This is a genomic window from Ruegeria sp. P8, assembly GCF_056534665.1.
Map to the genome: position 1 here is coordinate 332,836 of NZ_JBQERC010000001.1, position 55,819 is coordinate 388,654.

Genomic DNA, 55,819 nt, shown 5'->3' on the forward strand with positions numbered 1-55,819 from the left:
AGCGCAAAAAGAGGAAGAAGACCATGCTTGCGCGCGTGTTCGACGAAGCATGGGACGTGATCGAAGACATCTTTGACTAAGTTTCAACTGGCGAACACTCGTTCACATCCGCGTCAACAGGGGTTCCGAAAAACGCGAAAAGTTGCATCTTGATGGTCTTGAATGTGCAGATTCCCATATGACGATGCTGAACCGACGTACTCTTCTTTGCTCGCTGAGCACTGTGTTGCTTGCCCCTGCCGTATTAGCGCAGGACAACCCCGTGTATTACGCCACTGACGGTGTGGCGTTGGCAGGGTATGATCCTGTGTCCTTTTTTGACAGCGACGCGCCCTTAAAAGGGGTGCCCGAAAATGCGGTCATGTGGAAGGGTGCCCGGTGGCATTTCAAATCGCAAGCAAATCGTGAGCTCTTCGAAGGCAATCCGCGCGCTTTTGCGCCGCAGTTCGGTGGCTATTGCTCGTACGGGATGGCGATGGGCGTGCTGAAAAGCACGGATCCCAAAGCGTGGCAGGTGGTCGACGGGCGCCTTTATCTGACGCATTCGCCCGAGGTCGAGGAAATCTGGCAGCAGGATCGGGCAGGTTACATTGCGATGGCAGAGGAAAACTGGCCCGCAATTCTCTACGGAAAGTAGGCAACCTTCAGAAAATTGTGAAAAGTCATCACAAAAATACGCCCGCCCTCTTTTTTTTAATCAAGTCATGCTTAAATGTCACAGTGACCGCGGAACGGAACTGCCGCGGGTCATTTCACTGTCCCTCGTTCCAACAACTGGCGCCCAAGCATTCTTGGGCGCTTTTTTCTTTTTGGAACCCTGTTAAGGATAGGGCATGCCAGACTATTCCGATCAGTACCTCAAGGCCATTTTGCAACGCACCAAGACGGTGGCCGTTGTCGGTGTTTCCATGAACCCGGTGCGACCCAGCTATTACGTGGCGCGCTATTTGTCGCTGAAAGGCTTCAAGGTGATTCCCGTCAATCCGGGCCACGCGGGCAAAGACCTGTTTGGTCAGACGGTTCGCGGCAACCTGTCAGAGATCTCCGAGCCTGTGGACATGGTGGATATTTTCCGGCGGTCCGAGGCTGTGCCACCCATTGTGGATGAGGCGCTGGACGCTTTCCCGTCGCTTGGTACGATCTGGATGCAGATTGGCGTGGAACACCCTGAAGCGGCGGCAAAGGCCCAGGCCCGTGGCGTGGATGTGGTGATGAACCGCTGCCCCAAGATCGAATATCAGCGCCTGTTTGGCGAATTGCGCATGGGCGGATTTTCGACCGGGATCATTTCGTCCAAGCTTTAGGGTTTGGCGGGGACGTAAGGTTTCAGCCGCGCCACCTGTTCCTTCCGCCGCTTTTCCAGCACCACGTCGCGCGGGACCCAGTCATACCGGGTATCCTCGACCAGCGGAGACCAGAACAACACGCCGCCATAACGCCACGGGTCCAGTACGACACCGTCATACAGCGTCGCGCCTTTACGGCTGATGATTGCGGTGCTGTGGTCGATCCGCGTCGGGTTGTCCGCGTTTGCTATGGCACGGTGCAGCTCCAGCGTCCGGAAGTTTTCCTGTTTCAGCCGCCGTTCGATATCCTCGGCCCAGTGCCAGCACAGCCCACGCGGGCGCAGGCCTTTGTTGACCTTCATGTTATGGATCAGGGGCGGGTCCGTGATCTGGTATTCCTCGACCAGCTGAGCGGTATAGGCGTAGGCAATTCCCGCCGCGCGCCGGGCCTCCTCTGGGTCGATATCCGGGCCAAGGCCCTGAATCTCCGAGGCGAGCCGTTGCACCTCATCCCCAGTCGAAGGCGGCGGCGCGGAACACCCCGCGACGATGGCAACGGTTGCCACAAGCATCAAAATTCGGACCATATCGCGCCTTCGCCCTCTCAGTCTGGCATCCGAGTATAACTGCCCGGGCGTCGGTGCGGAACCCGGACCTTACCCTTTGGGGCGGGCAGCTTTTTCGGCGATACCACTGGTGCCCTGACGGCGATCCAGCTCGGCCAGGACATCATCCAGCGCCACGTCCCGCGCGGCCAGCATGACCAAAAGGTGATACAACACGTCCGCCGCTTCCGAGGTCAGCTTAACCTGATCCCCTTTTACGGCTTCGATGATGGCCTCTATGGCCTCTTCACCGAATTTCTCGGCGCATTTCTCAGGGCCTTTCGCAAGCAGCTTGGCCGTCCAGCTGCTTTCGGGATCAGCCCCCTTGCGTGCCTCGATCGTGGCGGCCAGATCGTGCAAGATGCTCATGTCAGCCTCATGGGGATGCCAGCGGCGGCCATATGTTCCTTGGCCTCGCGGATGGTGTATTCGCCGAAATGGAAAATCGATGCCGCCAATACGGCGCTTGCACCGCCCTTGGTGACGCCCTCGACCAGATGGTCCAGAGTGCCAACACCGCCTGAGGCGATCACGGGCACATCCACCGCGTCGGAAATGGCGCGGGTCAGCGGCAGGTTGAACCCGGATTTGGTGCCGTCGCGGTCCATCGAGGTCAGCAGGATTTCACCGGCCCCCTTGGAGACCACGGTTCTTGCAAAGGCGACCGCATCAATGCCGGTGGGTTTGCGCCCACCATGGGTAAAGATCTCCCACTTGCCGGGGCTGACGGTCTTGGCGTCGATGGCGCAGACAATGCACTGACTGCCGAACTGATCTGCCGCTTCGGCAATCACATCCGGATTGGCAACCGCGGCCGAGTTGAAGCTGACCTTGTCCGCCCCCGCCAGCAGCAAGGCGCGCACATCGTCTTTTGTTCGCACCCCACCGCCCACGGTCAGCGGCACGAAACACTGTTCCGCCGTACGCTGCACCACATCGAACATGGTGCCGCGATTCTCGTGGGTCGCGTGAATGTCGAGAAAGCAGATCTCGTCCGCTCCGGCAGCATCATAGGCCTTGGCCGATTCCACCGGGTCGCCTGCATCGCGCAGTCCCACGAAATTCACGCCTTTGACCACTCGGCCATCGGCAACATCAAGGCAGGGAATGATCCGGGTTTTCAGCATAGGATATCCTTTATGGGCGCACCTCTAGCGGCAAAGCCCTGCCGATGCCAGACTTGTGATTGTGAGAGGTCTCAATTCTGTGAAAACTGGGGTGAATTTCACAGAAGGAATATCGATATGCGTAGACTGATACTGGCTTGTGTTTTTTCAATCGGAGGCGCGCTGACCGCAATGGCAGATGATCTGATCAAGGTTCAAACCGACAAATCCGTGGCCGAGGCGCTGGACGCGCTGGAAGCCGCCGTCGGAAATGCAGGTGCAACCGTGTTTGCCCGCATCGACCACGCGGCCGGGGCGGAAAAGATCGGTACGTCCATTCCTGCCAATCAGGTGCTGATCTTCGGCAACCCGGCGCTGGGTACGCCAGCCATGCAGATCGACCCGCGCGCCGGGCTGTTTCTGCCTCTCAAGGTGCAGGCGTACGAAGACTCCAATGGCCAGGTCTGGCTGATCTATGAAGACCCGAAAGAGACATTGGACGACCTGAACGATGTCGACAAATCACCGGTCATCGAAAAGATGCGCGGTGCACTGGCCAAGCTGACCGCCGCAGCCGCGCAATAACCGATCACGACAGGGCGCGGATGGCCTCGGCCAGGTCTATCGCGCCATCATAAAGCGCCCGGCCTGAAATCGCGCCGTTCAGCGCAACGCCGCAATCGCGAAGGGCGATCAGGTCGTCCAGCGAACTGACACCGCCCGAGGCGATCACAGGGATGGAAACGGCCTGTGCCAGGGCTGCGGTCGCTTCGATGTTCGGGCCCTGCATGGCACCGTCTCGGTTGATGTCAGTGTAGATGATTGCGGCCACGCCCGCGTCTTCGAAACTACGGGCCAGATCGGTAACCTGAACATTGGTCTCTTCGGCCCAGCCTTTGGTGGCCACCATGCCGTTGCGTGCGTCGATGCCGACAGCGACCTTGCCGGGAAAGGCTTTGGCTGCTTCGCGCACCAGACCGGGGTTTTCGACAGCGACAGTGCCCAAGATGACCCGCGCAAGCCCCTTCTCGATCCATGTTTCGATCGTGGCCATGTCGCGGATGCCGCCACCCAGTTGCGCGGGCACCTTGCACGCTTTCAGAATTGCCTCAACCGGTGCTGCGTTGACCGGCTCGCCTGCGAATGCGCCGTTCAGGTCGACCAGATGCAACCATTCGCACCCCGCCTCGACAAAGGCACGGGCCTGAGCGGCCGGGTCTTCGTTGAACACGGTGGCCTTGTCCATTTCACCACGCAGCAGGCGTACGGCATTGCCGTCTTTGAGGTCGATGGCGGGGTAGAGGATCATGTCGGGCGGCCCTATATCACTGTTACACGCGCGGGATATCGCACAAGCAGGGCAGGGGATGCAACGCGACGCTGGGTCATTCTTGCCCGCCGCACAATAGCGGGTCAGACTGCCCACAAAACAGGGAGAAAATCATGAAGACTTTTACTCTTTCAGCGGGCCTGATGCTGCTTGCTACAGCTGCTTTTGCCGACGATCCGGTTGACGGCCTGTGGAAAACCGCGCCGGGCGACACGGGTGGCTATCTGCATGTGACGATTTCCGAATGCGGCAGTGCGATCTGCGGCACCATCGACAGCGCGTTCGACGCCGATGGCAACCAGCAGCTGGAATATGAGAACCTTGGCAAAAAGATCATCTGGGACATGGTCCCCGAAGGGGGCGGCAGCTATGACAGCGGTAAGATCTGGGCCCCCGACCGCGACAAAACCTACAACTCGAAAATGTCTCTGGACGGCCAGAATGCGCTGACCGTCAAGGGCTGTGTGGCGGGCGGCCTGATCTGCCGCGGGCAAACCTGGACGCGGGTTCAGTAAGCCTCAGGGCTTCCAGGTCAGGAAGTTGCCCAGCATACGCAGGCCAACATCCTGGCTTTTCTCGGGGTGAAACTGCATCCCAACCATCGTGTCGCGGCCAATCACGGCCGTGACGTCCTGCCCGTATTCCACATAAGCCAATCGCTGCGCCGGGTCGGACACGCGAAAATGGTAGGAATGGACGAAATAGGTGTGATCGCCTGATTTCACCCCGGCAAAGATCGGGTGATCGCTTTCCAGAACCAGATCGTTCCAGCCCATATGCGGCACTTTCAAAGCGGCATCTGACGGTTCGATTCGAACAACATCGCCTGCCACCCAGCCCAGACCATCGGTCTCGGTGTATTCATGGCCTTTGGTTGCCATCAGTTGCATGCCAACGCAGATGCCCAGAAAAGGGCGGCCCTTCTGTTCGACCGCTTCGACCATCGCGTCATAAATACCCTTGTGGCCGCGCAGCTCGGCAGCACAGGCCGGGAAGGCACCATCACCGGGCAGAACCAGTCGGTCCGCACGCGCAACTACATCCGCGTCCGAGGTGACAACAACGTCACCTGCGCCGACCTCTTGCGCCATGCGCTGAAACGCCTTTTCCGCTGAATGCAGATTGCCGCTTTCGTAATCAATTATGGCTGTGAGCATTTACAACGCGCCCTTGGTCGACGGAATCGCATCCGCTTTGCGCGGATCGGTCTCAACCGCATCCCTCAACGCGCGTGCAACGGCCTTGAACGCGGCCTCGGCGATGTGGTGACTGTTGAAGCCGTGCAACTGGTCGATATGCAGGGTGATGCCGCCATGGGTGCTGAGCGCCTGAAAAAACTCGCGCACCAGTTCTGTGTCGAACGTACCGATCTTTTGCTTCGGCAGATCGACATTCCAGATCAGGAACGGGCGGCCCGACAGGTCCAGCGCACAGCGCACTTGCGCGTCATCCATCGGCAGATGGCATTCGCCATAGCGCCGGATACCCTTCTTGTCGCCCAGGGCCTGTGTCAAAGCCTGACCCAGCGCGATGCCGGTATCCTCGACCGTGTGGTGATCGTCGATGTGATAGTCGCCCTTGGCGCGGATTGTCATATCGATCAACGAGTGGCGCGCCAGCTGGTCCAGCATATGGTCAAAGAACCCGACGCCGGTCTGATTGTCATATGTACCGGTGCCATCCAGATTGACCGAGACCGAAATTTCGGTTTCGGCAGTCTTGCGGCTGATCGAAGCGGTGCGCATGGGCAAATTCCTTTTGCTACAGGCGCGCTTATAGACGGGGTGGGGTGGGTTGATCCAGACCATGCGTTGCAATCGCTGCAAACTGTTGCAAGGGATTGCACCCGGCCCGGCACCATGTCAGCTTGCAGACAACATGAACCAACAGGGCCAAGCCATGTCCACCTGCGTATTCATCCAGATCCGCTGCAAACCCGGCACCACCTACAAGGTCGCCGAGGAAATCGCCCTGCGCGAAATACACTCAGAGCTTTATTCTACCAGCGGTGAGTTTGATCTGATGCTCAAGCTCTACATCCCCGAAACCGAGGATGTGGGCCATTTCATCAACGAACACCTGCTGGTGATTCCCAATATCGAACGCTCGCTGACGACGATGACGTTCAAGGCGTTTTAACCCAGTTCAAAGGTGGTCACGCCATAGATGCGGGACAGGTCGATATCCGGCTGATCGCCGGAATACATCCGGGCGGTTTCGAACACTTTCGTAAGACCCAGCGCATCCGCCAAAGCAAAAGCAGCCGCGTTGGGCTGTGGCATGTCGATGAAAACCGCTTGGTCGCTGGCTGTTGCTGATACGGCAGTCAAAAGACTGGCAAGCAGGCCCCGTGCGACACCGGCGTCATCTGCGAAAAGCGGCCCGATCTTGTACCCTGTCTTACACGGTCTCAAGGTGGCATATCCCCTGATCTGCTCCTCCACTGTACACACCCGTGAGATATGATTCGGCGCACTCAGCCAACCTGTTAGAAACGCGTCGCGCTGCGCAGGGAAGAGTTGCCGGTCATAGGCGAACAGCTCCGGCGATGGCTGACTGAGCGGGCTGATTGATGCGTCATCGCTCTGCCCTAGAGTGTCGAGAATGCCTCTGACAGTGCCGGTGAAGCGGTAATTGTTATAGGCAAAGGTGAAACCAGACTTGCGGTAATTGTGTTGCTGATCAACGACCCCGTCGAGCCCGATATTGCGCCCGGTTCGTTGCGCCAAAGCCTGATGCCAGATTTTCAGCCCGTAACCCGACCCCCGAAATTCCGGACGTACAATATAAAATCCCAGAAACGAAAACGCATCACCATAGTCCACCACAGACACTGATGCGATCATCTCATCGTCCAGAAACCCGCCCAGAAACCCGTTGGGGTCGGTGCCGTAGAAACAGGCGGCGTCGTGGTGGCCGGGGTTCCAGCCCTCTTGGCCTGCCCAGTCGACAGCGGTCTGCATTTCATCCGCAGTCAGGGGGCGAATGACATAGTCGGACATAAGCATTTCCCGTGCGTGATTGAAACCATAGCCACAATGGCGCAATGCCAACGAAAGAACCATATGTTTGGGAAAACTTGGTATCTGGAGCGGGCGAGGCGATTCGAACGCCCGACCCTAACCTTGGCAAGGTTATGCTCTACCCCTGAGCTACGCCCGCATCAGATACATATATGGTCCGAAGACCTCTCAATGGAGCGGGCGAGGCGATTCGAACGCCCGACCCTAACCTTGGCAAGGTTATGCTCTACCCCTGAGCTACGCCCGCGCCGTTGAGTGAGGAGGGATGTATAAATTCCCACGCGGGGCTGCAAGCGGAAAAACACAAAAAGCGGGAAAAATCTTTTCGACGGAATCCGGCCCGTGACCCGTTCAACCCGTAACTCAAATCAACAAAACACAGGCAGGAGGTGCCGTCATGATATCCGTTGCAGACCTGAAGATCGTGATGCTTGCCGCGATGATTCTGATCGGCGCTACCATCCTGAAACCGGACCGGCATGAACATGACCGGTTCACACCGGTTCTGCTGGGCGCACCGCAGATCGAAACAACCGTTCTGGCAGGGTAACACCCGCCAGACGGCCTAAAGCGCCAGAATCAGGTTTGCCAAGGCCGCACCCAGAATGGCGAGGAATGTCAGGCTCATGCCGGCCTGCCGCAGGATGACGATCTGTGGCGTCCGTCCAAATCCGTACGCATGCAAAAGACGCCCCGCCAGCAACATCAGCCCCAGCAGATGGACCAAAACCCCGGCCGCGCCCTGCAACTCGACCATAGCAATCAGCAGCAGGGAAATCGGGGCGTATTCGGCGCAGTTCGCGTGTGTCCGTATCGCCTTGATCATCAGCTTGCCGCCGCCGTCTCCGACCGAGATTTTGTCGCTGCGTCGTTGCAGGATCACTTTGACGCTGAGTGTGACGTAGAGAATTGCGATCAGGGCCGCATAGATCGGGGTGATTGCAAGCATAATGGGTCTCCGCTCAATCATAGAAAAAGGCCGTGCGGTCTCCCACACGGCCCGATGAACATTAGGTTGTTTTCCGTCTTATTCCAGTTCGATCAGAAGGTCCTTTGCGTCAATCTGGCCGCCGGGCTGGATATGCACGGCTTTGACGGTCGCATCACGCTCGGCATGGATGCCGGTTTCCATCTTCATCGCCTCGATGGTCAGCAGCATGTCGCCTTCCTTGACCTGCTGGCCCGCGGTCACGGCAACAGTGGCCACAACACCCGGCATCGGCGCACCGACATGATCGGGGTTGCCGACCTCGGCCTTGGGGCGCGCCTGAGTGGTTGATGTGACCATCCGGTTCGGCACCCGGATCACACGCGGCTGGCCGTTGAGTTCGAAGAACACTTTGACCTCGCCTTTTTCATCCGTCTCGCCGATAGCCTGACACCGGATTTCCAGCGTCTTGCCGGGGTCGATTTCGGCCGTGATCTCTTCGCCGGGCTCCATACCGTAAAAGAAGGTGCGCGTGGGCAGGGTGCGGACCGGGCCGTAAATCCGGTGACGGCCCATGTAATCCAGAAACACCTTGGGATACATCAGGTACCCGTTCAGATCCTCGTCATCGACCTCTTTGCCCTCAAGCTGCTTGGATAGCTCGGCGCGGGTGGCCTCAAGATCGACGGCAGGCACGTCCTTGCCGGGGCGCTGGGTGTTGGGGGCCTCGTCCTTCAGCACCTTCTTGATGATGGTGTTCGGGAAGCCGCCCGGAGGCTGACCCAGATTGCCGCGCATCATGTCGACGACCGAGTCGGGGAAGGCCACATCTGTCGCCGGATCCTCGACCTGCTCGCGGGTCAGGCCCTGACTGACCATCATCAGGGCCATGTCGCCAACAACTTTCGACGACGGCGTTACCTTTACGATATCGCCGAACATCTGGTTCACATCGGCGTACATCTGCGCGACCTCGTGCCAGCGCTCTTCCAGACCCAGACTGCGCGCCTGCGCCTTGAGGTTGGTGAACTGACCGCCCGGCATCTCGTGCAGATACACCTCGGACGCCGGGGCCTGCAGGCTCGATTCGAAGGCCGCATATTGACCGCGCACGGCCTCGAAGTAATCGCTGATCTCGCGGATCGCCTTGATGTCCAGCCCGGTGTCGCGGTCGGTGTGGCGCAGGGCCTCGACCACGGTGCCCAGCGTCGCCTGGGAGGTGTTGCCGCTGAAGCTGTCCATTGCGCAATCCACCGCGTCCACACCCGCCTCAGAGGCGGCAAGGATGGTGGCGCTGGCGATGCCGGCCGTGTCATGGGTGTGGAAGTGGATCGGCAACCCAACCTCTTCCTTCAGAGCCCGGATCAGAATCTTGGCCGAGGCTGGTTTCAGCAGGCCCGCCATATCCTTCAGACCCAGAATATGCGCGCCTGCGTCGCGCAGTTCCTTGGCCATGCCGACATAGTATTTCAGGTTATATTTGGCGCGATCAGGATCCAGAATATCGCCGGTATAACAAACGGTGCCCTCGCAGATCTTGCCGTTGTCGATAACAGCATCCATCGCAACACGCATGTTCTCGACCCAGTTCAGCGAGTCGAAGACGCGGAAGACATCAATGTTTTTCGATGCCTGGCGCACGAATTCCTGCACCACGTTGTCGGGGTAATTGGTGTAACCAACCCCGTTCGCACCCCGCAGCAGCATCTGCGTCATCAGGTTCGGCATTGCCTCACGCAGGTCGCGCAGACGCTGCCATGGGCATTCCTGCAGGAAGCGGTAGGCCACGTCGAAGGTCGCACCACCCCAGCACTCGACCGAGAACAGCTGCGGCAGGTTCGCGGCATAGGTTGGCGCCACCTTGATCATGTCGATCGACCGCATCCGGGTCGCCAGCAGCGACTGGTGTCCGTCGCGCATAGTGGTGTCGGTGATCAGCAGCTGCCGCTGCGCTTTCATCCAGTCCGCCACGGCCTGCGGGCCTTTCTGCTCCAGCAGGTTGCGCGTGCCCATCCGCGGCTCGGCCTTCGGCGCGGGGGGCTTGGCGACTTTCAGGTCGGCACGAGGTTCTGGGCGGCCCTTGGTTTCGGGATGCCCATTGACAGTGATATCGGCGATATAGGTCAGAACTTTGGTGCCCCGGTCGCGGCGGCGCTTGAAGGCAAACAGATCCGGCGTTGTGTCGATGAACTTAGTGGTGTATTCATTCGACAGGAAGGTCGGGTGCTTCAGCAGGTTGATGACGAAATCGATATTGGTGCTGACGCCGCGAATACGGAACTCGCGCAGGGCGCGGTCCATCCGGCTGATCGCCTTCTCGGGTGTCGGCGCCCAGGCAGTGACCTTTGTCAGCAGCGAGTCGTAATACCGCGTAATGACACCGCCCGCATACGCGGTTCCGCCATCCAGACGAATGCCCATGCCCGTGGCCGAGCGATAAGCGGTGATCCGGCCATAGTCGGGGATGAAATTGTTCTGCGGGTCTTCTGTGGTGATCCGTGTCTGCAGCGCGTGACCGTTCAGATGCACCTCGGCCTGACTGGCGGCGCCGGTGGCCTCGGCCAGCGTTTTGCCCTCGGCGATCAGGATCTGCGCCTGAACGATGTCGATCCCGGTGACTTCTTCGGTGACCGTGTGTTCGACCTGTACGCGGGGGTTCACCTCGATGAAATAGAATTTGCCGGTCTCCATATCCATTAGGAACTCGACAGTGCCTGCGCATTCGTAATTCACATGGGCGCAGATCTTACGGCCCAGTTCGCAAATCTCGGCGCGCTGTTCTTCGCTCAGGTAAGGGGCAGGGGCGCGTTCGACGACCTTCTGGTTCCGGCGCTGGACCGAACAGTCGCGTTCATAAAGGTGATAGATCTCACCATGCTTGTCGCCCAGAATCTGCACCTCGACATGGCGGGCACGGGTGATCATCTTTTCCAGATAGCCTTCGCCATTGCCAAAGGCGGCCTCAGCCTCGCGGCGGCCTTCCAGAACCTTTTCTTCCAGTTCATCCTCCGATTGGATCGGGCGCATCCCGCGCCCGCCGCCACCCCAGGACGCCTTGAGCATCAGCGGGTATCCGATCTCGGCGGCCTCCTTGCGGATCGCGTCCATGTCATCACCCAGGACCTCGGTGGCTGGAATGACAGGCACACCGGCCGCGATGGCCACGCGCCGCGCGCTGGCCTTGTCGCCCAATGCGCGCATGGTCTCGGCCCGGGGGCCGATGAAGGTGATGCCGTTCTTGACACAGGCATCCACGAAATCGGGGTTTTCGGACAGCAGGCCATAGCCCGGATGGATCGCATCCGCGCCGCAATGCTTGGCCACGCGGATGATCTCGTCAATCGACAGATACGCCGCGACCGGACCCATGCCCTCGCCAATCTGATAGGCCTCATCCGCCTTGAACCGGTGCAGGCCCAGTTTGTCTTCTTCAGCGTAAACAGCGACGGTGCGTTTGCCCATCTCGTTTGCTGCGCGCATGACGCGGATGGCAATCTCGCCGCGATTGGCGATCAGGATCTTGTTGAAGTCTGTCATATCAGGTCCCGGTCTTTGGTGTTTGGGCGTCTTATTGGGCGGAGAATACGCACAGGTACATCCGTTCTTCTGGGTAGAACCGGCATGTTATCGCTCGCAAACGCCCTTTGGCCTCGGCACACTTATAGGGATGCCGCGTTGCAGCATCAATAATTTAGCGTTTCGTCTCAAACTGACATAGATCGGTCAGTCCCATCTGACCCATATTCGCGTGCAGATCCTGCCTCAGGATATCGATCACATGCGCAGGGCCTTTAGCGCCAAGTGCCGCAAGACCGTACAAAAAAGCACGCCCCAGCATGACAAAGTCCGCGCCCAGCGACAGCGCACGCAGGATATCCAACCCGCCTTCGACACCGCTGTCGAAAATCAGCGGCAGGCGGGTCGCGCTCCGGATTGCGGGAAGAACCTCGATGCTGGCCGGGGCCGCGTCGAACTGTCGGCCCCCGTGATTCGACACCCACAGGGCGTCCACACCCACCTGTTCCAGCCTGTCCGTGTCCTCGGGGCGCAGGATGCCTTTCACGACAAACGGCCCTTCCCAATGATCGCGCAGCCATTTGACGTAATCCAGATCCGGCGAGGTTCGCAGCAGGTATCCGACATGGGCCGTCGGCGGCAGATCACCAGGGTCATCAATATATTTGTCCAGCGTGCGCATATGCGGAACACCGCTGCGCAGCATACCCAAAGCCCAGGAGGGTCTTTGAGCGATCTGTACCAGCAGGCGCGGTGTCAGTTTCGGCGGCTGCCGCAGGCCCGAGCGCGTCTGCCGCTCCCTGCGCGAGGCGACAGGGACGTCAGCGGTCAGAACCAGAGTTCGAAATCCGGCCCCGCGCGCCCGGTTCAGCATGTCCATGCGAATTTCTGGGTCCCTTGGCGGGTACAGCTGGAACCACGCGTTCTCGCCCAGATAGGGGGCCAGGTCTTCGGGGCTCTGACTGGCCACCGTCGATAGCGAATAGGGAATGCCTGCCTTGGCGGCGGCCTGTGCCAGCAACCGCTCTGCATCAGGCCAGACAAGCCCGGACATCCCGATCGGCGCAATGCCGAAGGGCAAAGGACAGGTGCCACCCGGGATTTTCACCGACGTATCGAATTCAAGGTCCCCATGCAGGATCGAGGGGCTCAGACGGACATCATCCAGCGCCTTTCGATTGCGATGCCGCGTCGTTTCAATCCCGGTGCCACTGTCGATATATTCCCACACGAAGTGCGGCAGCCGACGGCGTGCGCGGCGTTTCAGATCGGGAATGCCGGGATAGGTGCTGTGCAGGTCCATAAGGATTGATCCGGCCTGCGGGGCGATTCGGCAAGGTTTTCAAGCGGCTTCCGGCGATGGGCGTTTACCCGTTGCGGGAACGCGCCTGGCCTGCTCCAGCGCCCCGGCGGCGACGTGAACCTGATTGCGCCCCTTGTCCTTGGCGACATATAGCGCATCATCCGCGGCACGCATCAGATCCTGCGGCATGGTGCCGTGGGCGGGGTAATGCGCGACCCCGACCGAGATTGTGATACGGGGCAGGGCCTTTTCGCCATAGCGGACAATGACCGCCTCGACCGACTGGCGTAACTGCTCGGCCCGGGTCATGGCATCTTCGGGGCTGTTGTCGGGCAGGATCAGCATGAATTCCTCACCGCCGATGCGGCAGGCGATCTCGTCCCGGTCGCAGCCCTGTTCCAGCGCCGCGCCGACCGCGCGCAACACCATGTCTCCGGCGTCATGACCATGCGTGTCGTTGAATTTCTTGAAGTGATCGACGTCCACGGCAATCAGGCTCAGCGCGGCGCCGGTCTGCTGGCTACGGCTGATGGCCTTGCGCAATGTCTCGGTCATGTGGCGGCGGTTGAACAGCCCGGTCAGCGGGTCGCGCACCGATTGGTCATGCAGCTGATCGCGCATACGGACATTGGCGATTGCCATGCTGATCTGTTCGGCGCACAGCTGCGCCAGCTTGCGGCTTTTATGGAAACAGGCCTCACGCCCCTCAGCCGCGCGCAGATGCAACAGACCAACGGTTTCCCCGTGGGCCAGAATGGGAAAACAGAAATAGGGCCGCCCGTCATGCGGTTCGGCATGTTCGCAGACAAAATCGATCTCAGAGGCACCGAACTCATAAGTCCGGCCGCGCCTCAAACCCCAGCATCCTTCCGGATGGATATGAGATTTATGCGTTCCACCGTTCCAGCTGGCACACCCGTCCAGCACATCGCGCGAGTTGGAATAGACGTACACACTCCCTTCGGCCTCGGGCAGGATATGGGTCATGAAGCGCGCCACCATGTCGAAAAGCTCATCCAGTGAGCGGCTTGATTGCAGCCACTCGTTCAACTCGCCCAGCAGGCGCACCTCGCGCGCCAGGCGAAGCTGCTCTCCCATCAGTTCGCGTTCTTTCACGGCGCGCTTGTGTAGATCACGCATCTGACGGCGGTTGGTGCGGTGGACAATCAGGATGACCGTGGTCAGCGCCAGCAATGCGACACTGCTCAGCAACGCCAGCGACAGGCGCACGCGCGTGATGAACAGGGTTCTGACATTGGTGATGTCCGAATAATATTCGATAGCGCCAAGGAAAACGCCGTCCCTGACGATTGGTGTATAAACCTCGGCCACATGTCGGGTGTTTGGGCCTGCATGTCCGGCTGGGTCATTGTCGATCGAGTCAACCTCTGCCGCAGGTTTTTCCGCGTGATTGTAATAAATGTTTCCGGCGGCGACGACCGACTGGAAGTACGGTTTTGTATTCACGGCCCCCACATCGCTGGCACGGGTCGACCAGAACACCTGACCGGACACATCAAACAGTTTGAACCGGTAGATGTCCGAGGTTTCGGGCAGCAGCATCAGGAATTCCGCGTCATGCTCGTGCAGCTCATGGTACCGAAACGTTGCATCCAGATCGTCCAGATGGCTTTCGACCTGACGGCTTAGCTGCATGGCGTCTTTTCGCAAATCCGATTCCAACATGCGGTCCACAACCGGGGCAGGGGCCGCATAGATGCCCCATCCTGCTGCCGCTGTCAGCGCGATCAGAATCAGGGTAACGCCCACAAGTTTCAGCCGTGACGACCCGCCCGTCAGTTCCTTCGCTTCCATCTGTTCCACTCCCGCAGCAATGGGGTCAGCATCCGGGTGAGGACTTGACAGAGGGTTAACAACCCCACAGGGCAGCGGCATCTTTGTTTAGAATTGAATGCAAAAAGACGTGAAAAAACTCCGCGAACAAGCCGTGAACAAACTCTTTCCCTCGGCGTTCATCCGGCGTAGCTTGGGGTCATGAGCAGTTTTGACGAAATGGACGCCTTCGAAGGCGCATCCCTGTCGGCGCGGGCTATGGCCGTGCGCCCTTCGCCCTATCTGGATGAGCTGAACCCGGCGCAACGTGACGCGGTCGAACGCCTGGACGGCCCGGTTTTGATGCTGGCCGGGGCGGGGACGGGCAAGACCAAGGCGCTGACGGCCCGGATTGCGCATCTGCTCAACACGGCGCGCGCGCGCCCGAACGAGATACTGTCGGTGACCTTCACCAACAAGGCCGCGCGCGAGATGAAGGAACGAGTAGGCCGCCTGCTTGGCGAGCCCGCCGAGGGGATGCCATGGCTGGGCACCTTCCATTCCATTTGCGTCAAACTGCTGCGCCGCCACGCGGAACTGGTCGATCTGAAATCGAACTTCACCATTCTGGACAGCGACGACCAGCTGCGCCTGCTCAAGCAATTGGTTCGCGCCGCCAATATCGATGACAAACGCTGGCCCGCGCGTATGCTGGCGGGGATCATCGATGATTGGAAAAACCGTGCGCTGACGCCCGACAAGGTGCCTGCGGCGGATGCCGGGGCCTATAACAACAAGGGCATCGAACTTTATGCCCAGTACCAGACCCGCCTGCGCGAGCTGAACGCGGTGGATTTTGGCGACCTGCTGCTGCACATGGTCACGATTTTCCAGACCCACCCGGATGTTCTGGAACAATACCAGCGCTGGTTCCGCTACATCCTTGTGGATGAGTATCAGGATACCAACGTTGCCCAGTACCTGTGGTTGCGCCTGCTGGCCGGGGGGCACAAGAACATCTGCTGCGTGGGCGATGACGACCAGTCTATCTATGGCTGGCGCGGGGCCGAGGTCGGCAACATCCTGCGGTTCGAAAAGGACTTTCCCGGAGCCTATGTGGTGCGGCTGGAGCAGAACTATCGCTCGACTCCGCATATTCTGGCGGCTGCATCGAACGTCATTCGGGGGAACGAAAGCCGTTTGGGTAAAGAACTTTGGACCGATGCCAAAGACGGCCACAAGGTCAACCTGATCGGCCATTGGGATGGCGAGGAAGAGGCCCGCTGGATCGGCGAGGAAATCGACGCGATGCAGGGCGGGACGCGCGGTATCCGACCGATGAACCTTGATGAGATGGCGATTCTCGTCCGCGCCTCGCACCAGATGCGCGCGTTCGAGGACCGGTTCCTGACCATCGGTCTGCCCTACAAGGTGATCGGCGGCCCGCGTTTCTACGAGCGGATGGAGATCCGCGATGCCATGGCCTATTTCCGGCTGGTGACCAGCCCCGAGGATGATCTGGCCTTCGAGCGGATCGTGAATACGCCAAAACGCGGATTGGGCGATAAGGCGCAGCAGACCATTCAGATTGTGGCGCGCGAGAACGGCGTGTCTCTGGTCGAGGGTGCGCGGATCGCAGTCGACAACGGGCTGATCAAGGGCAAGGGCGGCAAAGCCCTGCGCGAGTTGATCGACGGGTTGGTCCGGTGGAATGCGATGACACGCGGGCCTCGGATTGAGGTCGATGATGACACGGTTATCGATGATGGGGTTTCGCCGATCCGCTATGGCGCGCCCGAGCATACGCATATTGAGCTTGCACAGATCGTCCTCGACGAATCCGGCTACACGGCCCATTGGCAGAACGACAAGACCCCCGAAGCGCCGGGGCGTCTGGAAAACCTCAAGGAACTGGTCAACCAACTGGACAATTTCGAGAACCTGCAAGGGTTTCTGGAACATGTCAGCCTGGTCATGGACAATGAACAGGACGGTGACGGGGCCAAGGTCTCGATCATGACCCTGCACGCGGCCAAGGGGCTGGAGTTTCCCGTCGTCTTCCTGCCGGGCTGGGAAGACGGGCTGTTCCCCTCGCAACGGTCGATGGACGAAACCGGCCTCAAGGGGCTCGAGGAAGAACGCCGTCTGGCCTATGTTGGCATAACCCGTGCCGAAGAGGTTTGTACGATTTCCTTCGCCGCCAACAGGCGGGTATTTGGGCAATGGCAGAATTCCATGCCCTCGCGCTTCATTGACGAGTTGCCCGAGGACCATGTCGATGTGCTGACACCTCCGGGCCTTTATGGCGGCGGTCATCAGACGGCGGGCATAGAAACCCGCGCGGCCGAAGCCAATGTCTATAACTCGCCGGGCTGGAGACGGTTGCAGGCGCGGCAGGGCCAATATGGCATGTCGCAACCCCGCGAAAGCCGCAACACAGTGATCGACGCCACCGCACTGGCCAGTTTCACGCTGGGCGAGCGGGTGTTTCACCAGAAATTCGGTTATGGCGCGGTGATCGGGATCGAAGGTGACAAGGTCGAGGTCGATTTCGACAAGGCGGGCATCAAGAAAGTGGTCTCGCGTTTTCTGACCAACAAGGATGACGTCCCGTTCTGAGGCGTCATATCCCGTCGACCAGAACCAGATTGGTGGTTGCGGTGGCCTTTCGGATCTTCGCCAGTTCGGTGTAATCCGGGTCGTCCTTCCAGGCTTTCGCCGCTGCAAGATCCGGAAACTCCATCAACACAATCCCGCCTTCGGGCCAATCGCCTTCAATCCGTTCGACCGGTTTGGATGAGACCGTCAGCAGGCGACCGCCGTGGCGGTCGAAGATCGGCATGAAACCTGCCAGATAGCCCTGGTATCCGTCCGGGTCGTGAATGTTGATCTGCGCAATGAAATAGGCGGCCATGGCGTCCTCCGCATCAGATGTCAGGACGCCATCCTACACCAGTGTCCGAAAAACAAAAAACGGCGGTTCCCAGGGAGGAGGAGAGGGAACCGCCGTCTTGTCAACATCAGAGCAGGGAGGAGGAGAGCCCTGATGTATGCGAACCCGGGTTTGAACCCGGTATGAGGAAGACGCGGCGATGTCAGGGAGGAGGAAGACATCGCCGCGCGCTTTCAACATCAAGGCAGGGAGGAGGACGCCCCGATGTATTCGTGTCCGGCGGGTTGAGGCCGGTATTAGGTGCGGCAACGTCAGGGAGGAGGAAGACGTTGCCGCTGATTACAGACCCAAAGGGAGGAGGAAGGGCCTGATCTCAGTATGCGTGTCGCGCTTATCGCGCGGTTTGTTCGTTTGCCGCCTGCAGGGCAACGCGGCGGATCATCGAGCGGTGCAGGCCAAGATCGGCCAGCTCGTGGTTCGACAGGGCGGACAGTTCATTGACCGTCTGGCGATACATGCGATAGCGCACGAACCGGGTCTTTGCGTTTTCCAGAACTGCGCCAAAACCGAACGCCGGTGCGTTCTTTACTGCTGTATGCGTGCTTGCGACTGCCATGCTCATCATCCGTATCTTTTTGTCTTGCCGGTATCGTCCGGCCCTTGCTTGAGACTGAAGATAGGTAAATGCTGCAATTGCACAATGGGTCGCGACATCATTGCTGCTATGCAGCAAATGCATAGATTGGCTCAGTTTTTTCTTCTTGCCGCGATGCGCCTTGAAAATATGGGGTCGACCCTAGGTCAGCTTTTGCGGCGACATCTGGCTCTTCACGGCGGCCTGCCTTTGAATTGAGCGCGCTCGGCGGGAAAATGGGCAAAACATATCCGTTCTGATGTTGACAAGGCATGGGTAAATCGCTCGTGGGAAATCATGGGGCGATGTGGTCGCGTGGGGGAGATTGCCGGAAAGCGATCCGAAATTCTGAACGATTCGAAGGGCTGATTGTGCATTTGGGGCTAATATTTCCAGTCCAAAAGAAAAGCAGGCAAATTTCTTGGGAAATCGCGGGAAAAAATTCGGCCGCAGAATTTTCTATATATAGGGGCGTGTTTTTCATCGCACGCTAAAACTGGTGTCGTGGGGCTCGAATCCTTCAATGATATTCCGCTCTGGCCGTGTTCCTCATGACACGCTGCGCAAATTTCCTATTGATTTCCATGAATTCCCATGTCATCCCTAATACATCCGATGAGGACGAGGCAGCAGGGGCACCAAACGACCCCGACCAAAAATATTCAGGTTTCATACAGGCATCTCGCTTTCATCAACCAAGAGATCCGGCGCGCGGGCGAGCAGACATCCCCCCAGGTGGCGCGCGCAGCTGGACATCCCGCAAAGCGGGTCAATGCGGCGGGTTGATCAGTGGCAGCAGATCAACCCGCCGTTTTTCATCCGGGGGGAACGTGAATTCAAGGTGGGGCGCAAGCGAAAGGGACAGTCGTCTTGGCGCGCAGGTTTAGAGGTGAAAGCCACCATAAGGTGGATACGAAGGGCAGGGTGTCGATCCCGGCCTCGTTTCGCCGTGTGCTTGAATCGTCCGATCCCAACTGGCAGCCCGGTGACAACCCTGAACTGGTGATTGTCTATGGTGACCACCGCCGCAAATACCTTGAATGTTATACCATGCAGGCGATTGACGAGGTGGATGCCAAGATCGATGCCCTGCCGCGCGGCTCGATGCAGCGGCGGATGTTGCAGCGCATGTTCCATGGTCAGTCCTTCCCGACCAACGTGGACGAAACCGGGCGTCTTGTGCTGCCCGCCAAGCTGCGCAGCAAGATCGGTCTCGAAGGCGAGGCGTTCTTTATCGCCGCAGGCGACACCTTTCAGATCTGGAAGCCCGAGACCTACGAGGTCGAGGAACTGGCCAAGACCGAAGAATGGATGGATGATCTGCCGGACGATTTTGATCCGATGCAGTTCCTAGACGGCACCGGGGATGCGTAACGGCATGGCCGGCGCTGCGTCCTCATCTGAAAAACCACATATCCCCGTTCTGCTGCGCCCCTTGCTGGCTGCGGTTGCGCCGGTCACGGGCATCTGGCTGGACGGCACGTTTGGCGCGGGCGGCTATACGCGCGGGCTGTTGGAGGCCGGGGCAGACAAGGTAATCGGTGTAGACCGTGACCCGCTGGCCTTTGAAATGGCGGCAGATTGGGCGCAGGATTACGGCGACCGGCTGGTGATGCAGCCCGGCGTATTCTCGCGCATGGACGAATACGCGCAGGATCTGGATGGCGTTGTGCTGGATCTTGGCGTGTCCTCGATGCAGCTGGATCAGGCCGAGCGCGGGTTTTCCTTCATGAAGGACGGTCCGCTGGATATGCGGATGAGCCAGCAAGGCGAAAGCGCCGCCGATTTGGTAAACACGGCGACCGAGGCGCAACTGGCCGATATCCTGTTCCACTATGGCGAAGAACGCGCCAGCCGCCGGATTGCCAAGGCGATTGTCCGGGCGCGAACCGAGGCGCCGATCACAACCACCCTGCGTCTGGCCGAGATTGTCGAATCCTGTCTGCCGCGCCCGAAACCGGGGCAATCGCATCCCGCAACGCGCAGTTTTCAGGGTCTGCGGATCGCGGTGAATGCCGAATATGAAGAGCTGTTTCAGGGCCTTATGGCCGCCGAACGTACGCTGAAACCCGGTGGGCAGCTGGCCGTTGTCACCTTCCATTCCATCGAAGACCGGATGGTCAAACGGTTCTTTCAGTCGCGCGCGGGCAAAACAGGGCGTGCGAACCGCTATGCGCCCGAGATGGAACAGGACCAACCGCAATTCACGCTGAAGACCCGCAAGGCCGTAGGACCCGACGAACAGGAATTGCAGGAAAACCCGCGCGCGCGCTCGGCCAAGCTGCGTGTCGTGATCCGCACCGATGCTCCGGCGGGGGAAATTGAGGCCCGCGCCATTGGAATGCCTCAACTTGGGGGAAGGGCAAGATGAAGAGTGTTTTGTATGTGTTGACTGCTCTGTCCGTGTTCGGATTGGCGCTTTGGGCCTATCAGGAGAATTATCGGACCCAACAGGTGGTGAAGGAAACGCAATCCCTGCAACGCGAGATCGGCATGGCGCAGGTGCGGCTGGCGGTCCTGAACGCCGAATGGGCTTATTTGAACCGCCCCGACCGGCTGCGAGAGCTGGCGGACCTGAATTTTGAACGCCTTGGTCTGCTGCCTCTGCGGGCCGAACAGTTCGGGCGCGCCGATCAGATCGCCTTTGCCGAAGACCCGGACCTGCCCATCGTTGACCCGATTGAATTGCAGGCCATCACCGACATTCAGGCCTTGGGCGAGGTGCAGATCCCATGACACGCACGCCCCTTCGTCCACTGGCCCGTATCCTTGACGCCCGCGCCCGTGGCGAAAACCCAAAGGCGATCGAGCGTGAAAACATTCGCAAGCGCCACGAAGACATGAAAGACCGCGCCCGCGCCCGCGCCGAAGGGCGTCTGCTGGTGCTGGGGCTGTTCTTCTTCTGCGCATTCTCGGTGGTTGGCGTCCGCATGGGCATGTTGGCAACGTCCGAGGTGCAGGAACCACTGGCCAATGCGCCGGGGGCCGCGATTGCCATGCAACGCGCCAATATCGTCGACCGCGAAGGGCGCATTCTGGCCACCAACCTTGATACCTATTCCGTCTACGCGCAGCCGCCCCTGATGATCGACCCGACTGCGGCAGCGGATCAGCTGGTCGCGATCTTCCCCGATCTGGATAAAGAGCGTCTGGTCAAGGATTTCACTGGCAAGCGCAAGTTTCTGTGGATCAAGAAACGCATTTCGCCCGAACAGAAACAGGCCGTGCACGACATTGGTGATCCCGGCATCCTGTTTGGCCCGCGCGAGATGCGCCTCTATCCCAATGGCAAGTTGGCCGCGCATATCCTGGGTGGCTCCGGTTTTGGCCGCGAGGGCGTCAGCGCCGCCGAGGTGATCGGTGTGGCCGGGGTGGAAAAGCAGTTTGACGACTATCTGCGCGACCCGGCCAATGGCAACAAGCCGCTGCAACTGTCGCTGGACCTGACCATTCAGGCCGCGGTCGAACAGGTGCTCTATGGCGGTATGAAGATCATGAACGCCAAGGGCGCATCGGCAGTTCTGATGAATGCGCATACGGGCGAGGTTTTATCCGCCGCCTCGCTGCCCTCATTCGATCCCAATGATCGCCCACGCCCGCCGACCTCGGGGTTTGATCCCTCGGACAGCCCGCTGTTCAACCGCTATGTGCAGGGCGTGTACGAGCTGGGGTCGGTCTTCAAGATTTTCACCGCCGCGCAGGCGGTTGAACTTGGGCTGGTGAACTCGAACACCATCATCGATACATCCGGCCCGATGAAGATCGGGCGCTTTCCGATTGGTGAATTCAACGGCAAGAATTACGGCAAAATCAGCGTGGCGGATGTGATCGTCCACAGCTCGAACCGCGGCACCGGGCGTCTGGCGTTGCAGATCGGCGCGCAGCGGCAGCAGGATTTTCTGAATGCGCTTGGCATGTTCGACCCGACCCCGTTCGAGATTGTCGAGGCCACGGGCGGTGTGCCGCTGAAGCCAAAGAAATGGGGCGAGCTGAGCACTGTGACCATCTCCTACGGCCACGGCCTGTCAACCAGCCCGATGCACCTTGCAGCGGGATATGCGGCGATTGCCAATGGCGGGCATTATGTCAGCCCGACCATCCTGCGCCAGAACGGCCCGCAATACGGCCCCCGTGTGATGTCGCAGGGAACCGCGCGTCAGGCGCAGAAAATGCTGCGCAAGGTGGTGACGGATGGCACTGCCAGCTTTGGCGAGGTGAAAGGGTATGACGTGGCTGGCAAGACCGGCACGGCAGACAAGCCCAAGCCACGCGGCGGGTATTACGAAGACAAGGTCATCGCCACTTTCGCAACGCTCTTCCCGGCCTACGATCCGAAATATGTTCTGATCGTCACGCTGGATGAACCCTCTATCGTGGCTTACGGTGAAAAACGCCGCACCGCAGGCTGGACAGCAGTGCCTGTAGCTGCCGAACTTATTGGTCGCGTGGCACCTCTGCTGGGCTTGCGTCCCCGGCTTGAGCCTGAGGCGGGCGCTGCTATAACGCTGACCTCAAACTAGGCTGTCCGGCAAGAGGTGGGTCATGGGCACAAGGACAAAGAAACTCAGCCAACTGGCCCTGACCGCGCGAGGCGGGGTTAACCCCGAGATCACCGGTCTGGCCGTTGACAGCCGCGAGGTGAAAGACGGTTTCCTGTTTGCAGCCCTTCCCGGCACGCGGGTTCATGGCGGCACGTTCATTCAATACGCCCTGCGAATGGGGGCCGCCGCCATCCTTACCGATGCCGAAGGGGCGAAAATCGCAGCAGCTGATCTTGCAGCGTCGGATGCGGCGCTGGTGGTTGTCGAAGACCCGCGTCAGGCGCTGGCCGGGGCCGCCGCCCTGTGGTTCGGCGCGATGCCGCAGACCATTGTCGCGGTCACCGGAACAAACGGAAAAACCTCGGTTGCCACCTTTGTGCGCCAGATCTGGACCGAACTGGGCCACGCCGCCGTCAACCTTGGGACAACCGGGGTCGAAGGGGCATGGACCGCACCGCTGGCCCATACCACGCCCGAGCCGATCACCCTGCATCGCTGTCTGGCGGAAGCCGCCGAAAACGGTGTGACCCACGCCGCAATGGAGGCCTCGTCCCACGGCCTCGAACAGCGCCGCCTGGATGGCGTGCACCTGACCGCTGCCGGGTTTTCGAACTTCACGCAGGACCATCTGGATTACCACGAGACTTTTGAAGCGTATTTCGCAGCCAAGGCTGGGTTGTTCGACCGGGTTCTGCCGCAGGATGGCACCGCGGTCATCAATCTGAGCGATCCCAAGGGGTCTCGGGTCCGCCGGATCGCCCAGGCGCGCGGTCAATCGGTGCTGACCGTCGGGTTGGGCGACGCCGATCTGTGCCTGATCAACCAGCGGTTCGATGCCACCGGGCAGGATCTGCGATTTGCGTGGCAGGGCCGGACCTTCCAGACACGCCTGAACCTGATCGGAGGGTTCCAGGCCGAAAACATCCTGCTGGCTTGCGGGCTGGTGATTGCCGCGGGCGACAGCCCCGAACGGGTTTTTGAAACGCTGCCGCATCTGACCACCGTGCGCGGGCGTATGCAGCTGGCCGCAACCCGCGAAAACGGCGCGACGGTTTTTGTGGATTACGCGCACACCCCCGACGCCGTGGCCACCGCTCTCAAGGCGCTGCGTCCGCATGTGATGGGTCGTTTGATCGCCATTGTCGGCGCGGGCGGCGACCGCGATGCCACGAAACGCCCGCTGATGGGAAAGGCAGCTGCCAACCACGCAGATATGGTTTTCGTCACCGACGACAACCCACGCAGCGAAGACCCCGCCGCCATACGCGCCGCTGTCATGGCAGGTGCGCTCGAGGCAGCGGGCGACGTCAGCGTGACCGAGGTCGGCGACCGCGCCGAAGCCATTCTGCGCGGCATCGATGCCCTGCAACCCGGCGACGCACTGCTGATTGCGGGCAAGGGCCACGAAACCGGGCAGGTCGTTGGCGATCAGGTGCTGCCCTTCGATGATGTCGAACAGGCCAGCATTTCCGTCGCCGCGCTGGACGGGAGGGTCGCATGACGCTCTGGACAGCATCCGAGGCCGCTCAGGCAACGGGGGGGCGGGTCACGGCCGATTGGACCGCTGATGGTGTCTCCATCGACACGCGCACCCTTCAACCCGGTGATCTGTTTGTGGCGCTGCAAGCGGCGCGGGACGGGCATGAGTTCGTTGCCCAAGCGCTTGAGAAAGGCGCAGGCGCGGCTTTGGTCTCGCATATTCCCGACAATGTATCGCCAGATGCGCCACTGCTGATCGTTGATGATGTGCAGGTGGCGCTCGAGGCATTGGGGCAGGCGGCTCGCGCCAGAACGAATGCGCGTGTGGTGGGGGTGACCGGCAGTGTCGGCAAGACGTCGACCAAGGAAATGCTGGCCGTGATCCTTGAAACACAAGGCAAAACCCATGCCAGCGTGGCCAGTTACAACAACCACTGGGGCGTTCCGCTGACCCTTGCACGGATGCCGCGCGACACTGAATTCGCAGTGATCGAGATCGGAATGAACCATCCGGGCGAGATTGCCCCGCTGGCCCGGCAGGCCCGCCCGCATGTGGCGCTGGTTACAACCGTGGCGGCGGTGCATCTGGAAGCCTTCGAGTCCGTCGCTGGTATCGCCCATGAAAAAGCAGCGATCTTTGAAGGGCTCGAACCCGGTGGCGCGGCAATCGTCAATGCAGATATCGACCACGCAGATATCCTGCGCCAAACGGCGCTTGGGCAGGGGGCCGGAATCGTGGATTTCGGCCAAGGCGCAACGGATTACCGGCTGACCAACGTTCAGCAGGCGGCGAACACCGTGAAAGCCGAGGCAGCCGTTGGTGAACAGGTAATCCGATTTGAGGTGAACTCTGCCGGTACGCATTTCGCCATGAACGCGCTGGGGGCCTTGGCAGCCTGCGTTGAATTGGGTGTTGATCTCGATGACGCCGTCGCAGGTCTGCGCGCATGGTCCCCGGTCAAGGGGCGCGGCGTACGGGAAAGCATTCCTCTGCCCGGCGGCGGGCAGATCGAACTGCTGGATGACAGCTATAACGCCAACCCGACCTCGATGGAGGCCGCGCTGGATGTACTCGCCGCCTCACAAGGCAAACGCCGCATCGCCATTCTGGGCGACATGAAAGAGCTGGGCACACAGGAAGTGGCGATGCACGCCGCCATGGCCGATGCCGAAGCGATGGCACATGTCGATCAGGTGCATTGTATCGGCCCGTTGATGCGGGCACTGCACCACGCGCTGCCCCCTGCCAAACGCGGTCTCTGGTCCGAAACCAGCGCCGAGATGGCCGGACGGTTGCCGTCGCTGGTCAGGGACGGCGATACTGTTCTGGCCAAGGGCTCTCTCAGCATGGGATTGGCCTCGATTGTTGACGGTCTGCGCAAAATGGGGCAAGGGGGCGCGCTTGATGGGTGATCACGCCCATGCGCCTCGTGTGAGAAAGGTATTGTCATGCTGTACTGGTTGACCGCCCTGTCGGATGGTGGGGATTTCTGGAACCTCTTCCGGTATATCACCTTCCGCGCAGGCGGTGCCTTCATGACGGCACTGATCTTTGGGTTCATCTTCGGAAAACCCCTGATCAACGTGCTGCGCAGAAAGCAGGGCAAGGGCCAGCCGATCCGTAATGATGGCCCCGAGGGGCATTTTTCCAAGGCAGGCACGCCAACAATGGGCGGTTTGCTGATTGTCGGGGCTCTTGTGACCTCGACCCTTGTCTGGGCGCGTCTGGATAACCCTTATGTCTGGATGGTGCTTTTCGTGACCCTGTCTTATGCGGCCATCGGATTCGCGGATGACTATGCGAAGGTTTCAAAACAGAACACGCAGGGGGTTTCAGGCAGGATGCGCCTCGCATTGGGCGTGATTATTGCCGTGCTGGCATCGCTTTGGGCGACTTTGCACCACCCCGAAGCGTTGCAGAACCAGCTGGCTGTACCCGTATTCAAGGACACGCTGGTCAATCTGGGCATCTTCTATATCCCGTTTGCGATTGTCGTGATCGTAGGGGCCGCCAACGCGGTAAACCTGACCGACGGTCTGGACGGGCTGGCCATCATGCCAGCGATGATCGCCGCCTCGACGCTGGGCGTGATCGCCTATGCGGTGGGCCGCGTCGACTTTACCGAATATCTGGACGTGCATTACGTGCCGGGCACCGGTGAAATCTTTATCTTCACCTCAGCGCTCTTTGGTGCGGGTCTGGGGTTCCTTTGGTACAACGCCCCCCCGGCGGCGGTCTTCATGGGCGATACCGGGTCGCTGGCGCTGGGCGGCGCGTTGGGCGCCATTGCCGTTGCCACCAAGCACGAGCTGGTTCTGGCCGTCGTCGGCGGCCTGTTCGTGGTCGAGGCGCTGAGCGTGATCATTCAGGTCCTCTACTTCAAACGCACGGGCAAGCGGGTCTTCCTGATGGCCCCGATCCATCACCATTATGAGAAAAAAGGCTGGGCCGAGCCGACCATCGTCATCCGCTTCTGGATCATCTCGCTGATCCTGGCGATGATCGGTCTTGCAACGCTGAAGGTGCGGTGACCAACCGCCGAATTGTTTTGTCAGGATGTTCCAGCGGAGGTAAGTCAACCCTGCTGCAGGAAATGGCGAAACGTGGCTACGCAACGGTTCCTGAACCTGGTCGACGTGTGGTCAGGGCCGAGCAGGATAGCGGTGGGAACGCGTTACCGTGGAATGACCCCAAGGCGTTTTGCAGAAAGGTGATCGGCACGGCTTTTGACGACATGGCCCATGCTCCAGCTGGTCTGGTTCTGTTTGACAGGTCGGCGCTGGATGCTCTGATCTGGTTCGAGCGCACGGGCACAAATCTTGAAAATGCACTGCGTGATAAGATTCTGCGGCTTGACTATGATTGCCGGGTGTTCCTGTTTCCACCATGGCCTGAAATCTATGTTCAGGACAGCGAGCGACAGCATGATCTGTCTGACGCTCTTGCGGAATATGAAGCTTTGTGCGACCGCTTACCGAAACTTGGTTTCCAGACAGTCCTTGTCCCGAAACGGCCCGTGGTCGAGCGGGCAGACTGGCTTGAAGCGCAGCTAGGCAAAGGACACATGAAATGATCCCGGTCAAAGGCTTTTCAGGGCAGAAAGTTGCGGTTCTGGGATTGGGCCGGTCCGGTCTTGCAACCGCACGCGCCTTGCGCGCAGGCGGGGCGGAGCCGGTCTGCTGGGATGACAACCCCACAGCCCGCGCCAACGCCGAGGGCGAAGGGTTCTCCTGTGCCGACCTGCGCAAACAGGGGGCGTTTGACACGATTGCCACGCTCATCGTTTCACCGGGCATTCCGCATCTTTATCCCGAACCCAACCCCGTGGTTGCCGCAGCTTTGGATGCAGGCGTGCCGGTCGACAATGATATCGGCCTGTTCTTCCGCTCTTTTGCGGGGCCGGAATGGAGCAACTATGACACTCCGCCACGGGTCATCGCGGTCACCGGCTCGAACGGGAAATCCACCACCGCGGCGCTGATCCATCACATCCTGACCGAGGCCGGGCGCGAGGCGCAGTTGGCCGGAAATATAGGGCGCGGTGTTTTGGATATCGATCCGGGTGGCGATGGCTCGGTCGTGGTGCTGGAACTTTCCAGCTATCAGACGGAACTGGCCCGTGCGCTGACCCCGGATGTGGCGGTGTTCACCAACCTTTCGCCAGATCACCTGGATCGCCACGGTGGCATGGGCGGATACTTCGCGGCCAAACGAAGGTTGTTTGCCGAAGGCGGCCCGGACCGCGCGATCGTTGGCATCGATGAAACCGAAGGCGCCTTTCTGGCTGGCCAGCTGGCCGAAGGGCCGGCGGATGATCGGGTGATCCGTATCTCGGTAACGCGAAAGCTGACCGGGCCGGGATGGCAGGTCTTCGCGCGCAAGGGGTTTTTGTCGGAATACCGCAAGGGGCGGCAGGCCGGGTCTATCGACCTGCGCGCGATCAAAGGCCTTCCCGGTGCCCACAACCACCAGAACGCCTGTGCGGCTTATGCGGCCTGCCGGTCGCTGGGCCTAGCGCCGCGCGTGATCGAAGACGCGCTGCACTCGTTCCCGGGCCTGCCCCACCGCAGCCAGATCATCGCTGAGGCGGGCGGAGTAACCTATGTCAACGACTCCAAGGCGACCAATGTCGACAGCGCCCTGAAAGCGCTTATGGCGTTCAAAAAGATCCGCTGGATCTGTGGCGGGCTTGAGAAAGAAGGCGGTGTCGCAGCCCTGAACGCAGCAGCGGATCAGGTGATCAAAGCCTATGTCATCGGCCGTGAGGCGGCTGGCTTTGCGATGCAGCTGACGTCCGACGCACAGGTTTGTACCACGATGGAGGCGGCAGTGGCGCAAGCCATGGCGGATGCGCAGGCGGGCGAGACCGTTCTGCTGGCACCGGCAGCGGCAAGTTTCGATCAATATGACAATTTCGAACAGCGTGGCGACGATTTCACAGCGCAGGTGCAAAAACGGCTGGGCTAACACCGCACCTGCAACAGCCCGCCGGTACGTGTGGACATTTTTCAGTCAGATTGACACTTTGTTGGAATTGAGGTTGCGTCACCTTAAGTTCAATAAAGAGGAAGCGGAAAATGTCTGCACGCAAAATTCTCTCCATCCTTCCCGTTGTTGCGCTGGCCGGGGCCTGCGCCAATAGCGGGGCGAATTATGTTCCTATCATCGACGGGCCTGTGGGCCCGAACTACCAGTCCGATCTGGCCAATTGTCAGGCGCTGGCCCGGTCCCGTCCGACGCTGGATAGCAACACCGCGGGCGCTGCCGCCATTGGCGCGGCCGGTGCTGCGGCAACCACGGCAATTATCGACAACAGCGCCAGCGATCTGGGTCGTGCGGCGGCCGCTGGTGCTCTGGTCGGTGTGGGTGCCAGTGCGATCAGCAACACCCAGAATCAGGAAGTGATCGTGCGCAACTGCATGCGCGGTCGCGGCTACAACGTCGTAGGTTAATTCATGGCGGCAATGGCGACACCTGCGGCATGGCCTGATGACCATGCCCATTGAAAGTTGTAGCCGCCCAGCCACCCGGTGACATCCACCGCTTCGCCAATCGCATAGAGGCCAGGGACATCCTTGGCCTCCATCGTTTTCGACGACAGATCATCGGTATCTATTCCGCCCAGTGTGACCTCGGCGGTGCGATACCCTTCGGTTCCCGACGGTACCAGCCGCCAATCTGACAGGGCCGCGACCAGTTCAGACAGCTTCGCGTCCGACTGATCAGCCAGATTGCCGGACATCGGGATGACTTGGCTCAGGTATTCAACCAACCGGGACGGCAGATGCCGCGCCAGTTCCGTTGTCAGCGCCCTGCGCCCAGCGTTTTGCCGTTGCGCGCGCAGCAGATCGAACAGGGGCAGTTCGGGGATCAGGTTCACGCCGATCTCCTCACCTTCGCGCCAATAAGAGGACAGCTGCAAAACGGACGGTCCGCTAAGGCCGCGATGGGTGAACAACAGCGCTTCGTCAAAACTTGTGCGGTCATTGGACAGCCGCACGGGCAGGGAAACACCGGATAGGTCCTTGAACCGGCCATCCGAAAAGGTGAACGGCACCAGCGCCGCACGGGTGTCGGTCACCCGCAAGCCAAACTGTCGGGCAATGTCATAGGCCAGCCCGGTCGCGCCCATCTTGGGGATGGATTTGCCCCCCGTGGCCAGCACCAGATTGGCACAGGCCAGATGCAGGCGCTGCCCCTCACGCTCGACCTCCATCGCGAATCCGGCATCCTCCTTGCGCAGATCACGCAGCGCGGTCTGCACCCAAAGCTCGGCGCCGGCGCGGCTCATCTCGTCCAACAACATCTGGATGATCTGCTTTGAGGAGCCATCACAGAACAACTGCCCCAGCGTTTTCTCATGCCATTTGATGCCGTGCCGGTTCACCAGATCGACAAAATCCCACTGCGTAAACCGCGACAGCGCGGATTTGCAGAAATGCGGGTTCTGCGACAGGAAGTTGCCCGACCCCGCATACATATTGGTGAAGTTGCACCGCCCTCCGCCCGAGATGCGGATTTTCTCGCCCGGCGCCTTGGCGTGGTCGATCATCAGCACCCGCCCACCGCAACGGGCCGCGCACATCATTCCTGCTGCTCCGGCACCCAATATGATCGTATCGAACCTCATGCACCGCCCTTGGCGTGGATTTTCGGCGATGACAAGGGTGAAACCCGGCGCATCGGGCCTGAGGCAAAGGATTTAGTTGTCAGGTGAATGATTCCCGCAAAATCGGGGCCTGCGGGCGGTGACACCCTTGCGCGGCGGCCGGTTTGAGCTGGTTGTCGGGATTTTGCGCGCGCGTCGCGGGGCGGGGTTGGAAGGGTGCAGATCACAGAAAACCACTCCCGGGTCCGGTCAAATTGCGGCACCGTTCAGGTTGTGCAGGGCACCTGGTCCCGCCAAATGTTGGGCCACCGAACAGGGTGGCGACTGGCTTGACCGGCTGAAACGGTGCGGGCCGGGCAACGTTCGGATACTTTTTGGAGAATCGATTTCCGGAACCAGTCAGCCGAAACTGTGTCGGGCCATCCGCTTGGTTCAAAAGTATCGGGCCGGTTCAATGCCAAAGGCTTGACCGGGATCAGCCCTCGCGCACTCCTAACGGGAAGTCTTGCCGCATCAGCCCGTCTTGCCCGCCAAGCACCAAGCGCCACAGGTGCCGGGTAAATTGGCCAAATTACACCGAAAAATATGTTCAAAAATAAAAATATGTCGACGGAAGTTCACTAAAACAATACAATAACCCTTATTATTTTGAACTTAACGCATTTTAGAAACCAAATCTCATCAGCGGGCCGATTTATGCCTCGTGATTTCCATTCAGGCCCGTGGCCCGTCCCGCGCAATGCAGCGCCATTCACACCCGTCGGCTGCATTTGCAATCGCAACACGCCTTTGATGCGTGCCAGCCTGCCTGTTTTCGGGGTGGCACATTTCAACAAGTTAAAGAGTTCCGAGACACGATCATGGGTATTAATCTGAATTTGAACAATCCAGGCGACCTTCCCAAGGCGCGGCTCAGGGCGATCCTGTTCCTTGATGCATGTGATTACTCTGCCGCCGTCCGCGAGGCCGAGCTTGAAACACTGGCCAGAATCCGCCGCGATCTGAATTGCGTCAGCGATCTGGTTAACAGCTTTCGGGGCCGGGTGACCGGCCTGACCGGTGACGGGCTGTGCGCCGTTTTCCCAAGCGCGCGTGCCGCCGTCGAAACTGCGCTGGGGGTGCAGGATGTCCTGACCCATGCCCCCGACCGGTACGCCAAAGGGTATCGAATTGGGATACATCTGGGCGACACGTTCGAGGTTGACCAGCAGATCATCGGCGACGCTGTGAATACGGCGGCCCGGATCGAAAGCGTCGGCTCATCCGGCGAGGTTCTGGTCTCAAGCGTTGTGCGCAATGCGCTGCGCGGGCGGCAGGATTTCCTGTTCAACTCGATCGGGCGACCCAATCTCAAGAATATCGGTGCCTCGCTCGAGCTGTTCAAAGTGGCCCGCGCAACAATCGACGTTCCATATGAGAAGGACGGAAAAGAACAGCCGGTTCCTGTTCCCGCCAACCCAACGGCCTTCCGGTCCGAACGGCTGTCGTTTACCTTACCGCGCCCGAATTTCGTGATCGGTCTGTTGTCTCCGGATGTAGGGGGTGGTTCCGAAACCGCGGCATTCGTGTCCAACATCGTTGCGGAACAGCTGTCCAAATCCCTTACCGAAACCGAAGCGCTCGAGGTTCAGGATTACCGGGTGCCGCAGGTTGCGCTTCCAAAGGAACCACTGTCGGCTGGGCCTGATCTTTTCCTTCAGTGTCGCGCTTCGACCTGTGGCAGCATGTTGCAAGTGTCCGCCACCGCAATGCGGTCGGAAGACAGAAAAGTGATCTGGAGCCAGAATGTGGTGGCCGATCAGGGTGACTTTCTGGGGCAAAACTGCTCGGGTCTGACATCGTTCATCAGCTATGCCACTGACGCCTTGCTGACTGCCTTGCTGAACGGGCGTCACATGCGCGATCCGGCCTCCCATCACGCGGCGAAAACCGCCGTTGCCGCCGTGCATCACCTGCTGACCATGACCGGGCCGGGGCTGGACCAGCTCGAGGCGGACATTCTGGCGGCTTACGAGCTTGATCCCAAGCCGGTCTACCTTGCGTGGCTGGCTTATGTCACAACATTCAAGGTCGGCGAACGGTACGGAACCTGGGATGCTACACTGGAAGCGCAGGCGCGCGATCTGGCCCGCCGCGCTGTCGAGGCTGACCCGGATAACGGCACTGTTCTGGGCCTTGTCGCCCACGTGCATTCCTACGTGTTCCGAGAGTTTTCGGTGGCGCAGGATCTGGTCGACCGCGCGCTCGAGCTCAGCCCTTATCGTGCGATGAGCTGGGATTCCGCCGCCATGCTCTATTGCTACACGGATCGTCCGGCGCTGGCAGTGGAAGCTGCGCAGAAGGCACGGCTTATCGGACGGCACAGCCCGTACCGGCATCTGTTTGACGGGGCAGGATGTGTCGCCGCGCTGGTCAATGGCGAGTTCGAGAAATCCATCAGGTTCGGCGAATCCGTGATGGAGGTTCAACCGCAGTTCAAGACCGTCATGCGCTATCTGGCTGCGGCTTACGGGCACGCAGGTGACCATCAGCGAGGCGAGTTCGCCTTGCAGCGGCTGACCAATCTGGAACCGGACATGTCGCTGGCCTGCATCCAGCAGGACCGGTTCCCGGTGCCAACACGGTTCAGCGCGCAATTGATGGAAAGCGGCCTGTCCCGGATCGGGTTGCCGCAACACGCTTGAAGTAGGGGTAAAAGTAGGGGGTTTACTTATGTCTTACGTGTCCACGCTCAATGGTTTTGGCATGATGGCCCGACGTGGAGAGCTGATTTCCTGCAAAGTGGTGAAATTGATGAACCTTGCCGGAACCGGTGGTCTCGGTGCCTCACCGGGGGACAATCGAAAGGCGTTGGAAAATTTCATTTACGACGCGCAGAGGGAAAGCTTCATCAAATATCTCAATGCCATTCATGATCTGGATTCCGAGTTGCTGGATATTGAAAAACTGCGCGAGCTTACCGCGTTCATGCAGAACGAAGAATTCATCGACCCCTTCAGGTCTGACAGCCGTGTAAAAGGTGCGAAAGACGAAGAGATCGGGAAACGCTCTGCCCTCGGCGCGGCGTCCGTCGCGATGAGCGCATCTTCGGCATTCGCACTGAACCGGAACCGCAACAGAAACCGCAATCGGAACAGAAACCGGAACCGAAACAGAAATCGCAATCGTAACCGGAACCGCAGCGATTTTGACGTCGGCGGCAACGATGCTTCCTTCGGCTGGCGCGAGATGCGCGATCTGTGCCGGATCGGTATGCTGCCCGCATCCGGACTGCTGGGCAAAATCTGGGAAAACATCGATCTTCTGCCGCCACCGGGCCCAGACGAAAGCATGAAGGAAACCGAATACCTGCTGATCCTGCAAGGGCGGCTCAAGTGGTCAAATCAGGCGACGCGGCGCGAGGAAATCGTGACGCAGGCAGGCTTTGGCATTGATGACTATCTCAGCCCGCTGGGTATTGACGAGAAGGGCGGCTTTGATGCGACCCGCGCGCTGATGACGATCCTGCTGGAACTGACGAATGAAATCGGCCTGACCTACAAGAACCGCTTCAGCCGACCCAGACCCAATATCATCCAGCCGCTGATCCGGCCCTTCCTTCCGGTGCCTTTTCATGCGGCTTACCCCTCGAACCACTCCTACCAATCTTTCGCGATTGCCGAACTGTTCTCGCGGCTGATCCCCGAACATCCGGGCACTGTCGCTTTGTTCCACCGCGCCCAGCGGATTGCTGAAAACCGCGAATGGGCCGGTCTGCATTACCCAAGCGACACAGCCGCCGGGCGAAGTCTGGCCAGAAAAACCGTGGCTTACCTGACCGAGGTTCTGGACGAACTGATGGACGAAGCACAAGACGAATGGCTGGGCTAAGGATCAACGCGAGGTGACGAAATGACCGCAGGAAACGAAGACTACGCACGATATTACTATCTCTGGCATCTGGTCGCGATCAAAGCCTTGACCGTCAAGGCGCCCCCACCCGCTGATGGAGAGACCTGCCCGGAAATCGATATCGCGATCTGGGATTTCACAGGTCCAGCTCTGGCCGAGGCGAAAATCGCCCTGATTGACATGGGCGTGGCCCCGCATCACCCGAACCTGAAAGCGCCGGATATCGGACCGGTTCCGGCGGACAGGGTCATTCGGGACGACGCCCTTGATCTGGCCAGCCACCCATTCGGCGTCAAATACATCGACCGGTCTGCCGTTGGGGCAGGGGCCGAGCATATCGAAGAGCAGGTACAACATCTGTCGGGCATTCAGGACCCCTTGGGCATTCCGGGCCTGACCTCTCAGGAACGGCGGGTGATTGCCGGGCTGAGGTCGGGTTTTGGCGTCAAGCGTTACATCGATGCCTATGACGATCGCTATGCCGGGCACGGCACCAGCTGTGCCGGGCTGGCCTGCGGAACCAGCTTTGCAACCGACCAATTCGGCAATACCGGCAATATCGCGGCGTATTATGGGGTTGATCCCAAAAGCAGGATTATTCCGATCACGACGTCTATCTCGCCCAGCCCGGAAGAATTGATTGCGGCGTTTCTTTATGCCCTCCACAAAGGCGCGCATGTCATCCTGTTTCCGCGCGATGCCGCGAACCCGGACCACTGGCCGGGATATCGATTTCGCCCTGCCACTGGCACCGAGCCGTTCTATCCGGGTCTGGACTCGCACGAAAAGACGCGCCTGCACGAGACGAGGCGCGACGAACCCGACGGCGACGCGCGCGACATCTCGGTGGCATGGTCGGCGCTGGACAAGATCATCAAATGGGTCAGCACGAGAATTCCGGTGGTCTGTGCCGCTGGCAATGACGGTCGAAGTGAACTGATTTACCCTGCCAGCCTGTCCGGTGATCCAACCAACGGGATCATCTCGGTGGGGGCCGTCAACTACAATGGCACCCGGTCCGGGTATTCGAACCACTCTGCTGATCTGACCGTGTCCGCCCCCTCGGATGACGGTGAGATCTACAACCGCTATCAAATTCGTCTGGACCGTGATGCAGCCTCGGCCACTGACTTCCATATGGAAAACCCGAAACATCACCTGAAACGCGACGGCAGTGGTGACGCGATCCCGATTGTCGAATTCGCGCCTCAACGGTTGGTGACCTTGGATGTGCCGGGCCCGCGGGGCTATGTCGAAGGCAGCCTTGCCGCGGCGGTCAAAACCCGAAAAAAGGCGGTGGACGATCCTGCCGGGCTGTATACTGAATTCGGCGGCACTTCGGGGGCTTCGGCCCTTGTTGCCGGGGCAATAGCGATGATGCAGCGAAAGTCGCCCAATGTTCTCAATGGGGTGCAGATCAAAGCCATCTTCAAGAACCTCGAAACATCTGCAACGCGTTTCGACAACACCCACTGGTATTGGTCCTCTGCCGCAGGAACCCTGCAAGCTGACGCGATCAACGGTTACACGCCGCCCCCCAGGGCCGAACTGTTCGGAGTGGCGGGGTTGCTGGATGTGCCGCTGCTGCTAAGCAAGGTCTGATGCCCACCTCCTCCCGTCCGGTGGCCGTCGTAAAACGGCTGACCGGCGATCCGGGCGTGCGGCGCGGGTCTTGGGCGGGAAATCCCGATTTGCCCCTGAACAGGCTGGCCTGATCGCCAAATTGCATGTAGACTCTCAGCCAGATCCCGAAAACGGGGCGTTAACGAGGCAGAGAGTGGCGGTATCTCATGACTGAGATGGTGTATGGCGCGGTCCAGGACCAGCGCGGAGAACCGATTCTACCGAAATGGTGGCGTACTATCGATCGCTGGACGATGTCCTGCGTTCTGATCCTGTTTACCATCGGGTTGTTGCTGGGGCTGGCCTCTTCACCGCCACTGGCCGGGCGCAACGGGTTCGATCCCTTCCATTATGTCGAGCGTCAGGCCTTGTTCGGCGGATTGGCGCTGATCGCGATGCTGCTGACCTCGATGATGTCTCCAACCTTGGTGCGGCGTCTGGCCGTTCTTGGTTTTCTGGGGGCCTTCGTCGCTCTGGTCTTCCTGCCGGTGTTCGGAACGGATTTCGGCAAGGGCGCAGTGCGCTGGTACTCGCTGGGCTTTGCCTCGCTGCAACCGTCCGAGTTTCTGAAACCCGGCTTTGTCGTCGTGGGCGCTTGGCTGCTGGCCGCCTCACAGGAAATCAACGGCCCTCCGGGGCGGTTGTGGTCCTTTGCGCTCTGCATGGCCATCGTGGCCATGTTGGTTATGCAACCCGATTTCGGTCAGGCTTGCCTGATCCTGTTCGGCTGGGGCGTCATGTATTTCGTGGCCGGGGCCCCGATGCTGCTGTTGCTGGGCATGGCCGGTGTTGTCGTTCTGGGCGGGATGTTGGCCTATTCGAATTCTGAACACTTTGCCCGCCGCATCGACGGCTTTCTAAATCAAGAGGTCGATCCCACAACCCAGCTGGGCTATGCCACCAATGCCATCCGCGAGGGCGGCTTGTTCGGCGTCGGCGTGGGGGAGGGGCAGGTGAAATGGTCGCTGCCCGATGCCCATACCGATTTCATCATCGCCGTCGCGGCCGAGGAATACGGCCTGATCCTTGTCATGATCATCATTGCGCTATACGCGCTGATCGTCGTGCGCTCGCTGCTGCGGCTGATGCGCGAACGCGACATGTTCATTCGTCTGGCCGGTACCGGTCTGGCTTGCATGTTTGGCGTTCAGGCGATGATCAATATGGGTGTTGCGGTACGTCTGCTGCCGGCCAAGGGCATGACTTTGCCGTTCGTCAGCTATGGTGGCTCGTCCCTGATTGCTGGCGGTATTGCCGTTGGCATGCTGCTGGCCTTCACCCGAAACCGCCCACAGGGCGAACTAGGCGATATTCTGCGCGGACGAGGATAATGGGGAACCCTTACCTGTTGATTGCGGCTGGCGGCACCGGGGGCCATATGTTCCCCGCTCAGGCGCTGGCCGAGGCGATGCTGCACAAGGGCTGGCGTGTGCGCCTGTCCACCGACCCGCGCGGTGCGCGCTATACCGGTGGCTTTCCCCATTCGACCGAGATTGTCGAGGCGTCCTCGGCCACCTTCGCCCGTGGCGGTCTGGCGGCAAAGGCAATGGTTGGCCCGATTATCGCTGGTGGTGTCACCAGCATGATCTTCCAGATGATGCGCGACAAACCCGATGTTGTCGTGGGCTTTGGCGGTTATCCGTCGATCCCGGCGCTGGGCGCCGCGACCCTGCTGAAAATACCGCGGATGATCCATGAACAGAACGGGGTACTGGGCCGCGTGAACCAGCTGTTTGCAACCCGCGTTGCGCAGGTGGCCTGCGGCGTCTGGCCGACGGATCTGCCCGAAGGCGCGCATGGCATCCACACCGGCAACCCGGTGCGTGCCGCGGTTCTGGACCGCGCCGCCGCCGGGTATATCCCGCCGGGTGATTACCCGATGTCGGTTCTGGTGATGGGCGGCTCGCAGGGTGCGCGCATCCTCAGCGATATGGTGCCCGGAGCGATTGCCGCGCTGCCCGAAGACCTCCGCGCGCATATCCGTGTCTCGCATCAGGCGCGGGATGAAGATGGCGAACGGGTCAGCGCATTCTACCAAGACCACGGAATCCGCGCCGACGTTCAGCCCTTCTTCGATGACATTCCCCGCCGCATGTCGGATGCGCAGCTTGTGATCTCGCGCTCGGGCGCGTCCAGCGTGGCCGATATCTCGGTCATCGGTCGTCCTTCGATCCTGATCCCGTTTGCTGCTGCCGCCGGGGATCATCAGACCGCCAACGCGCGCGGGCTGGTGCAGGCCGGCGGGGCCATCATGATCCCGGAAAATGCGCTTGACGTTCCCACGCTGACACAGCAAATCACCACGGTTCTTATGAACCCCGAAGCCGCACAGAAAATGGCCCATGGCGCTCTGTCGGTCGGGGCGCCCGATGCCACCCAGCGTCTGGTCGCTCTGGTCGAGCAGCTGGCGCAGAAGGAGACCACATGAACCCAGCAACCAAACTGCCGCAGGACGTAGGGCCGATCCACTTCGTGGGCATCGGCGGGATTGGCATGTCGGGTATCGCCGAGGTGCTGCTCAATCTGGGGTATCAGGTGCAGGGCTCGGACCTGAAGGCCTCGAAGATCACCGACCGGCTGGCCAGTTTGGGGGCCGAGATTTTCGTCGGCCAGCGCGCCGAAAACCTTGAAAACGCGGCCGTTGTGGTTGTCTCGACCGCGATTAAACCGGGCAACCCGGAGCTGGACCAAGCCCGCGCCCGAGGGCTGCCGGTTGTCCGCCGCGCCGACATGCTGGCCGAACTGATGCGCCTGCGCTCGAACATTGCCATTGCCGGAACACACGGCAAGACCACCACGACGACCATGATGGCCGAACTGATGGTGGCAGGCGATTTCGATCCGACCGTGATCAATGGCGGCATCATCCACGCCTATGGATCGAACGCGCGAATGGGGCAGGGCGAATGGATGGTGGTCGAAGCCGACGAGAGCGATGGCTCGTTCAACCGCCTGCCCGCAACCATTGCCATTGTCACCAATATCGACCCCGAGCATATGGAACATTGGGGTGATTTCGACAGGCTGCGCGACGGCTTTTACGAATTCGTCTCGAACCTGCCATTCTACGGTCTGGCCGTCTGCTGCACCGATCATGCCGAGGTTCAGGCCCTTGTCGGCCGCATCACCGACCGCCGTGTGCGAACCTATGGGTTCAACGCGCAGGCGGATGTGCGGGCTGTGAACCTGACCTACAAAGGCGGCGTGGCGCATTTCGACATCCATCTGCAATACGAAGACAAGATGATCGAAGGCTGCACCCTGCCGATGCCCGGCGATCACAACGTCTCAAACGCGCTGTCCGCCGCTGCCGTCGCCCGTCATCTGGGCATGAAAGCTGCGGAAATCCGCGACGCGCTGGCCAATTTCGGCGGCGTCAACCGTCGCTTTACAAAGGTCGGGGAAATCGACGGTGTCACCATCATCGACGATTACGGCCACCACCCGGTCGAAATAGCCGCCGTTCTCAAGGCCGCCCGTCAGGCGACCGAAGGCCGCGTGATTGCTGTGCATCAGCCGCACCGCTATTCGCGCCTGTCCAACCTGTTTGACGATTTCTGCACCTGTTTCAATGACGCCGATGTCGTGGCCATTGCCGAGGTTTTTGCCGCTGGTGAAGACCCGATCGAAGGCGCCTCGCGCGACGATCTGGTGCAGGGCCTGATCCGTCACGGCCACCGCCACGCCCGCGCGCTGCTGGATGAAGACGACCTTGAACGCCTCGTGCGCGAACAGGCCCGACCGGGCGACATGGTCGTCTGCCTCGGGGCCGGTACGATCAGCGCCTGGGCCAACGGCCTGCCCGAGAGATTGCAAAGAAAACAAGCTGTTTGACGCGTCATTTGTTTGTTGCACAACTTAAAAGTGTGATACTCTGACCGCAACAGTCGCGTGTCCTCGGAGGGGCGAATGGACTATTCGATGATCTTGGCAGCGCTTTGGGTGATCTGCGCCACCATCGTGGCAATGTTGCCGATGCGGCTGCAATTCCCGCCGGGGTTTGTCCTGTTGGTCTGCGCACCGTTGCTGGTCGTATGGCTTGGATATGTCCACGGCTGGTTCTGGTCGGTCGCGGCATTTGCCGGGTTCGTGTCGATGTTCCGCAACCCCATCCGGTATTACTGGCGCAAATGGACAGGGCGCGAGGTCGCGGAATGACATGGTCTATCGCTCTGGCGGCCCTGTGGGGCTTTGCTGCCAACGTTCTTGCGCTGATCCCCAGCACCGACAACCACTGGACGCGCGCCTATATCCTGATCATCGTGGGCATTCCCATCGTCGGCTATGTCACCTATGAAAATGGCCCCTGGATCGGGATGCTGGTGCTGGCAATGGGCATGTCCGTGCTGCGCTGGCCGGTGATTTATCTGACCCGTTGGACAAAGTCGAAAATGCAGGGCATGAAGGCGGCCAAAGAATAACCGGCCAACTTCAGGAGATCTGTCATGGCGACAATCGCCACATTTGCCTATCTGCCGCTTGTTTCCTTCGTTCTGGGTGCCGCTGCCGGGTTTACAGCGGGCCGCTGGCTTGGCCTGCGCAGCCTTCTGTGGCTGATCGGGCTGACATCCGCGGTTGGTCTGGGGCTGATCGTCGTGCTGGCCGGTGTCGGAACGGGTGAAGAAGACAAGGCGTTCGGCCCGCTGGTCTGGTTGACTGCCGGCGTTCTCCCCTTCCTTTTCGCCGCAATCATGGGCGGGGTCGGTGGGCGCAGCCTGGCGGTGCGCGCGACTACATGACACGGCTTCCCCCTGTCCTTCCTGACGTCCGGGGCCGCCTGTCCAAAGCGCGCAACCTGTCTGACCTCACATGGCTCCGCGTTGGTGGGCCGGCGGATTACCTGTTTCAACCTGCCGATATCGAAGACTTGCAGGCCTTCCTGCGCGATCTGCCGGATGGTGTGCCGGTCTTCCCGATGGGGGTCGGCTCGAACCTCATCGTGCGCGATGGTGGCTTGCGGGCCGTGGTGATCCGGCTGGGGCGCGGGTTCAACGCCATCTCGGTTGAGGGCAATACGGTCATCGCGGGCGCTGCCGCACTGGACGCGCATGTTGCGCGCAAGGCCGCGGATGCGGGCGTGGACCTGACCTTTCTGCGCACCATCCCCGGCTCGATCGGGGGCGCGGTGCGGATGAATGCGGGCTGTTATGGCAGCTACACGGCGGACGTGCTGCGCAAGGCCACCATTGTCACCCGGCAGGGCGACCTGCGGGACCTGACGCCCGAGGATCTGAACTTTCGCTATCGCCAGTCCGACCTGCCCGAAGGCGCCGTTCTGATTTCGGCCACGTTCGAAGGCCCGTCCGGCGATCCCGATGACCTTCACGCCCGAATGGAAGCGCAACTGAAAAAGCGTGACGAAACACAGCCCACCAAGGACCGCAGCGCCGGATCGACGTTCCGCAACCCGGCCGGGTTTTCTTCGACCGGGCAGGCCGATGACGTGCATGACCTCAAGGCGTGGAAAGTGATCGACGATGCCGGAATGCGCGGTGCGGCACGCGGCGGGGCGCAGATGAGCCCGAAACACTCGAACTTCCTGATCAATACCGGCACCGCTACCGCTGACGACCTCGAAGGTCTGGGCGAAGAGGTGCGAAAAAAGGTTTACGAAACAAGCGGCATCACGCTAGAGTGGGAAATCATGCGGGTCGGTGATCCGCTAAAAGAATAAAGCCCCGACCGTCAGACCAAAACAGGCAAATTCAGGCGACGGATCAAAGGCATAAACGCAGTACGGACCACCACATAAGGTCCGGGGACATTGAGGCGCACATTGGGTATGTCGAGCAGGACAAACCCCAAAGTGGCGGTATTGATGGGCGGCCCCTCGGCGGAACGCGAGGTGTCTCTCAGCTCTGGGCGCGAATGCGCAGCCGCCCTTGTGGGAGAAGGCTTTGAAGTGGTCGAACTGGACGCAGGTCCCGACCTCTATGCGCGCCTGTTGGATATTCAGCCGGATGTGGTTTTCAACGCCTTGCATGGCCGCTGGGGCGAGGATGGCTGCGTGCAGGGGATGCTGGAATGGATGCGGATTCCCTATACCCATTCGGGTGTTCTGGCCTCGGCCCTTGCGATGGACAAGCAACGCAGCAAGGACGTCTATCAGGCCGAAGGTCTGCCCGTTGTCCCCAGTGTGATCGTCCCGCGTGCCGAGGTGACCCGCGCCCATGTGATGGAACCGCCCTATGTGGCCAAACCCAATAACGAAGGCTCCAGCGTCGGTATCTACATCGTCCACGAAAACGCCAATGGCCCGCCGCAGCTGTCCGAAGACATGCCCGACCAGATCATGGTCGAGAAATACGTGGCCGGGCGCGAGATGACCGTGACCGTGATGGGCGACCGCGCCCTGACCGTGACCGAGATCATGACCGATGGCGGCTGGTACGACTACGACGCCAAGTACAAACCCGGCGGATCATGGCACGTGGTCCCCGCCGATATCCCGCAGGATATCTTTGATCGCTGCATGGATTATGCCCTGCGCGCGCATGATGCTTTGGGCTGCAGGGGCGTCAGCCGCACCGATTTTCGCTGGGATGACAGCGCGGGTGCTGATGGGCTGTTTCTGTTGGAAACCAATACCCAGCCGGGCATGACGCCCACTTCACTGGCCCCGGAACAGGCCGCGCATCTGGGCATGACATTTGGCCAGCTCTGCGCCTGGATGGTTGAGGACGCCTCATGCAACCGTTAATCGCCAGCCGCTCTCTGGAAATCCATCGCACCAAACCCCTTGCCGGGCCGGATGCCGATTTTGCCTCGGCAGATTCGGAACCGCATGACACCCAGCCCATTCTGCGTCTGCGCGGGGCGCGGGTGTTTTCCCGCACCGCACGCCGCAGCGATCCGGCCCCGTCGCGCCTCAGCTATCGTCTTCAGCGCTGGATGCTGACACCGGGCATCCGTCTGGGCGTCAAGCTTGGCCTGCCGATCTGTGCCATTGCTGCGGCAGTTGGTGTCTATTTTGCCTCTCAGGACCGGCGCGAAGCGCTTGGCACGTATATCGCCGATATTCGCACCTCGATTCAGGAACGCCCCGAGTTCATGGTTAACCTGATGGCCATCGACGGGGCAGGCACCAGCCTGTCCGATGATATCCGCGAGGTCGTGCCTCTGGATTTTCCGATCAGTTCCTGGGATTTGGATGTCGAACAGATGCGCGACACGATCACCGGGCTTGATCCGGTGAAATCGGCAACCGTACGCATCCGTCCGGGCGGCATCCTTCAGGTCAACGTGGTCGAGCGTCAGCCCGTGATTGTCTGGCGGACGCATGACGGGCTCGAACTGCTCGACGAGACCGGCGCGCATGTCAAGGAAACCACCTCTCGCAAGGACCATGCCGACCTGCCGCTGATCGCGGGCGCGGGCGCGGACGCCCATGTGGCGCAGGCGCTCGAGATTTTCCAGACCGCCCGCAGCCTGGGCAACCGTGTGCGCGGGCTGGTGCGCGTGGGTGAACGGCGCTGGGATCTGGTCCTGGACCGTGGCCAGCGCATCATGCTGCCGACCGAACGCCCGGTGCGCGCGCTGGAACGCGTGCTTGCGGTGAACGAGGTGCAGGACCTTCTGGAACGCGACGTGGCCGTGGTCGACATGCGCCTTGGCCAGCGTCCCACCATCCGAATGACCAAAGCCGCCAGCGAAGACTGGTGGAATACAAAAGTGACAATGAGTAACGGGCAGTAACGAGCATGATGACCGATCTTTATCAGTCCCAACGCGCCATGCGTCAGATGCGGCGCCAGGCATTGCAACGCGGTGTGATCGCGATTCTGGATGTGGGCAGTTCCAAGATTGCCTGCCTCGTTCTGCGTTTTGACGGATCGGGCCGGCTGAGTGAAGATAACACCATCGGCTCAATGGCGGGGCAGACGGGGTTTCGGGTGATCGGGGCCGCAACGACACGTTCGCGCGGCGTACAGTTTGGCGAAGTCACCGCCATGCAGGAAACCGAACGCGCCATCCGCACCGCGCTTCAGGCCGCACAGAAGATGGCCGATATCCGTGTCGATCACGTCATCGCCTGTTTCTCGGGGGCCAACCCGCGCTCTTACGGGCTGGACGCACAGGTTGATCTGGATGGCCAGCTGGTGACCGAGGCCGAAGTGGGTCGTGTTCTGAACGCATGCGACGTGCCGGATTACGGCGACGGGCGCGAGGTGCTGCACGCACAGCCGGTCAACTTTGCGCTCGACAACCGCTCGGGCCTGATCGACCCGCGCGGGCAGATGGGCCAAAGCCTTGCGGTCGATATGCACATGCTGACCGTCGATGCGATGGCGATCCAGAACATCGTGCGCTGTATCAAACGCTGCGATCTGGAACTCGCCGGGATTGCGAACTCGGCCTATGTCTCGGGAATTTCCGCGCTGGTCGAAGATGAGCAGGAACTCGGCGCGGCCTGTATCGACATGGGCGGCGGTACCACCAGCGTTTCGATCTTCATGAAGAAACACATGATCTATGCCGATTGCGTGCGTATGGGCGGCGATCACGTGACCGCCGATATCTCGATGGGGTTGGGTGTGCCCGCAGCAGTTGCGGAGCGGATCAAGACGTTCAATGGCGGCGTTCATGCGACCGGCGCTGATGACCGCGACATGATCGATATCGGCGGCGATACCGGTGACTGGGAACACGACCGCCGCACAGTCAGTCGGGCCGAACTGATCGGCATTATGCGTCCGCGCGTCGAGGAAATTCTAGAAGAGGTCCGCGTGCGTCTGGATGCGGCCGGGTTTGAACACATGCCAAGCCAGCAGATCGTTCTGACCGGTGGCGGCAGTCAGATCATGGGGCTGGACGGTCTGGCGACCCGCATCCTTGGTCAACGCGTGCGTCTGGGCCGCCCGCTGCGGGTGCATGGCCTGCCGCAATCGGCGACAGGTCCGGCGTTCTCGTCCTCTGTGGGGCTCAGCCTATTTGCGGCGCACCCACAGGACGAATGGTGGGATTTCGAAATCCCGGTCGACACCTACGCCGCGCGCCCGTTCAAGCGGGCCGTCCGGTGGTTCCGTGACAATTGGTAGCCCCCTGTACCGGGCCGCTTTGTGTGCGGCCCTGTTGCCGGGGTGGGTTTCGGCCCAGACCATCATCACACCCGAGGCATTTCTGGATGCCGCCGTCGGCAAAACGCTCACCTTCCATGAGATTCGCAGCGGCTATTTCGTCGGGACCGAGCAATTTCTGAACCGTCACATCTCGGTCTGGCGGCAAGAAGGGCAGGGCTGTGTCTATGGGCAGATCACCACGCCAAACGGTCAGATCTGCTTTCTCTATGACAACGATCCGGATGGTATTCCCGTCTGCTGGTGGCCCTTCCTGCACCAAGGCCGTCTGATGGTGCGTCTGGCCTCGTTTGCAGAAAGCGAAATCCAGGAGGTGCGCAGCATCACCGAAACCAGCCTGAACTGTCCAAGTGCACCGCTCAGTTGAAAAATCCGGTTGCAGCGCATCGATTTATCCCTCAAGATATCCACAAGGCCCGGCAGAGGCCTGGCGGCAGGACCTGAGCAGTTTTCCGCAGTGTAAATGATGGTCGACCAAAGCGTGACGAACGGCTGAGTCCTCGCGCCGGGGTCGTCTGCCTTGTGATGGTCGCCGGCGTTTCCGCTATATCTGGCAGTACCTGCGAAATGCCGCCGGTTTCTGCCTTATTTCCTCCATATTTTGTGGTGAATCGCGATTTTTGACGTGACCTTTTCGCATCAGCCCGCTAGAATCGAGCAAGGATAGGTAAGAAAAACACCGCTTTGGCGGAACATAAATACAGGCGGACAGAGCATGACATTGAATCTTTCGATGCCCGGGCAAGACGAACTGAAGCCTCGGATTACAGTATTTGGCGTTGGCGGTGCGGGCGGTAACGCTGTCAACAACATGATTGAAAAACAGCTGGACGGCGTCGATTTTGTCGTCGCCAACACCGACGCGCAGGCGCTGCAGCAAAGCCAGTCCTCGGCGCGGGTTCAACTGGGTGTGAAGGTCACCGAAGGTCTGGGGGCAGGGGCCCGTCCGGCCGTGGGTGCCGCAGCTGCCGAAGAAAGCATCGAACAGATCGTCGACCATCTGGCAGGCGCGCATATGTGCTTTATCACCGCAGGCATGGGCGGCGGCACAGGCACCGGCGCTGCTCCGATCATCGCGCAGGCCGCGCGTGAACTGGGCGTTCTGACCGTGGGTGTCGTGACCAAGCCCTTCCAGTTCGAAGGTGCCAAGCGGATGCGTCAGGCCGAAGACGGCGTTGAGGCGCTGCAAAGGGTCGTCGACACGCTGATCATCATTCCGAACCAGAACCTGTTCCGCCTCGCCAACGAAAAGACCACCTTTACCGAGGCGTTCTCGATGGCTGACGATGTCCTGTATCAGGGCGTCAAAGGCGTAACCGACCTGATGGTGCGTCCGGGCCTGATCAACCTCGACTTTGCGGATGTGCGCGCCGTGATGGACGAGATGGGCAAAGCCATGATGGGCACCGGCGAGGCAACCGGCGAAGACCGCGCCATCCAGGCGGCGGAAAAAGCCATTGCAAACCCGCTGCTGGACGAAATCAGCCTCAAGGGCGCCAAAGGTGTGCTGATCAACATCACCGGTTCGCACGACCTGACCCTGTTCGAACTGGACGAAGCCGCCAACCGCATCCGCGAGGAAGTGGACCCCGAGGCGAACATCATCGTCGGCTCGACGCTGGATACCGCCATGGAAGGCGGTATGCGCGTGTCGGTTGTTGCAACCGGCATCGACGCCACCGAAAAAACGGCTGACATTCCGGTCGCGCGCCGCTCGATGTCCGAGCCGCTGACCCGCACCGTTTCGGCCGAAGAATACGGTCGCGAAGAAGCGCCCGCAGCCGCCGAAATGGCAGAGCCCGCGCCGCAGATGGAAGAAAACCGCGAACCTTCGCTGTTTGAAGCCGCGGAAGAGCCCGCCCAGCCGCAGTTCCAGCCGTTCGACGAGCGGGATGAGGACGATCTGCCGCCCCCGGCCTATCAGCCGCGCGTCGCCGAATTCGAGCCGCAGCCCGAGCACGTCGAACCGGCGCCCGAGGCATTTGTTGCCCCACGCGCGCCTGTCGCAGGCACCCCGTCGCCCGAAGCGCTCCAGCGTTTGCAGGCAGCGGTTCAGAAGGTTCCCTCGGCAGCTCAGCGCGCCGCAGCACCCCGCCCACACGCGGCGGTTTCGCATCACGAACCCGAAGAACGCTCGCGGTTTGGCTTCAATCGGCTGATTGACCGGATGACCGGGCACGCCTCTGACACACCGGCTCAACCGCCGCGTCAGCAGCCCGTTCTGCGCCAGTCCGAGGCCACGGCACCGATTCACGATGAGACCGACCCGGATCAGGATCGTATCGAAATTCCTGCCTTCCTACGACGTCAGGCCAACTGATCGCGGTAACAAAATCCACTCATGGGGTCGCCGTTTGGCGGCCCTAATTCGTTTTAAAACAGTGGCTTACGAATAGGTAAGCAGGGTTTTGCCGATCTGTTACATACATGTTTCATTCGGTTACAAAGAGTGAGTTGAGCCTTGACGCGGGCTTCCTTAACTGAGTGTCCAACACAGCCCCAGAAGGCTGGACACCACTCGCCGAGGCCCATTTTGCAACATACGCTCAAATCTCCGGTCACGTTTAAAGGCGTCGGGCTGCACAGCGGCAAGCCTGCGACCATGATCCTGAAACCGGCTGCAGCTGGTCATGGCATCTGGTTCAAACGGACGGATATCCATCTGGGCGATGCGATGATCCCGGCGATCTATCACGTGGTCGAACGGACCCCGCTTTGCACCCGTCTGGTCAATGACGCCGGGGTGTCGGTATCCACAATCGAACATATCATGGCTGCTTTGGCCGGGTGCGGCGTTCACAACGCACTGATTGAAATCGACGGCCCCGAAGTTCCGATCATGGACGGGTCTTCGATCGATTTCGTCCGCGGTATCATGGCCCGGGGCGTGCGTCGTCAGGCCAGCCCGGTGCTGGCCTATGAGGTGCTGAAGACTGTCACCGCCTCGCGGGAAGGCGCCAGCGCAAGTATCGCGCCCGCGGATGGGCTGATCATCGATTTCCACATCGATTTCGAAGACAGCGCAATCGGCAGCCAGACCAAGACGCTGGATATGCGCAACGGGTCGTTCGCGCGCGAACTCAGCGATTGCCGCACGTTCTGCCGCCGCATTGATGTCGAAGCCATGCGCGAAAACGGGTTGGCCCTTGGCGGTACCCTGGATAACGCCGTGGTGGTGCAGGGCAGCGAGGTGCTGACACCCGGCGGGTTCCGCCGCGCCGACGAAGCCGTGCGCCACAAGATGCTGGATGCTCTGGGTGATCTCTACCTGGCAGGCGGGCCGATTCTGGGCCATTTCACGGGCGACAAGTCGGGTCATTCGCTGACCAACACATTGCTGCGCAATCTGTTTGAAACGCCCGGTGCGGTGCGTCCGGTTCTGTGCACGCCGGAACAGGCCGCACGCCTGCCGGGGCAGGGCCTGATCGTAAACGAAATTCCCGAAGTCGCCTGATCAGATCAACTCTGACGACATTTGCGCCAGATGTTGCATAAGGCGTTTTGCACCGGAATATTCTGTGCTAGACCATGGCTCAATTCGGGGCGAACCCCATTAAGTAAGACGACAAGGATGGGCGGTATGGTTGGCAGCAAAGCGGCAGTCAGATTCGCAGGCGCGGTTCTTCTGGCAGCAGTTTTGACGGCATGCGGTAACGGGGGCGGCCTTTTCGGCAACAAGGGCGCGGACCGGGATCAGAATCTGGAAGGGTTCACACCGGAACAGATCTACACCCGTGGCGAATACGAACTGTCGCAGAATCGCTCGGATGACGCGGCCTGGTATTTCTCCGAGGTTGAGCGTCTGTATCCCTATTCAGACTGGGCCAAGCGTGCGCTGATCATGCAGGCGTTCTCGTTCCACTCCGACAAGAACTACGAAGAAAGCCGGGCCGCGGCCCAGCGGTATATCGACTTCTATCCAACGGACGAAGACGCGGCCTATGCCCAGTATCTGCTGGCGCTCAGCTATTACGACCAGATTGACGAGGTCGGGCGCGATCAGGGGCTGACCTTTCAGGCGCTACAATCGCTGCGCACCGTGATCGAGGTTTATCCCGACAGCGAATATGCCACCTCGGCAGTGTTGAAATTCGATCTGGCCTTTGACCATCTGGCCGGCAAAGAGATGGAGATCGGGCGCTATTACCTGCGTCAGGATCACTTTGCCGCGGCCATCAACCGCTTCCGCGTCGTGGTCGAGGATTTCCAGACCACGTCCCACACCGCCGAAGCGCTTTATCGTCTGGTCGAGGCTTATCTGTCCCTCGGCCTGCTGGACGAGGCGCAAACCGCAGGTGCCATCCTTGGCTACAACTACCAATCCTCGGAATGGTATGACGATGCCTACAAGCTGCTGACCTCTCGTGGGCTCCAGCTCAAGAGCCGTGGCAACAACTGGCTCAGCACGATCTATCGTCAGACCATCAAGGGTGAGTGGTTGTAATCGCCATGGCATTAGGCTTGGGACGCTGAAGACCCGATGCTGCGCGCCCTTGATATCCGCGACATGCTGATCATCGACCGGCTGGAACTCAGTTTTCAGCCGGGCCTGAATGCGTTGACCGGCGAAACCGGCGCGGGCAAGTCGATCCTTCTGGATTCTCTGGGCTTTGTTCTGGGTTGGCGCGGGCGGGCCGAACTGGTGCGGCAGGGTGCGGCGCAGGGCGAGGTTGTGGCAGAGTTTGAACTATCCCCCGATCATTCCGCACATGCGATATTGGCCGAAGCGGGCCTGCCGGGCGGGGATGAACTGATCCTGCGACGGATCAACACCGCCGAGGGGCGCAAGACCGCGTGGGTCAATGACCGCCGCTGCTCGGGCGATGTGCTGCGGGCGCTGTCGGAAACCCTGATCGAACTGCACGGCCAGCACGATGACCGGGGGCTGCTGAACCCGCGCGGTCACCGGGCCATGCTGGACGATTTCGCCGGGGTCTCGGACCGGCTGACATCCGTTCGTGCGGCCTGGACCGATATGTCACGCGCCCGCAAGGCTCTGGCCGAGACCGAGGCCGCGCTGGCCGCTGTCCGAAGTGAGGAAGATTTCCTGCGCCACGCGGTTTCCGAACTGGATCAGCTTGATCCTCAGCCCGGTGAGGATGCCGAACTAGATGCCCGCCGCCGCATGATGCAGGGGGCCGAGCGTATCCGCGATGATGTCGCCCGCGCCTACGCCCTGCTGTCGGGGGACGGTGCCGAAGGTGCGATGTCCGACGCTATCCGCTGGCTGGAAGGTGTGTCCGGCAACGCAGGTGGTCAGCTGGACGAACCGATTGCCGCGCTGGGGCGCGCGATGATTGAGCTAGGCGAGGCGCAGGATGGCGTGAACGCCTGCCTTCAGGCGCTGGACTTCAACCCCTCGGAACTGGAACAGGCCGAGGAACGCCTGTTTGCCATCCGCGCACTGGCCCGCAAACATGACGTGGCCCCGGATGATCTGGGCGCGTTTGCCGACACTCTGCGCACCCGCCTCAACCAGTTGGAAGCAGGCGATGCCGACCTGGCAGACAGGCGTGCCGCCGTGGACGCCGCGCAGAAGGCTTATGATAATGCCGCCGCCGACCTCAGCGCGGCCCGCGCGACGGCTGCCGGGCAGCTGGATGCCGCCGTCATGGCGGAACTGGCCCCGCTCAAGATGGAACGCGCGGTGTTTCGGACCGAACTCAGCCCAGCCGAACCCGGCCCCGAAGGAACCGACGCGGTGGCCTTTACCGTGGCCACCAACCCCGGTGCACCTGCCGGGCCTCTGAACAAGATCGCGTCAGGGGGTGAACTCAGTCGCTTCCTGCTGGCGCTCAAAGTGTGCCTGTCGGGCGATGACAGCGCCCGCACGATGATCTTTGACGAGATTGACCGCGGCGTCGGCGGGGCCACTGCCGACGCGGTCGGGCGCAGGCTCGCGTCATTGGCGCAGGGCGGGCAGGTGCTGGTTGTCACCCATTCCCCGCAGGTCGCCGCCCGTGCGGCGCATCACTGGCGGGTGCAGAAACAGGTCACGGACGGGCAAACCCTGTCCACCGTCATCCCTCTGGCCCAGCCCGACCGGGTGGACGAGATTGCGCGCATGGTGGCGGGCGACACCATCACGGACGAGGCCCGCGCCGCCGCCCGGGCCCTGCTGCAGGCCTGATGCGCCCGTGGCACGAATTGGCCTCACACTGTCGCTATCTCACTTTTATTAGGGTGCTCCGTGGCTTACTAAGGGTTACGTGATGATCCCCGAGGGACAATGACCCAGTCGACCCGCACCGTTCTGCGCAACCAGCTCAATCAGGCTCTGGCCGCGATCAGGGATGCGTGGCGGGTGATGCTGCGCAGGGGACCAAGCCAGATCCAGTTCTGGTTCATCGCACTGGTCATCGGTATCGCCGCCGGTTTCATGGCGCTTGGGTTCCGCAAGGCCATCCGCGCGTTGCAGGCCTATCTCTATGACACCGACGACGTTCTGCTGCTGCACAGCCATGCCGAGAAACTGCCGTGGTTCATGATCCTGATCATCCCGATCATCGGTGGGCTGGTCGTGGGCCTGATCCTGAACCGGTTCACCAATGACGGGCGCGTCAGGTCTGTCGCTGATGTGATCGAAGGATCCGCCATCACCGACGGGCGGGTCGAGGTCAAGGCCGGCATCGCCTCGTTCTTTGCCTCGCTGATCACGCTCAGTTCCGGGGGGTCAACGGGCCGCGAAGGCCCCGTGGTGCATATGGCAGGGGTCATCTCCACCTGGGTCAGCAACCGCATCCATGCCGACGGGATCACGGGCCGTGACCTGCTGGGCTGTGCTGTCGCAGCCGCCGTATCAGCCAGCTTCAACGCCCCCATCGCCGGGGCCCTGTTCGCGCTCGAAGTTGTGCTGCGCCACTTCGCCGTGCATGCCTTTGCCCCGATCGTCATCGCCTCGGTCGCCGGAACGGTGATCAACCGGTTGGAATATGGCGACGTTACCGAGTTCACGCTGGAAACGCCCGGATCGCTGCAATTCTATGTTGAACTTCCCGCCTTCCTGATCCTTGGCCTGATCTGCGGCTTTGTTGCGCTGCTGCTGATGCGGTCAATCTTTTTTGCTGAAGATATCGGCAGCCATATCCAGAACCGCCTGTCCATTCCGGGCTGGCTGCGCCCGGCCGTGTCCGGCGGGATGCTGGGGCTGATGGCGATCTGGTTCCCGCATATCATCGGTGTCGGCTACCAAACCACGATCCGCGCCCTGACCGGTGATCTGCTGCTGACTACCGCGATCCTGTTTGCGGTGACCAAGACAGTGGCTGTGGCGATCACCATGGGCGGGCGCATGGGGGGCGGGGTGTTTTCACCGTCCCTGATGATCGGCGCATTGACCGGGCTGGCGTTCGGACTGATCGCCACTGGGCTGCTGCCGGATGTGTCCGGCACGCATACGCTTTATGCCTTTGCCGGAATGGGCGCGGTGGCTGCTGCCGTTCTGGGCGCGCCCATCTCGACCACTCTGATCGTGTTTGAACTGACCGGAGACTGGCAGATCGGCCTTGCCGTGATGGTGACTGTATCCATATCCACCGCATTGGCGTCGCGCCTTGTGGACCGGTCGTTCTTTCTGACCCAGCTGGAACGCCGCGATGTCCACCTGGCCGCCGGGCCGCAGGCTTATCTGCTGGCGATGCTGCGCGCCGGGGCGGTGATGCGCCCTATCGGGGATGACCGCTCAATCACTGCGGACGAGGCGCACGCCCTGATCGAACAGGGCCTGTGCGTTCAGGCCAGCGCCACGCTTGAGGCCGCGATGCCCTATTTCGACCGTGACGACATACCCTGCATTCCGGTTATCGTTCTGGAACAGGACGGGTCCGAGACACCCGTCGGCGCGCTCTACCATGTCGACGCGCTCAAGGCTTACAACCGGGCCCTCGCAGCCACCGCAGCCGAGGAACATTCATAAGGCTTCCGCCGTCAGGGCAAGCGTTCCGGAAGCCTCCGTTGAAACCCTGTCCGGTGCCCTTAAATCTGTTCCACCTTCACCGAGTCCACCGGATAAAACGCCAGGTATCCCTTGATCTCGGCCATGGCGGAAACCGGGTCTTCATAGCTCCAGACCGCATTTTCGGTCACCGAGGATTTGTTGACGATGGAAAAGTGCGTCGCATCCCCCATGCGGGCGCAATGCGTCACCTTGTCGGTCTGGTCCAGAAATGCCATGGCAACATCGCCGCGCGGAAAGTAAATCACCGGAGCTTTGTCGCCTTCGTGCAGTTCCAGCGCGTTGCTCGTTTCGCCCAGAATCGCGCCGCCCGAACGGACAGTCCATTTGCCCGGTGCTTTTTGGATCGTGATCTCAGTCATCTCTGGTCCTTCCGTCGACGTATTGGGGCCTCTCCTCTGCCCGTTCTATGTAACAGGCGGGTGTCAGATCGGCGCAGTTGCGGCATCCAACCACAGTTGCGCGTCATGTCCCAGCCTTGGGCGGATTTTTTCCGCGACGTCGCGATGATAGGCGTTCAGCCAGCCGCGCTCGTCAGGCGTCAACATATCCACCATGATCAGCCTGCGGTCAATTGGCACAAATGTCAGGGTACGCCAGCACAGCATCGCGCGTTCCGCATCGCCACCGGGCAGGGCCGGGGCTTCTTCCACAACCACAAGGTTTTCGATGCGGATGCCAAAGGCCCCTTCGCGGTAATATCCCGGCTCATTCGACAGGATCATGCCGGGTTGCAGCGGGACATGGCTGACCTTCGACAGGCGCTGAGGCCCCTCATGCACGCTCAGATAGGCCCCGACGCCGTGTCCGACACCATGGTTGAAATCCTGCCCCGCCGCCCATAGCGGCGTGCGGGCCACGCATTCGATATCGCGCCCGGCCAGCCCTGCGGGCCAGCGCAGCATCGACATGGCAATCATGCCCTTCAGCACGCGGGTGAAGCAGGTCTTTTCCTCCGCCCCGACAGTGCCAATGGCAAGCGTCCGCGTGATATCGGTGGTGCCATCCAGATATTGTCCGCCACTGTCCAGCACCAGCAGATGACCGTCCTGCAACCGGCTGTCGGTCTCGTCCGTCACGCGGTAATGCATGATCGCGCCGTTCGGACCTGTCCCGGCAATGGTATCGAACGAGATATCCTGCAACACGTTGTCCCTGCGGCGGTTGTCTTCCAGCCGCGTGACCACCTGCGTCTCGGACAGGCTGCCGGGGGGCTGTGCGTCCAGCCAGCACAGGGTTTCGACCACCGCCGCCGCATCGCGCAAATGCGCCTCGGCGCTGCCCGCGATTTCGGCCGGGTTCTTGCAGGCCTTGGGCAGGGCACAGGGGTCGCCGCCATCCACCATGGCATCGCCCAACGCGTCCGCCACGATCTGCGGCACCGTGCTCAGGTCCACCTGTACCGCACCGTCCAGCGCTGCCACCGCGTCCAGAAACTCCGCAGGGTGGCGCACCGTTACCTTCGGGTCCAGATGATCCTGCACCTCCAACAGTTTTGCCGCAGCCATGAACAGATCGACCCGGCCGTCGTCATGCAGAATCGCAAACCCGTGGGCCACCGGATTATAGGCGATATCCGACCCCCGAATGTTCAGCAGCCACATGATCGAATCCGGCAATGTAATCACAGCGGCCTTTCGTCCGGCCTGCCGCAGGTCTGCGGCCAGTCGGGTAATCTTGCTGTCAGCGGTTTCGCCCGCAAACTCGATCGGATGCGCCTTGACCGCCTGCATCGGCGGTTCAGGCTGAACCGCCCAAATGCGGTCCACCAGATTGCCGCAGCGCACCAGTTCGATACCTGTGCCCTCAAGCTCGCCAAGCGTGGACGAGATTTGCCCCGCCGCGTGCAACCACGGATCAAAGCCCACCTTACCACCACCGGGCAACTGCGCTTTCAGCCATGTACTCAGGCTGATGTCAGGCCACGGCACCGGCGTGAACACATCCGCAACCTGCGCCTTGACCTGCGTGCGATACCGCCCGTCGATGAACACGCCAGCCATGCCGGTCAGCGCAGCACAGAACCCGGCCGATCCCGTAAATCCGGTCAACCAGGCCAGTCGTTCATCCCGCGGGGCCACATACTCGCCCTGATGCGCATCAGCACGCGGGATCAGAAACCCGTCCAACCCTTCGCGCACCAGCTCAGCGCGCAACGCAGCCAGACGCGGCGGCCCCTGCTCGGGCCGCGCGGTCACCTCAAAGGACTGGAACATGCTACACCTCCCTCAGCCGGGCGGTCGATATCGCCGCCTTTTCATCTTTTGGGAAATACTCCCGCCGGAGGCAAGGCCAGCCTAGCTGACCTTCTTCATCCCCATCACCCGCGCCCGCGCGCGCGGATCACTGTCGAACAGGGCCGCCAGTTGTTCCGTCATCGCACCGGCCAGCTGTTCCACATCGGTGATCGTCACCGCACGGTCGTAATACCGGGTCACATCATGACCGATACCAATCGCCAGCAACTCGACCATCTTGCGCTTCTCCACCATGGCAATCACATCGCGCAGGTGCTTTTCCAGATAGTTGGCGGGGTTCACGCTCAGGGTTGAATCATCAACCGGAGCCCCATCCGAAATCACCATCAGAATCTTGCGCTGCTCGCGCCGCGCGATCATCCGGCGATGCGCCCATTCCAGCGCCTCACCGTCGATGTTTTCCTTCAGCAGGCCCTCTTTCATCATCAGGCCCAGATTGGGCCGCGCCCGCCGCCACGGCGCATCGGCGCCCTTGTAGATGATGTGGCG

General features: G+C 60.7%; 55 protein-coding genes and 2 tRNA genes (2 of these 57 running past the window's edge). 38 read left to right on the top strand and 19 right to left on the bottom strand.

Going from position 1 to position 55,819, the window contains the following annotated elements; genetic code table 11:
* The 3 genes from ACR0BZ_RS01665 to ACR0BZ_RS01675 all read left to right on the top strand — a co-directional run.
* Positions 1-80 carry the end of a hypothetical protein gene (locus tag ACR0BZ_RS01665; RefSeq protein ID WP_267363344.1) on the top strand. Its footprint begins 202 nt before the window's first position, so the window shows 80 of its 282 coding nt (coding positions 203-282); its start codon lies beyond the left edge, outside the window; it ends in the stop codon at positions 78-80.
* A gap of 98 nt (positions 81-178) precedes the next feature.
* Positions 179-637, top strand: a complete 459-nt coding sequence (locus tag ACR0BZ_RS01670; protein ID WP_209504556.1) for a YHS domain-containing (seleno)protein — start codon at positions 179-181, stop codon at positions 635-637.
* Between the two features lie 196 nt (positions 638-833).
* A complete protein-coding gene (locus tag ACR0BZ_RS01675; protein ID WP_480919279.1) occupies positions 834-1,304 on the top strand; it encodes a CoA-binding protein in 471 nt (156 codons plus the stop codon).
* Here the strand turns inward: ACR0BZ_RS01675 and ACR0BZ_RS01680 are convergent.
* The 3 genes from ACR0BZ_RS01680 to hisF form a co-directional block, all read right to left on the bottom strand.
* Complete coding sequence (locus tag ACR0BZ_RS01680; protein ID WP_480919280.1) at positions 1,301-1,873, bottom strand: hypothetical protein; 573 nt, start codon at positions 1,871-1,873, stop codon at positions 1,301-1,303. The genes ACR0BZ_RS01675 and ACR0BZ_RS01680 overlap by 4 nt on opposite strands.
* Positions 1,874-1,942: 69 nt before the next feature.
* A complete protein-coding gene (locus tag ACR0BZ_RS01685) occupies positions 1,943-2,260 on the bottom strand; it encodes a phosphoribosyl-ATP diphosphatase (protein ID WP_480481906.1) in 318 nt (105 codons plus the stop codon).
* Positions 2,257-3,018 carry an imidazole glycerol phosphate synthase subunit HisF gene (hisF, locus tag ACR0BZ_RS01690; RefSeq protein ID WP_209504552.1) on the bottom strand — a complete coding sequence of 254 codons (762 nt, stop codon included), beginning with the start codon at positions 3,016-3,018 and terminating at the stop codon, positions 2,257-2,259. Before hisF ends, ACR0BZ_RS01685 begins: the two co-directional genes overlap by 4 nt.
* A 117-nt stretch (positions 3,019-3,135) precedes the next feature.
* Between hisF and ACR0BZ_RS01695 the strand changes: the two genes are divergently transcribed.
* The gene (locus tag ACR0BZ_RS01695; RefSeq protein ID WP_267363290.1) at positions 3,136-3,582 is read left to right on the top strand and encodes a DUF302 domain-containing protein; all 447 of its coding nucleotides are present in this window, start codon (positions 3,136-3,138) and stop codon (positions 3,580-3,582) included.
* Positions 3,583-3,586: 4 nt separating this feature from the next.
* Here the strand turns inward: ACR0BZ_RS01695 and hisA are convergent, their stop codons facing one another.
* Complete coding sequence (gene hisA, locus ACR0BZ_RS01700) at positions 3,587-4,306, bottom strand: 1-(5-phosphoribosyl)-5-[(5-phosphoribosylamino)methylideneamino]imidazole-4-carboxamide isomerase (RefSeq protein ID WP_480481903.1); 720 nt, start codon at positions 4,304-4,306, stop codon at positions 3,587-3,589.
* A 134-nt stretch (positions 4,307-4,440) separates the two neighbouring features.
* Between hisA and ACR0BZ_RS01705 the strand changes: the two genes are divergently transcribed.
* Entirely contained in the window at positions 4,441-4,842 is a 402-nt protein-coding gene (locus ACR0BZ_RS01705; RefSeq protein ID WP_480481901.1) for a DUF2147 domain-containing protein, read from the top strand.
* A 3-nt stretch (positions 4,843-4,845) separates the two neighbouring features.
* Here the strand turns inward: ACR0BZ_RS01705 and hisH are convergent, their stop codons facing one another.
* Together hisH and hisB are read right to left on the bottom strand one after the other, a co-directional pair.
* Positions 4,846-5,484, bottom strand: coding sequence for an imidazole glycerol phosphate synthase subunit HisH (gene hisH, locus ACR0BZ_RS01710; protein WP_480537406.1), 639 nt, complete (start codon positions 5,482-5,484; stop codon positions 4,846-4,848).
* Positions 5,485-6,072 (bottom strand): imidazoleglycerol-phosphate dehydratase HisB, encoded by a 588-nt coding sequence (gene hisB / locus ACR0BZ_RS01715; RefSeq protein WP_480919281.1) that lies wholly within the window; start codon positions 6,070-6,072, stop codon positions 5,485-5,487. It abuts the gene before it with no gap.
* Positions 6,073-6,226: 154 nt separating this feature from the next.
* On the opposite strand from hisB, the gene ACR0BZ_RS01720 reads away from it, so the two are divergent.
* On the top strand, positions 6,227-6,466 hold the full coding sequence (locus tag ACR0BZ_RS01720; RefSeq protein ID WP_480482339.1) for an Lrp/AsnC family transcriptional regulator: 240 nt from the start codon (positions 6,227-6,229) through the stop codon (positions 6,464-6,466).
* On the opposite strand, the gene ACR0BZ_RS01725 is transcribed toward ACR0BZ_RS01720, so the two are convergent.
* The 3 genes from ACR0BZ_RS01725 to ACR0BZ_RS01735 all read right to left on the bottom strand — a co-directional run bounded on the left by ACR0BZ_RS01725 (position 6,463) and on the right by ACR0BZ_RS01735 (position 7,597).
* On the bottom strand, positions 6,463-7,392 hold the full coding sequence (locus ACR0BZ_RS01725; protein ID WP_480528528.1) for a GNAT family N-acetyltransferase: 930 nt from the start codon (positions 7,390-7,392) through the stop codon (positions 6,463-6,465). The two genes, ACR0BZ_RS01720 and ACR0BZ_RS01725, sit on opposite strands and share 4 nt — an antisense overlap.
* 22 nt (positions 7,393-7,414) lie before the next feature.
* Positions 7,415-7,489: transfer RNA gene (locus ACR0BZ_RS01730), tRNA-Gly, on the bottom strand.
* Between the two features lie 33 nt (positions 7,490-7,522).
* Positions 7,523-7,597 (bottom strand) — tRNA-Gly (locus tag ACR0BZ_RS01735).
* Positions 7,598-7,747: 150 nt separating this feature from the next.
* Here ACR0BZ_RS01735 and ACR0BZ_RS01740 point away from each other — a divergent pair.
* Entirely contained in the window at positions 7,748-7,900 is a 153-nt protein-coding gene (locus ACR0BZ_RS01740; protein WP_480919282.1) for a hypothetical protein, read from the top strand.
* Between the two features lie 15 nt (positions 7,901-7,915).
* On the opposite strand, the gene ACR0BZ_RS01745 is transcribed toward ACR0BZ_RS01740, so the two are convergent.
* From ACR0BZ_RS01745 to ACR0BZ_RS01760, 4 genes are all read right to left on the bottom strand, one after another.
* Positions 7,916-8,299, bottom strand: coding sequence for an MAPEG family protein (locus ACR0BZ_RS01745; RefSeq protein ID WP_480919283.1), 384 nt, complete (start codon positions 8,297-8,299; stop codon positions 7,916-7,918).
* 78 nt (positions 8,300-8,377) lie between these two features.
* The gene (locus ACR0BZ_RS01750; protein WP_480919284.1) at positions 8,378-11,815 is read right to left on the bottom strand and encodes a pyruvate carboxylase; all 3,438 of its coding nucleotides are present in this window, start codon (positions 11,813-11,815) and stop codon (positions 8,378-8,380) included.
* 154 nt (positions 11,816-11,969) lie between these two features.
* Positions 11,970-13,097, bottom strand: a complete 1,128-nt coding sequence (locus tag ACR0BZ_RS01755; RefSeq protein WP_480919285.1) for an alpha-hydroxy acid oxidase — start codon at positions 13,095-13,097, stop codon at positions 11,970-11,972.
* Between the two features lie 39 nt (positions 13,098-13,136).
* Positions 13,137-14,912, bottom strand: coding sequence for a sensor domain-containing diguanylate cyclase (locus tag ACR0BZ_RS01760; protein ID WP_480919286.1), 1,776 nt, complete (start codon positions 14,910-14,912; stop codon positions 13,137-13,139).
* 180 nt (positions 14,913-15,092) lie between these two features.
* On the opposite strand from ACR0BZ_RS01760, the gene ACR0BZ_RS01765 reads away from it, so the two are divergent.
* Positions 15,093-17,489 carry an ATP-dependent helicase gene (locus ACR0BZ_RS01765; RefSeq protein WP_480919287.1) on the top strand — a complete coding sequence of 799 codons (2,397 nt, stop codon included), beginning with the start codon at positions 15,093-15,095 and terminating at the stop codon, positions 17,487-17,489.
* Positions 17,490-17,493: 4 nt separating this feature from the next.
* Here ACR0BZ_RS01765 and ACR0BZ_RS01770 read toward each other — a convergent pair whose 3' ends face one another.
* Together ACR0BZ_RS01770 and ACR0BZ_RS01775 are read right to left on the bottom strand one after the other, a co-directional pair.
* Positions 17,494-17,784: a DUF1330 domain-containing protein gene (locus ACR0BZ_RS01770; protein WP_480493794.1), complete on the bottom strand. Its 291-nt coding sequence runs from the start codon at positions 17,782-17,784 to the stop codon at positions 17,494-17,496.
* 370 nt (positions 17,785-18,154) lie between these two features.
* Complete coding sequence (locus tag ACR0BZ_RS01775; RefSeq protein ID WP_480486302.1) at positions 18,155-18,379, bottom strand: DUF1127 domain-containing protein; 225 nt, start codon at positions 18,377-18,379, stop codon at positions 18,155-18,157.
* Between the two features lie 84 nt (positions 18,380-18,463).
* On the opposite strand from ACR0BZ_RS01775, the gene ACR0BZ_RS01780 reads away from it, so the two are divergent.
* The 11 genes from ACR0BZ_RS01780 (at position 18,464) to ACR0BZ_RS01830 (ending at position 29,370) form a co-directional block, all read left to right on the top strand.
* Complete coding sequence (locus tag ACR0BZ_RS01780) at positions 18,464-18,616, top strand: hypothetical protein (protein ID WP_480919288.1); 153 nt, start codon at positions 18,464-18,466, stop codon at positions 18,614-18,616.
* A gap of 687 nt (positions 18,617-19,303) precedes the next feature.
* Complete coding sequence (gene mraZ / locus ACR0BZ_RS01785; RefSeq protein ID WP_480773186.1) at positions 19,304-19,771, top strand: division/cell wall cluster transcriptional repressor MraZ; 468 nt, start codon at positions 19,304-19,306, stop codon at positions 19,769-19,771.
* 4 nt (positions 19,772-19,775) lie between these two features.
* Positions 19,776-20,768, top strand: a complete 993-nt coding sequence (gene rsmH / locus ACR0BZ_RS01790; protein ID WP_480486300.1) for a 16S rRNA (cytosine(1402)-N(4))-methyltransferase RsmH — start codon at positions 19,776-19,778, stop codon at positions 20,766-20,768.
* Positions 20,765-21,133 carry a cell division protein FtsL gene (ftsL, locus tag ACR0BZ_RS01795; protein ID WP_209504535.1) on the top strand — a complete coding sequence of 123 codons (369 nt, stop codon included), beginning with the start codon at positions 20,765-20,767 and terminating at the stop codon, positions 21,131-21,133. Before rsmH ends, ftsL begins: the two co-directional genes overlap by 4 nt.
* A complete protein-coding gene (locus ACR0BZ_RS01800; protein WP_480919289.1) occupies positions 21,130-22,917 on the top strand; it encodes a peptidoglycan D,D-transpeptidase FtsI family protein in 1,788 nt (595 codons plus the stop codon). The genes ftsL and ACR0BZ_RS01800 overlap by 4 nt, the downstream gene beginning before the upstream one ends.
* 22 nt (positions 22,918-22,939) lie before the next feature.
* Positions 22,940-24,439 (top strand): UDP-N-acetylmuramoyl-L-alanyl-D-glutamate--2,6-diaminopimelate ligase, encoded by a 1,500-nt coding sequence (locus tag ACR0BZ_RS01805; RefSeq protein ID WP_480919290.1) that lies wholly within the window; start codon positions 22,940-22,942, stop codon positions 24,437-24,439.
* Positions 24,436-25,830 carry a UDP-N-acetylmuramoyl-tripeptide--D-alanyl-D-alanine ligase gene (locus ACR0BZ_RS01810; RefSeq protein WP_480919291.1) on the top strand — a complete coding sequence of 465 codons (1,395 nt, stop codon included), beginning with the start codon at positions 24,436-24,438 and terminating at the stop codon, positions 25,828-25,830. The genes ACR0BZ_RS01805 and ACR0BZ_RS01810 overlap by 4 nt, the downstream gene beginning before the upstream one ends.
* Positions 25,831-25,866: 36 nt before the next feature.
* Entirely contained in the window at positions 25,867-26,949 is a 1,083-nt protein-coding gene (gene mraY, locus ACR0BZ_RS01815; protein ID WP_480506250.1) for a phospho-N-acetylmuramoyl-pentapeptide-transferase, read from the top strand.
* Positions 26,946-27,491: an AAA family ATPase gene (locus ACR0BZ_RS01820; protein ID WP_480919292.1), complete on the top strand. Its 546-nt coding sequence runs from the start codon at positions 26,946-26,948 to the stop codon at positions 27,489-27,491. The genes mraY and ACR0BZ_RS01820 overlap by 4 nt, the downstream gene beginning before the upstream one ends.
* Positions 27,488-28,885, top strand: coding sequence for a UDP-N-acetylmuramoyl-L-alanine--D-glutamate ligase (gene murD, locus ACR0BZ_RS01825; protein ID WP_480919293.1), 1,398 nt, complete (start codon positions 27,488-27,490; stop codon positions 28,883-28,885). The genes ACR0BZ_RS01820 and murD overlap by 4 nt, the downstream gene beginning before the upstream one ends.
* A gap of 110 nt (positions 28,886-28,995) precedes the next feature.
* Entirely contained in the window at positions 28,996-29,370 is a 375-nt protein-coding gene (locus ACR0BZ_RS01830) for a glycine zipper family protein (RefSeq protein ID WP_480475937.1), read from the top strand.
* Here the strand turns inward: ACR0BZ_RS01830 and ACR0BZ_RS01835 are convergent.
* Entirely contained in the window at positions 29,367-30,548 is a 1,182-nt protein-coding gene (locus ACR0BZ_RS01835) for a BaiN/RdsA family NAD(P)/FAD-dependent oxidoreductase (RefSeq protein WP_480919294.1), read from the bottom strand. The genes ACR0BZ_RS01830 and ACR0BZ_RS01835 overlap by 4 nt on opposite strands.
* Before the next feature lie 839 nt (positions 30,549-31,387).
* Between ACR0BZ_RS01835 and ACR0BZ_RS01840 the strand changes: the two genes are divergently transcribed.
* The 19 genes from ACR0BZ_RS01840 to ACR0BZ_RS01930 all read left to right on the top strand — a co-directional run bounded on the left by ACR0BZ_RS01840 (position 31,388) and on the right by ACR0BZ_RS01930 (position 53,033).
* Entirely contained in the window at positions 31,388-33,211 is a 1,824-nt protein-coding gene (locus ACR0BZ_RS01840; RefSeq protein ID WP_480919295.1) for an adenylate/guanylate cyclase domain-containing protein, read from the top strand.
* A 28-nt stretch (positions 33,212-33,239) separates the two neighbouring features.
* Positions 33,240-34,397 carry a phosphatase PAP2 family protein gene (locus tag ACR0BZ_RS01845; RefSeq protein ID WP_480919296.1) on the top strand — a complete coding sequence of 386 codons (1,158 nt, stop codon included), beginning with the start codon at positions 33,240-33,242 and terminating at the stop codon, positions 34,395-34,397.
* Between the two features lie 21 nt (positions 34,398-34,418).
* Positions 34,419-36,020, top strand: coding sequence for a S8 family serine peptidase (locus ACR0BZ_RS01850; protein ID WP_480919297.1), 1,602 nt, complete (start codon positions 34,419-34,421; stop codon positions 36,018-36,020).
* A gap of 188 nt (positions 36,021-36,208) precedes the next feature.
* A complete protein-coding gene (gene ftsW / locus ACR0BZ_RS01855) occupies positions 36,209-37,372 on the top strand; it encodes a putative lipid II flippase FtsW (RefSeq protein ID WP_480557563.1) in 1,164 nt (387 codons plus the stop codon).
* Positions 37,372-38,469 carry a UDP-N-acetylglucosamine--N-acetylmuramyl-(pentapeptide) pyrophosphoryl-undecaprenol N-acetylglucosamine transferase gene (locus ACR0BZ_RS01860; RefSeq protein ID WP_480919298.1) on the top strand — a complete coding sequence of 366 codons (1,098 nt, stop codon included), beginning with the start codon at positions 37,372-37,374 and terminating at the stop codon, positions 38,467-38,469. Before ftsW ends, ACR0BZ_RS01860 begins: the two co-directional genes overlap by 1 nt.
* Positions 38,466-39,875, top strand: coding sequence for a UDP-N-acetylmuramate--L-alanine ligase (murC, locus tag ACR0BZ_RS01865; RefSeq protein ID WP_209504522.1), 1,410 nt, complete (start codon positions 38,466-38,468; stop codon positions 39,873-39,875). The genes ACR0BZ_RS01860 and murC overlap by 4 nt, the downstream gene beginning before the upstream one ends.
* A 75-nt stretch (positions 39,876-39,950) precedes the next feature.
* The gene (locus tag ACR0BZ_RS01870; protein ID WP_480481857.1) at positions 39,951-40,199 is read left to right on the top strand and encodes a DUF2484 family protein; all 249 of its coding nucleotides are present in this window, start codon (positions 39,951-39,953) and stop codon (positions 40,197-40,199) included.
* The gene (locus ACR0BZ_RS01875; protein WP_480481855.1) at positions 40,196-40,462 is read left to right on the top strand and encodes a DUF2484 family protein; all 267 of its coding nucleotides are present in this window, start codon (positions 40,196-40,198) and stop codon (positions 40,460-40,462) included. Before ACR0BZ_RS01870 ends, ACR0BZ_RS01875 begins: the two co-directional genes overlap by 4 nt.
* Before the next feature lie 24 nt (positions 40,463-40,486).
* On the top strand, positions 40,487-40,780 hold the full coding sequence (locus ACR0BZ_RS01880) for a hypothetical protein (RefSeq protein WP_209504519.1): 294 nt from the start codon (positions 40,487-40,489) through the stop codon (positions 40,778-40,780).
* Positions 40,777-41,715: a UDP-N-acetylmuramate dehydrogenase gene (gene murB / locus ACR0BZ_RS01885; protein ID WP_480557559.1), complete on the top strand. Its 939-nt coding sequence runs from the start codon at positions 40,777-40,779 to the stop codon at positions 41,713-41,715. Before ACR0BZ_RS01880 ends, murB begins: the two co-directional genes overlap by 4 nt.
* Before the next feature lie 108 nt (positions 41,716-41,823).
* Positions 41,824-42,741, top strand: coding sequence for a D-alanine--D-alanine ligase (locus ACR0BZ_RS01890; protein ID WP_480919299.1), 918 nt, complete (start codon positions 41,824-41,826; stop codon positions 42,739-42,741).
* Positions 42,729-43,736, top strand: coding sequence for a cell division protein FtsQ/DivIB (locus ACR0BZ_RS01895; protein ID WP_480557557.1), 1,008 nt, complete (start codon positions 42,729-42,731; stop codon positions 43,734-43,736). Before ACR0BZ_RS01890 ends, ACR0BZ_RS01895 begins: the two co-directional genes overlap by 13 nt.
* An 8-nt stretch (positions 43,737-43,744) precedes the next feature.
* Positions 43,745-45,079 carry a cell division protein FtsA gene (gene ftsA, locus ACR0BZ_RS01900; RefSeq protein WP_480475961.1) on the top strand — a complete coding sequence of 445 codons (1,335 nt, stop codon included), beginning with the start codon at positions 43,745-43,747 and terminating at the stop codon, positions 45,077-45,079.
* Positions 45,066-45,485, top strand: a complete 420-nt coding sequence (locus tag ACR0BZ_RS01905; RefSeq protein WP_480919300.1) for a hypothetical protein — start codon at positions 45,066-45,068, stop codon at positions 45,483-45,485. Before ftsA ends, ACR0BZ_RS01905 begins: the two co-directional genes overlap by 14 nt.
* A gap of 348 nt (positions 45,486-45,833) precedes the next feature.
* A complete protein-coding gene (ftsZ, locus tag ACR0BZ_RS01910) occupies positions 45,834-47,438 on the top strand; it encodes a cell division protein FtsZ (RefSeq protein WP_480919301.1) in 1,605 nt (534 codons plus the stop codon).
* A 213-nt stretch (positions 47,439-47,651) separates the two neighbouring features.
* Entirely contained in the window at positions 47,652-48,572 is a 921-nt protein-coding gene (lpxC, locus tag ACR0BZ_RS01915) for a UDP-3-O-acyl-N-acetylglucosamine deacetylase (RefSeq protein ID WP_267363883.1), read from the top strand.
* 126 nt (positions 48,573-48,698) lie between these two features.
* Positions 48,699-49,562 carry an outer membrane protein assembly factor BamD gene (locus ACR0BZ_RS01920; protein ID WP_480554081.1) on the top strand — a complete coding sequence of 288 codons (864 nt, stop codon included), beginning with the start codon at positions 48,699-48,701 and terminating at the stop codon, positions 49,560-49,562.
* A 36-nt stretch (positions 49,563-49,598) separates the two neighbouring features.
* Positions 49,599-51,248, top strand: coding sequence for a DNA repair protein RecN (gene recN / locus ACR0BZ_RS01925; RefSeq protein ID WP_480919302.1), 1,650 nt, complete (start codon positions 49,599-49,601; stop codon positions 51,246-51,248).
* Positions 51,249-51,347: 99 nt separating this feature from the next.
* The gene (locus tag ACR0BZ_RS01930) at positions 51,348-53,033 is read left to right on the top strand and encodes a chloride channel protein (RefSeq protein WP_480919303.1); all 1,686 of its coding nucleotides are present in this window, start codon (positions 51,348-51,350) and stop codon (positions 53,031-53,033) included.
* A gap of 59 nt (positions 53,034-53,092) precedes the next feature.
* Here the strand turns inward: ACR0BZ_RS01930 and ACR0BZ_RS01935 are convergent, their stop codons facing one another.
* The 3 genes from ACR0BZ_RS01935 to cobT form a co-directional block, all read right to left on the bottom strand.
* Complete coding sequence (locus ACR0BZ_RS01935; protein WP_480919304.1) at positions 53,093-53,434, bottom strand: DUF427 domain-containing protein; 342 nt, start codon at positions 53,432-53,434, stop codon at positions 53,093-53,095.
* 63 nt (positions 53,435-53,497) lie between these two features.
* The gene (locus ACR0BZ_RS01940; RefSeq protein WP_480919305.1) at positions 53,498-55,288 is read right to left on the bottom strand and encodes an aminopeptidase P family protein; all 1,791 of its coding nucleotides are present in this window, start codon (positions 55,286-55,288) and stop codon (positions 53,498-53,500) included.
* An 81-nt stretch (positions 55,289-55,369) separates the two neighbouring features.
* Positions 55,370-55,819, bottom strand: the final stretch of a protein-coding gene (cobT, locus tag ACR0BZ_RS01945; RefSeq protein ID WP_480773202.1) for a cobaltochelatase subunit CobT. The gene runs 1,428 nt beyond the window's last position; only the last 450 of its 1,878 coding nucleotides appear in the window; the start codon falls outside the window, past its right edge — the gene reads right to left on this strand; its stop codon occupies positions 55,370-55,372.

What these genes read in the sequence shown, in the direction of transcription:
- ACR0BZ_RS01670 (WP_209504556.1), top strand. Translation starts at nt 179, where the DNA reads ATGACGATGCTGAACCGACGTACTCTTCTTTGCTCGCTGAGCACTGTG.
- ACR0BZ_RS01675 (WP_480919279.1), top strand. Translation starts at nt 834, where the DNA reads ATGCCAGACTATTCCGATCAGTACCTCAAGGCCATTTTGCAACGCACC.
- ACR0BZ_RS01680 (WP_480919280.1), bottom strand. Translation starts at nt 1,873, where the DNA reads ATGGTCCGAATTTTGATGCTTGTGGCAACCGTTGCCATCGTCGCGGGG.
- ACR0BZ_RS01685 (WP_480481906.1), bottom strand. Translation starts at nt 2,260, where the DNA reads ATGAGCATCTTGCACGATCTGGCCGCCACGATCGAGGCACGCAAGGGG.
- hisF (WP_209504552.1), bottom strand. Translation starts at nt 3,018, where the DNA reads ATGCTGAAAACCCGGATCATTCCCTGCCTTGATGTTGCCGATGGCCGA.
- ACR0BZ_RS01695 (WP_267363290.1), top strand. Translation starts at nt 3,136, where the DNA reads ATGCGTAGACTGATACTGGCTTGTGTTTTTTCAATCGGAGGCGCGCTG.
- hisA (WP_480481903.1), bottom strand. Translation starts at nt 4,306, where the DNA reads ATGATCCTCTACCCCGCCATCGACCTCAAAGACGGCAATGCCGTACGC.
- ACR0BZ_RS01705 (WP_480481901.1), top strand. Translation starts at nt 4,441, where the DNA reads ATGAAGACTTTTACTCTTTCAGCGGGCCTGATGCTGCTTGCTACAGCT.
- hisH (WP_480537406.1), bottom strand. Translation starts at nt 5,484, where the DNA reads ATGCTCACAGCCATAATTGATTACGAAAGCGGCAATCTGCATTCAGCG.
- hisB (WP_480919281.1), bottom strand. Translation starts at nt 6,072, where the DNA reads ATGCGCACCGCTTCGATCAGCCGCAAGACTGCCGAAACCGAAATTTCG.
- ACR0BZ_RS01720 (WP_480482339.1), top strand. Translation starts at nt 6,227, where the DNA reads ATGTCCACCTGCGTATTCATCCAGATCCGCTGCAAACCCGGCACCACC.
- ACR0BZ_RS01725 (WP_480528528.1), bottom strand. Translation starts at nt 7,392, where the DNA reads ATGGTTCTTTCGTTGGCATTGCGCCATTGTGGCTATGGTTTCAATCAC.
- ACR0BZ_RS01740 (WP_480919282.1), top strand. Translation starts at nt 7,748, where the DNA reads ATGATATCCGTTGCAGACCTGAAGATCGTGATGCTTGCCGCGATGATT.
- ACR0BZ_RS01745 (WP_480919283.1), bottom strand. Translation starts at nt 8,299, where the DNA reads ATGCTTGCAATCACCCCGATCTATGCGGCCCTGATCGCAATTCTCTAC.
- ACR0BZ_RS01750 (WP_480919284.1), bottom strand. Translation starts at nt 11,815, where the DNA reads ATGACAGACTTCAACAAGATCCTGATCGCCAATCGCGGCGAGATTGCC.
- ACR0BZ_RS01755 (WP_480919285.1), bottom strand. Translation starts at nt 13,097, where the DNA reads ATGGACCTGCACAGCACCTATCCCGGCATTCCCGATCTGAAACGCCGC.
- ACR0BZ_RS01760 (WP_480919286.1), bottom strand. Translation starts at nt 14,912, where the DNA reads ATGGAAGCGAAGGAACTGACGGGCGGGTCGTCACGGCTGAAACTTGTG.
- ACR0BZ_RS01765 (WP_480919287.1), top strand. Translation starts at nt 15,093, where the DNA reads ATGAGCAGTTTTGACGAAATGGACGCCTTCGAAGGCGCATCCCTGTCG.
- ACR0BZ_RS01770 (WP_480493794.1), bottom strand. Translation starts at nt 17,784, where the DNA reads ATGGCCGCCTATTTCATTGCGCAGATCAACATTCACGACCCGGACGGA.
- ACR0BZ_RS01775 (WP_480486302.1), bottom strand. Translation starts at nt 18,379, where the DNA reads ATGGCAGTCGCAAGCACGCATACAGCAGTAAAGAACGCACCGGCGTTC.
- ACR0BZ_RS01780 (WP_480919288.1), top strand. Translation starts at nt 18,464, where the DNA reads ATGGGTCGCGACATCATTGCTGCTATGCAGCAAATGCATAGATTGGCT.
- rsmH (WP_480486300.1), top strand. Translation starts at nt 19,776, where the DNA reads ATGGCCGGCGCTGCGTCCTCATCTGAAAAACCACATATCCCCGTTCTG.
- ftsL (WP_209504535.1), top strand. Translation starts at nt 20,765, where the DNA reads ATGAAGAGTGTTTTGTATGTGTTGACTGCTCTGTCCGTGTTCGGATTG.
- ACR0BZ_RS01800 (WP_480919289.1), top strand. Translation starts at nt 21,130, where the DNA reads ATGACACGCACGCCCCTTCGTCCACTGGCCCGTATCCTTGACGCCCGC.
- ACR0BZ_RS01805 (WP_480919290.1), top strand. Translation starts at nt 22,940, where the DNA reads ATGGGCACAAGGACAAAGAAACTCAGCCAACTGGCCCTGACCGCGCGA.
- ACR0BZ_RS01810 (WP_480919291.1), top strand. Translation starts at nt 24,436, where the DNA reads ATGACGCTCTGGACAGCATCCGAGGCCGCTCAGGCAACGGGGGGGCGG.
- mraY (WP_480506250.1), top strand. Translation starts at nt 25,867, where the DNA reads ATGCTGTACTGGTTGACCGCCCTGTCGGATGGTGGGGATTTCTGGAAC.
- murD (WP_480919293.1), top strand. Translation starts at nt 27,488, where the DNA reads ATGATCCCGGTCAAAGGCTTTTCAGGGCAGAAAGTTGCGGTTCTGGGA.
- ACR0BZ_RS01830 (WP_480475937.1), top strand. Translation starts at nt 28,996, where the DNA reads ATGTCTGCACGCAAAATTCTCTCCATCCTTCCCGTTGTTGCGCTGGCC.
- ACR0BZ_RS01835 (WP_480919294.1), bottom strand. Translation starts at nt 30,548, where the DNA reads ATGAGGTTCGATACGATCATATTGGGTGCCGGAGCAGCAGGAATGATG.
- ACR0BZ_RS01840 (WP_480919295.1), top strand. Translation starts at nt 31,388, where the DNA reads ATGGGTATTAATCTGAATTTGAACAATCCAGGCGACCTTCCCAAGGCG.
- ACR0BZ_RS01845 (WP_480919296.1), top strand. Translation starts at nt 33,240, where the DNA reads ATGTCTTACGTGTCCACGCTCAATGGTTTTGGCATGATGGCCCGACGT.
- ACR0BZ_RS01850 (WP_480919297.1), top strand. Translation starts at nt 34,419, where the DNA reads ATGACCGCAGGAAACGAAGACTACGCACGATATTACTATCTCTGGCAT.
- ftsW (WP_480557563.1), top strand. Translation starts at nt 36,209, where the DNA reads ATGACTGAGATGGTGTATGGCGCGGTCCAGGACCAGCGCGGAGAACCG.
- ACR0BZ_RS01860 (WP_480919298.1), top strand. Translation starts at nt 37,372, where the DNA reads ATGGGGAACCCTTACCTGTTGATTGCGGCTGGCGGCACCGGGGGCCAT.
- murC (WP_209504522.1), top strand. Translation starts at nt 38,466, where the DNA reads ATGAACCCAGCAACCAAACTGCCGCAGGACGTAGGGCCGATCCACTTC.
- ACR0BZ_RS01870 (WP_480481857.1), top strand. Translation starts at nt 39,951, where the DNA reads ATGGACTATTCGATGATCTTGGCAGCGCTTTGGGTGATCTGCGCCACC.
- ACR0BZ_RS01875 (WP_480481855.1), top strand. Translation starts at nt 40,196, where the DNA reads ATGACATGGTCTATCGCTCTGGCGGCCCTGTGGGGCTTTGCTGCCAAC.
- ACR0BZ_RS01880 (WP_209504519.1), top strand. Translation starts at nt 40,487, where the DNA reads ATGGCGACAATCGCCACATTTGCCTATCTGCCGCTTGTTTCCTTCGTT.
- murB (WP_480557559.1), top strand. Translation starts at nt 40,777, where the DNA reads ATGACACGGCTTCCCCCTGTCCTTCCTGACGTCCGGGGCCGCCTGTCC.
- ACR0BZ_RS01890 (WP_480919299.1), top strand. Translation starts at nt 41,824, where the DNA reads ATGTCGAGCAGGACAAACCCCAAAGTGGCGGTATTGATGGGCGGCCCC.
- ACR0BZ_RS01895 (WP_480557557.1), top strand. Translation starts at nt 42,729, where the DNA reads ATGCAACCGTTAATCGCCAGCCGCTCTCTGGAAATCCATCGCACCAAA.
- ftsA (WP_480475961.1), top strand. Translation starts at nt 43,745, where the DNA reads ATGACCGATCTTTATCAGTCCCAACGCGCCATGCGTCAGATGCGGCGC.
- ftsZ (WP_480919301.1), top strand. Translation starts at nt 45,834, where the DNA reads ATGACATTGAATCTTTCGATGCCCGGGCAAGACGAACTGAAGCCTCGG.
- ACR0BZ_RS01920 (WP_480554081.1), top strand. Translation starts at nt 48,699, where the DNA reads ATGGTTGGCAGCAAAGCGGCAGTCAGATTCGCAGGCGCGGTTCTTCTG.
- recN (WP_480919302.1), top strand. Translation starts at nt 49,599, where the DNA reads ATGCTGCGCGCCCTTGATATCCGCGACATGCTGATCATCGACCGGCTG.
- ACR0BZ_RS01930 (WP_480919303.1), top strand. Translation starts at nt 51,348, where the DNA reads ATGACCCAGTCGACCCGCACCGTTCTGCGCAACCAGCTCAATCAGGCT.
- ACR0BZ_RS01935 (WP_480919304.1), bottom strand. Translation starts at nt 53,434, where the DNA reads ATGACTGAGATCACGATCCAAAAAGCACCGGGCAAATGGACTGTCCGT.
- ACR0BZ_RS01940 (WP_480919305.1), bottom strand. Translation starts at nt 55,288, where the DNA reads ATGTTCCAGTCCTTTGAGGTGACCGCGCGGCCCGAGCAGGGGCCGCCG.